This window comes from Tabrizicola sp. (assembly GCF_034366665.1).
Lineage (GTDB): Bacteria > Pseudomonadota > Alphaproteobacteria > Rhodobacterales > Rhodobacteraceae > Tabrizicola.
In genome coordinates this window covers 1-54,541 of record NZ_JAXMMF010000151.1, presented here as the reverse complement: position 1 = coordinate 54,541, position 54,541 = coordinate 1, and the positions used below count along the sequence as shown (strand labels likewise).

Here is a 54,541-nt window from a genome sequence, read left to right as displayed (position 1 = left end):
CCAACACCAATGAAAAGCCCCGGAATCGCTTCCGGGACGTGGGCGGCTTATACAGGGGGAGCCGAGGGAGTCAACAGCACCCGCACCATCCCGTAGGTCTGGCGTCAATCGTGCCTGCCGCACGCCAACGCGCACTTGTTAACCAGACCTTCGCAGTTGAAAGCAGATACTTGCCCCAAAGGACAGGCGAGCGTTGACTCGCCCCATTCGAACACGCGATATATCGTTAAAGAGAAAAAGGCGTCTACCACATGCAGTCACATCTGACGTCAATCGAGTTGTGTGCAGGTGGCGGCGGCCAGGCCCTTGGCCTTGAAAGCGCAGGTTTCGGCCATGAAGCTCTGGTCGAAATTGATGATTGGTCACGTAAGACCCTGAAACTGAATCGCCCCCAGTGGAACGTGATCGAAGGCTCTCAGTCCGATCTGACACAGTTCGATGCCTCACCTTATCGTGGCGTAGATCTTGTCGCAGGAGGTGTCCCCTGCCCGCCGTTTTCCGTCGCAGGCAAGCAACTTGGCCCGGCGGATGAACGCGATCTCTTTCCGGAAGCCATTCGCGTCGTCGATCAGGTTCGTCCAAAGGCAGTTATGCTTGAAAATGTTCGGGGTTTCCTGGATGCGGTCTTCTCCGACTATCGCCACAAGCTGCGCGATCAGCTTCGGCTCCTTGGCTATAGTCGCGTGGAATGGGCCCTGCTGAACGCCAGCGACTACGGTGTTCCCCAGCTTCGCCCGCGCGTCGTGATCATCGCGGTTCAAGATGCATATGCTGACAATTTTTCCTGGCCCAATCGCAGCCTTGCACGCCCGAAAACCGTGGGTCAGACCCTGCATGATCTGATGTCGTCAAACAATTGGCCCGGTTCAGATGCCTGGAGCGAACAGGCGGATGAGATCGCACCCACGGTTGTTGGGGGGTCAAAAAAGCATGGCGGCCCCGATCTTGGCCCGACACGCGCCAGAAAGGCCTGGGCGTCGCTTGGAGTGAACGGAAGCACCATAGCCGATGATGCGCCGGCACCGGATTTCGTAGGAATGCCGCGCCTGACCGTCAGGATGGTTGCGCGCCTGCAGGGGTTCCCGGACTCTTGGTCCTTCGCAGGCAGGAAGACGGCCGCGTATCGGCAAGTCGGCAACGCCTTCCCGCCCCCGGTTGCCCAGGCCGTCGCCCAAAACCTGCGCGCTGCAATCACGACACGCCGCCTGTTTGCGGTTGCATGATGCGCGCGTGGTTCGAAACGGCACGCCGCAACTTTCACGCACAGTGCCTTTCCGGTCCGATCACTATGACCAAGGGCATCCCCAGCATCGCGGACATTGCGAATGGTCCCAGCCGGGAAATTTCAATTGGGTTGATTGCAAAGCTGGGCCAGTCGACCGACCATGCCGAGAAGCCGCCAGGTCAGACCGCCGGCGCAATGTTCGAAAGCGCGTGTCTTGCGTTCCTGCAGGACTGCCTTGCCCAACTGGCTCACATCCGCCCGGGCACGTTCCGTGTTGCCAAGGGCCGGACGATCTCCCAGTTCGAACAGTATGCCCATCTTGATGAATTGCGCATCCTCGCCGACGCCAGCCGCGAGTTGAAGACTCTCCTCGGCACCGACTATCTCATCAAACCAGATGTCGTGGTCATCAAGGACGCTCTCGACGATTCTGAGATCAACAGGAATTCCATTCTCGTGGACAAGTCGGTCGCGCGCAAAACCGCGCTACGTGCGGTCAATGGGGCGAAAGCGTCGCTGCACGCTTCCGTCAGTTGCAAACTGACGATCAGGTCGGACCGAGTTCAGAACACCCGATCCGAGGCACTGAACCTGCTCAGGAACCGCAAGGGGCGAGCACCGCACATTGTTGCCGTGACCGCAGAACCGACGCCATCCCGAATTGCGGCCATCGCACTTGGGACCGGAGATATTGATTGCGTGTATCACTTCGCACTGACTGAACTTGTTGAAGTCCTGAAAGAACAGGGACGTGAGTCACTAGAACTGGTTGAGACGATGATCGACGGCAAACGCCTGCGCGACATTGCAGACTTGCCACTTGATCTCGCTCTCTAGACGTTCTCATTCCTTAACAAACCCCTAACGCCCACAGCTAACCCATTGGAATCCCTTGGCGAGCCAACCCTGTCCTGCGTGGACAGACCTCACCCGTTCACGTCCACCACCACCCGGCCCTGCACGCCCCCCTTCAGGATCGCCGCCCCCAGCTCCGGCAGGTCCGCCAGCACCGCCGGCCGTACCATCGCCTCCAGCTTCTCCATCGGCAGGTCAGACACCACCCGCCCCCAGGCCCGTACCCGCCGCTCATAGGGGACCGTCACGGAATCGATGCCCAGCAAGTTCACCCCCCGCAGCAGGAACGGGATCACCGAAGCGGGAAGCGAAGCCCCCCCCGCCAACCCCACCGCCGCGACCGACCCGCCGTATTTCATCTGCCCCAGCACCCGCGCCCGCATCGCGCCGCCGACGGCATCGACACACCCCGCCCAGGTCTCGGTCTCCAGCGGTCTTTTCACCGTCTCCGCCAGGTCCGCCCGCGGCACCACGCGTGAGGCCCCGAGGTCCCGCAGATACCCCTCCGTCTCCGGCCGCCCCGTCACCGCCGCGACCTGATACCCAAGCCGCGCCAGCAAGGCGACCGCCACCGACCCGACGCCCCCCGCAGCGCCCGTCACCAGCACCTCGCCCTTCGCAGGCGTCAGCCCATGCTCCTCCAGCGCCATCACCGCCAGCATCGCCGTGAACCCGGCCGTCCCAACCGCCATCGCCTGCCGCGTTGTCAGACCGCCGGGCAGCGGCACCAGCCAGTCCGCCTTCACCCGCGCCTTCTGGGCATAGCCGCCCCAATGCACCTCTCCCACCCGCCAGCCGGTCAGCACCACGCGGTCCCCAGGCTTGTACCGCGCATCGTCCGAAGCCTCGACCGTCCCGGCAAAGTCGATCCCTGCCACATGCGGCCAGGTCCGCACGATCCCCCCGCCGGTCGGGGACAAGGCCAGCCCGTCCTTGTAGTTCAGCGTCGAATACTCGACCGCCACCGTCACATCCCCGGCAGGCAGCGCGCTTTCGTCCAGCTCCCGAAGATGCGCCACGGCGGCATCGCCATCCTTTTCCAGAACCAGTGCGCGGAACATTGTCGGCCTCCCATTTTGATCGCCTTCAGTCGGCCCGGCGGAAGCCGGATTGTCAACCCGGGCGACCTGCCCCAATCTGCCCGCAACAGGAGGACTTCATGACCCAGGAACACATCGGTTTCATCGGCACCGGCCTGATGGGCCACGGCATGGCGAAGAACATCGTGACGAAGGGCTACACCCTGACCGTCACCGCCCACCGCAACCGCGCGCCGGTGGACGACCTGATCGGCAGGGGCGCGACCGAGGCCACAGTCGAAGACCTCGCCGCCCGGTCGACGATCATCTTCCTGACCCTCCCCGGCTCGCCTCAGGTCTCCGAGGCCGTCGCCCGCATGACCCCGCACCTGAAGTCCGGCACGGTGATCGTCGACTGTTCCACCTCCGATCCCACCGTCACCGAACGCCTCGCCACTGACCTTGGCCAGCGCGGCATCCACTTCGCCGACGCCCCCCTGTCCCGCACCCCGAAAGAGGCGTGGGAGGGCACGCTTGACTGCATGGTCGGTGCCGACGGCGACATCTTCGCCCGCATCCAGCCCGTCATCGCCACCTGGGCCGGGAAGATCGTCCATATCGGCCGGACAGGCGACGGGCACCGGATGAAGCTTCTGAACAACTTCCTCTCCCTCGGCTACGCCGCGATCTATGCCGAGGCGCTGGCCGTGGCCGCCAAGGTCGGCATCTCCACCGCCACCTTTGACAGCGTGATCCGTGGGGGCCGCATGGACTGCGGCTTTTATCAGACCTTCATGGGCTACGCGCTGGAGGGCAACCGCGAGGCCCACCGCTTCACCCTATCCAACGCCTACAAGGACCTGCGCTATCTGGAGAGCATGGCCAACGCCGCCACCGTCACCACCACGATGGCGAGCGCGGCGAAGAACAGCTTCGCCGGGGCCGTGGCGCAGGGCGGCGCGGGGCCGGAGGACTATGTGCCACACCTGACGGATTTCATCGCGCGGGCGAATGGGGTGAAGTAGCCGCTCAGGCGGCGCGGTCGTCGGTCCAATCGATGGGCTTGACGGGTGCGCCGCCTTTCCGCTCTGCGTGCCAAAGATCATGCTGCATCTGAAGCGCCAGCCAGAACCTTCCGCCGTTCTTGAAAGCTTTTCCAAGGCGAACGGCCATGTCCGTCGACAGCGGGCGCTTTCCATTCAGGATGTTGGACACGGTTTGCTTGGAAACGCCCAGATGTTCCGCTAGCTGGGTCGCGTTCATCTCCAGCGCGGGAAGTATATCTTCCCTGATATACTCCCCGGGGTGCGGAGGTGCGAAGGCCAGCTCTCCCGCCTTACTTTCCATGGTAGTCCTCTAGTTCAACGTCATAGGGGCCATGTTCGTCCCATCTGAACGTCACTCTCCAGTTTTTCGAGACCAGGACGGAAAAGGTTCCGTCGCGATCCCCCCTCAGCTTGTGCCAGCCATAGCCGGGAAGGTTCAGTTCCTCTGGCGATACGGCAACGTTCAAAGCGCCAAGGATGCGTTTCACCTTGGGAATCCAGTCAGGACGAATCCCTGATGCATCGCCTTTCTCGACAAGGCGCTTCAGGTCTCGGCTACGAATTCTATCTGGGTCCAGCATCCAGCCACATGACGATCTTCAAGTACCGCAGTCAACAGTCACGTGACGCGTTACAGATAGCAAATCCCGAAGACTCTGTCACGTAGATTGTTAAGATTTCCTCACCCACACTTCGAATGCCCACACGACCCGCAGGTCAGGCACCCTTCCACCATCCGCAGGTCATAGCTGCCGCAGGACGGGCAGGCCTTGCCGCGCGGGGCCTCTCCGACCCGCAGCAGTTCCGCCTTGGGGTCGGATTTCAGCCCCAGCCCCTCGCCCTCGATGAAGCCGATGTCGATCAGGTGGCGCTCGATTACTCCGCCGATGGCCGCCAGAATGGACGGGATATACCGCCCCTCCATCCAGGCCCCGCCGCGGGGGTCGAACACGGCTTTCAGTTCCTCCACGACAAAGGAAATATCCCCGCCGCGCCGGAACACGGCCGAGATCATCCGGGTCAGGGCCACGGTCCAGGCGAAATGCTCCATGTTCTTGGAGTTGATGAAGACCTCGAACGGGCGGCGGTGGCCGGCGATGACGATGTCGTTGATGGTGATGTAGAGGGCATGTTCCGAGCCCGGCCATTTGACCTTGTAGGTCTGGCCTTCCAGGGCGGCGGGGCGGTCCAGCGGGTCCGACAGATAGACCACCTCTCCCCCGGTCACCGGCTGCGAGGCCACGGGCGCGGTCTGCTTCTCGGACACGGTCAGGACGGAGCCCGTCACGTCGTTCGGCCGGTAGGTCGTGCAGCCTTTGCAGCCCTGGTCCCAGGCGGCCATGTAGACCTGCGCGAAGTCATCAAAGCTGATGTCCTCGGGGCAGTTGATGGTCTTGGAGATCGACGAATCCACCCATTTCTGCGCCGCCGCCTGCATCCGCACATGGTCCAGGGGCGGCAGGGTCTGGGCGTTGACGAAATGGTCGGGCAAGGGCGCGTCGCCGTGCTTCTCGCGCCAGAGGCGGACGGCATAGTCGACGACCTCCTCTTCGGTGCGGGAGCCGTCCTTCTGCAGGACCTTGCGGGTGTAGGCGTAGGCGAAGACCGGCTCGATCCCGGAGCTGACGTTGCCGGCGTAAAGCGAGATCGTCCCCGTGGGCGCGACCGAGGTCAGGAGGGCGTTGCGGATGCCGTGCTTGGCGATGGCCTCGCGGACGTCGGTGTCCATCTGCGCCATGTTGCCGCTGGCAAGGAAGCCGTCGGCGTCGAACAGCGGAAACGCGCCCTTCTCCTTCGCCAGATCGACCGAGGCGAGGTAGGCCGCGCGCGCAATGGCGTGCATCCAGATCTCGGTGACCTTCGCGGCCTCCTCGGACCCATAGCGCAGGCCGACCATGAGGAGGGCATCGGCAAGGCCGGTGACACCAAGGCCGATGCGCCGCTTGGCCTTCGCCTCGGCCTGCTGTTCCGGCAGAGGGAAGCGGCTGGCGTCCACGACATTGTCCATCGCCCGGACGGCGACACGGACCAGATGGTCCAGTGCTTTCATGTCCATGCTGGAACCCGCTTCGAAGGCGTCCTTCACCAGCGTCGGCAGGTTGATCGAGCCCAACAGGCAAGCCCCATAGGGCGGCAGGGGCTGCTCGCCGCAGGGGTTGGTGGCGGCGATGGTCTCGACATAGCCAAGGTTGTTCATCGCGTTGATGCGGTCGATGAAGATCACCCCCGGCTCGGCATAGTCGAAGGTCGACCGCATGATCTTGTTCCACAGATCGCGGGCTTCCACTGTCCGGTAGACGCGGCCGCCGAAGACCAGCTCCCACGGGCCATCGGCCTTGACGGCGGCCATGAAGGGATCGGTGACAAGGACCGACAGGTTGAACATCCGCAGACGCGCCGGGTCACGCTTGGCCTCGATGAAGGCCTCGATATCCGGATGGTCGCAGCGCATCGTCGCCATCATCGCCCCGCGACGGCTGCCTGCCGACATGATCGTCCGGCACATGGCGTCCCAGACGTCCATGAAGGACAAGGGACCGGAGGCATCCGCCGCGACGCCCTTCACCTCGGCCCCCTTGGGCCGGATGGTCGAGAAGTCGTAGCCGATCCCACCGCCCTGCTGCATGGTCAGCGCGGCCTCTTTCAGCCCGGTGAAGATCCCCTCCATCGTGTCCGGAATCGTGCCCATGACGAAGCAGTTGAACAGCGTCACCGACCGCCCCGTGCCCGCCCCTGCGGTGATCCGCCCGGCGGGCAGGAATTTGAAGCCTTCCAGCGCCGCGTAGAACTCCGCCTCCCACTTCGCAGGGTCAGCCTCGACCTCGGCCAAAGCCCGCGCGATCCGACGCCAGGTATCCTCGACCGAGCCGTCAAGCGGTGTCCCGTCCGCCTCCTTGAAGCGGTACTTCATGTCCCAGATGGCTTCGGCGATGGGGGCATGGAATCGCGACATAGGGGCGAATCTTCCTTGAACTTGTGGATAAGGTGAACGAAGGGCCCAAGATACGCCCCCGCCCCGCTTGGGTCAACTTGAAGCCCCCGCCGCAGGCCCTATGATCGGAGCCATGATCAACATCCTGAAACTCTGCGTTGGCGCCGATTCCGTCGAGGACCTGCTGGACTGGCAACGCAGCCAGCGCCCACACTGGCCCGAGGGCCGCGCCATCCATGTTACCCGCATGTGGCCCAAGCGCGAGGCCGAGGTGCTGGAGGGCTCGCTTTACTGGGTCATCAAGGGCGTGATCCTGGCCCGCCAGCGCATTCTGGACCTGCAGGAGGTCAACCTTGGCGACGGCATCCCGCGCTGTGCGCTGGTGCTGGACCTTGAGGTCATCCGCACCGAGGCCGCGCCCCGTCGCCCGTTCCAAGGCTGGCGCTATCTGGACCCGAAGGACTCACCCCGCGATCTGCCCAAGGGCCGAGGCAAGGACGACCCCTTGCCGCCCGCGCTGGCGCAGGCGCTGGCCGAGTTGGGCTTGCACTAGAAGCTGTTGGGGTTTCCGGCGATGATGGTGCCGGTGCCCCCGTCGGTGCCGTCCTGAACCCAGGTCACAGCCTCGCCGTCGATCCGGACACCCCAGCAATCCTTGCCCTCGCCATAGTCAAAGCACATCGCGTCGCCCTCGACGGTCCATGTGCCGGTGTATCCGTCGCCCTTGATCGCGCCGTCCGCCGCATAGAACTCGGTATAGGCGCCGCTGGCGGTCATGCTGCCTTGCACGGTGTTACCGGCAATCGCCGCGTTGATCTGGTCGGTGGTCGCAAGCGCCTCGGCCTGGGCCGCGCCGGCGGTCAGGGCAAGGATCAGGGTCAGCGAAGAACGGGTAAACATGCAATCTCTCCGGGTTGGGGTCCCCGCAGTAACTAGGCGGCCCTACGCAACGTCAACCGGCCTTTTCATTCCCACCTGCAGCGATCATGACTGGCACCATGTCCCGCCCACTTCTCCTCGCCGCGCCGTTCGTCTTCCTGCTCCTGTGGTCGGCAGGTTTCGCCATCGCCAAGATCGGCCTCATGCATGCCGGGCCCTTCACCCTGCTGGCGCTCCGCTACACCATCGCCGTCGTGGTCCTGCTGCCCTTGATCCCGATCCTGAAACCGGCCTTCCCGAAAGGCCGCGCCGCCCTGGACATCGCGGTCGTCGGCTTCCTGATCCAGGTCGCCTACTTCGGCCTCTGCTACATCGCCTTCAAATCCGGGGTCTCGGCGGGCGGGGTGGCGATCATCGTCTGCCTGCAGCCGATCCTGGTCAGCCTGATCGCCCCCTGGATGGTCGGCGAAACCGTCAGCCGCCTGCGGTGGATCGGTCTGGCCCTTGGCTTGGGTGGAGCGATCACCGTGATCCTTGCCCGCTCTGGCATCGCGCACGAACCAGCCCTGGGCCTTCTGGCCGCCGTGGGGGGCCTGATCGGCATGACAGCGGCCACACTGTACGAAAAGCGCTTCGGGATCACCACGCACCCGGTCCCAGCGAACCTGATCCAGTATGCCGTGGGCGCGGCCTTCACCCTGCCGCTTGCGATAGGGACCGAGGGGATGCAGGCTGACTGGACGCCTGAGCTGTTCGCGGTTCTCGGCTACCTGGTGGTCGGCAACTCGCTGATCTCGATCACGCTTCTGCTGGCGATGATCCGTGCGGGAGAGGTCGCCCGGGTCTCGGCCCTTTTCTACCTGGTCCCGCCGCTTTCGGCGCTGTTCGCCTGGCCCCTGCTGGGTGAGGCGATGCCGCCGTTGGCCTGGGCCGGCATGGCGCTGGCCGGGGTCGGGGTCATGCTGGCGCGAAAGTGAAGCTCCTCGTTCGACTTCGTCTCCTCGTCGCAGGCTGCAGCGAGGAGTGACGAAGTCATCGACGAGCGGGTCAGAAGGGCCGCGCCGGAACGCCCAGCTTCGCCGCCAGCCCGGCATAGGCGGCACGGTCCTCTGCCGTCCACTCGGCCACCCGGCTGGCCCACAGGACCGCCTGGCTGGAATGGATCAACCCGTCCGACAGGATGCGCAGGTGGTTGGCCCTTAGCGTCTCGCCTGAACTGGTGATGTCGGCAATCGCCTCGGCCGTTCCGTTCAGCACCGTGCCCTCGGTCGCGCCCTGGCTGTCGACCAGCTGATAATCCGCAACCCCTTGCGCCTGCAGGAAATCCCGCACCAGACGGTGATACTTCGTGGCGATCCGCAGCCGGTGCCCGTGCGCGCGGCGAAACCCCGCAGCGGCTGCGTCAAGGTCATCCACCGTCTCGACGTCGATCCAGACGTTCGGAACCGCTATGACCAGATCGGCATGGCCGAAGCCCAGCTTTGCGACCTCGGCCACCTCGTCCTCGCCCAGTTGCTCGCGCACCAGATCGGACCCGGTAACCCCCAGATGGATACGCCCCGCCGCCAGCTCGCGCGGGATTTCCCCCGCGGACAACAGCACCGGGACCACGCCCTCGACGCCCTCGACGACGCCCGAGTATTCCCGGTCCGACCCCGACCGCCGCATGACGACGCCGCGCGTGCCGAACCAGTCGAAACAGTCCTGCATCAGCCGCCCCTTGGACGGCACCCCCACCCGGATCATATCGCCCCCTTCAGCCGCGCGACGAGACCCGGTCGGATCACGCCACCCACCGCCGGAATGAAGGCGCCTGCCCCCAGCACCGCCGTCAGGGCATCATAGCGGCCACCACTGGCCACCGGAGGCATCCCATCGCCCAGGAAGCTGAAGACGAACCCGTCATAGTACTCCAGCGCCGTGCGCCCGTGGCTTGCCTCGAACGCCAGCGTCGCGACATCCACCCCCCGCGCGGCCAGCGCGTCAAGCCGGGCCGCAAAACGGTCCACCGCCGGCCCGATCGCGGGAAGCATCGGGGTGATGCCCCGCAGATGGTTCAGCGCATGGGCCGCCGGAGCCTCCAGGCTGAGAAGGTCATAGAGCAGCGCCGCCTCGGTCGCCTTGATCGGCGGCGTTTCGGCGTCGGCCACCAGAGCCTCGGCCCGGGCGGCGATCTCATCCGGGCCGCGCAGGCCGACGAAGGACCCCGCTTCCTCGATCAGCTGCGCGGGACTGCCTGCCTTCAGCCGCTGCAAAAGCGCAACCCGGCCCGCCGGGACCGGAGCCCGCCCGGCAAAGCGGTCCAGCAGCGCCTTGAACCGCACCGGCCGCCAGACATGCCGCAAGAGGGCCGCCTTGCGCCGTTCGGTCGTCTCCAACCCCCGGACGGCAGCCATCAGGATGCCGATGTCCCCCGTCACCGGCCGCAGGTCCAGCCCCGCCAGCAGGTCCCGGAACAGCGCAAACACCTCGGCATCCGCCGCCTCGGGTGAGGCCCGGTCAAAGACCTCATAGCCCACCTGCAGATATTCGCTTGCCCGACCGGACCCGCGCGCCTGCTTGCGGAACACCTCGCCCAGATAGGCGTAGCGCGCGGGTTCCGCCCCATGCGCCATGTGCGCCTGCACGACCGGGACGGTGAAGTCCGGCCGCAGCATCATCTCGCCCTTGACGGGGTCGTCGGTCACATAGGCCCGCGCGCGGATATCCTCGCCATACAGGTCCAAGAGCGTCCCGGCCGGTTGCAACACGTCGGCCTCGACCGGCACCGCGCCCGCCGCGACGAACGCGGCAAGCAGCCGTTCGCCCTCCGCCCGGATCGCGGCCTTGGGGGTCATTGGCCAAGCATCTTTCGGACGGCGGCCACCAGATCGGCCCGCGGCACCTCGACCTGAGCCGGGCGGTCCTTCCATTCCTCCAGCGTCGCGCTTTCGGCGATCTTCGCGCCCAGGATCAGGTCCTTGAGGATGACCGTTCCCGCTTCGGCTTCGTTGCCACCCTGGATGACCGCGACGGGCGAGGCCCGCTTGTCGGCGTATTTCAACTGGTTGCCGAAGTTCTTCGGGTTGCCCAGATAGACCTCAGCCCGGATACCCGCCTGACGCAGCTCTCCAACCATGCCCATGTAGTCGGCCATCCGTTCCCGGTCCATCACCGTGACCACGACCGGCCCTTCCGACAAGCCAGCAACACGCCCCTTGGCCCGCAGCGCGGCGAGGAGGCGGTCCACCCCGATGGAAACCCCCGTCGCCGGCACGTCCTGCCCGGTGAAGCGCTTGACCAGCCCATCATATCGCCCACCCCCGGCAACCGAGCCGAACTGCCGCTTGCGGCCCTTTTCGTCGAGGATTTCAAAGGTCAACTCGGCCTCATAGACCGGCCCGGTATAGTAACCCAGGCCACGGACAACACCGGGGTCCAGAACGATCCGGTCTGGCCCATAGCCCTGCGCTTCCAGCAGCGAGGCGATGGCTTCCAACTCGTCAACACCCTCTGCCCCGATCACCGAGCCGCCCACCAGTTCCCGCAGCCGGGCCACCGTCGCGGCCCCCGTGTCGCGCCTGGCTGTGGTGAAGCCCATCACAACCTCGGCCTGTTCCGAGGAAAGCCCCGCACCCTTGGTGAAATCGCCGCTTTCGTCCTTGCGGCCCTCGCCGAGGAGAGCCCGCACGCCGTCAGCACCCAGACGGTCGATCTTGTCGATGGCGCGCAACACGATGCCGCGTTCGGCGTCCTTGTCTTCTCCGGCCAGACCCGCGACTTCCATCACGCCGTTCAGGACCTTCCGGTTGTTCACCTTCACGACGTAGTCGCCGCGGGGGATGCCGACTTCTTCCAGGGCGTCGGCCAGCATCGCGCAGATTTCGGCGTCGGCTGCCACCGAGGCGGAGCCCACCGTGTCGGCGTCGCATTGGTAGAACTGGCGGAAGCGGCCCGGACCCGGTTTCTCGTTCCGCCAGACGGCACCCATCGCGTAGCGGCGGTAGGGCGACGGCAGGTCATTGCGGTACTGGGCGGCGACGCGGGCGAGGGGCGCGGTGAGGTCGTACCGAAGGGCCAGCCAGTCGGCATCCTCATCCTGCCAGGCGAAGACGCCCTCGTTGGGGCGGTCGACGTCGGGGAGGAACTTGCCAAGGGCCTCGACCGTTTCGACGGCCGAGGTCTCCAGCGGGTCGAACCCGTACCGGTGGTAGACCGCGGCGATGCGATCAAGCATGGCTTTCCGTTCGGTGACCTCGGCCCCGAAGTAGTCGCGGAATCCCTTCGGCGTCGCGGCACGGGGGCGGCGGGGGGACTTGTCGGCCATGAGCAGGACCTTCGCTTTTGATCGCCGTCCGTGTAACGGATGGGGGCAGAGGCGGCAAGGCATCGGGAAGAGGGGCAAGGGCAGGATGGACCGGACTGATCTGGAAGAGAAGGTGGCCCACCTGATCCGCGCGGTAGAGGACCTGTCCGACGTGGTGGCCCGCCAGGCAGCTGAGATCGCGGGGCTTGAACGGCGGGTTCGACTTCTGATGGAGCGGGCGGCAGAGGAAGAGGCCTTTGGCGCTGCCTCTCCGGAAGCGAACGTCCGCCCACCGCACTGGTAAGCTCGGTCCTCCAGGGCATGACCAAATCCTTGCCCGACCGCTGAGGCTTTCTTCCCGGCCTGTCAGCGACGGGATCACGGCCACGGCTGTGGTCCGTCCTGAACTGCCCGTGAAATGCGCTCCCATGCGACTCGCCTGCAAGTGTTGCCGTCACGCTGGCTGGGAGCCAAGGGCGGTTGATCAGGGGGCCACGGCTGGACGACGTGCCGCGGGCCTTCCAGGGTCTGCAAAGAACCGGATGGCAGCAAGGGCCAGGGAGGCCCCAGGCAGGATATCACGTGCAGCCGCAAGGTCACGACATCGGCGGTTCCTTGCCTTTGCGCAAGCCACACCCGACCCGGAAAGCACAAATGTTATTCGATCCAACACTATGTTTTGCAACATGTATTTCGCACCTTTGGCCGAAACCGCCTTGTACATTCGGGCACGTTATCCCTGCATCAATTAAACAAAATAGGTGACCTGCAAGGACAGGGTTAACGTCTTTGGCATGGAACGCAGATGCCTGGAGAAAGCGATGGATCAATGGCGGGTCGCGCGCTTTGAACGACCTGACGACGCAGGCCTGCGGACGCAGCGCGCGGCGGTTCCGTCAGCGACCGTCACGGCCCGGCTTCCACCGCGGATTGAGCAGAACCTTGCCGACCGGCCCAGGGGGGCACCCGCGCTTCACTTGACGGGTTCACGCTTGGCTTCATCATCGACCGGACTGCAAAGACCAGATCCACCTGCGGAGGTGAACGGATCAAGAGCCGGGGGTCTGGACCGTTCAGGTCCGGCCCAAGACTTGGAAGACTGGCGGCCAACGCTACCCACCGATGACCTGCGACACGCCCTTCAGCCCGCTGAAGGGACCCTGTCACCTTTGCCGAACCTTCGAGGTGGGCGAGCAGGGCGTTCTTGTCGGGCTGGCGGGGGAAAGCCCGGCAGCCTTGATCGACCAGAACGGCAACCGGACGCCGATGGTGGAAGGTGAGAGCTATCCGTTGTTCCTGGGCGCGTCGGTCGCGCTTGCGGGAGTGTCGGTAAGCGCTGCAGGGCCAAAGGTCCGGATCGCCCCGGCCGAGCCGTCGGGTCTTGCGCGGCTGGCACAGCGTACGATGGCGATTTCCGGCAGGTCGCTGCGCAACAGCATGATCGGTCTGGGCACTCTGGTCGCCACGGGGATGGTGGCTGCGGGGGTTCTGGACCTGGTCTCGGTCCAGGCCAGCGCGCCAAAGCCGACGGTCAAGCCGACAGCGCAGGCCCCCCAGCTGCAGGGCGTGGCGCCGTCGCTGGACGCCCATCTGGCGGCTCTTGGCCTTGATGACGCCGATTTCGTCGAAGATCCCGAGGGTGCGCACCGGGTGATCCATGTGCGGACAGTGGCAGAGCGTGCCGTTCTGGCCGAGGCGCTGCGGGAGCTGCCGTTCCCGGGCGAGACCACCATTGTCGCCGAAGACCGGCTGCGGTCTGCCGTCCAGACGATCCTTGCGGCATCGGATGGCCAGGCAAAGCTTGTGGCGCTGGACCGGGGCAAGCTGGTGCTGTCCGGTCTGACGGAAGATCCGGAACGGCGCGCCAGGATGATTGAGGTCATCCGGGCCGATATCTCGGGAATCACCGAGGTCACGTTCGAAGACCCGATCGTCAGCCCTGCCGACGAACTGGCGCGCGAGATCGTCGCAGTCTGGCCGGGGCCGCATCCCTACGTCGTTCTGGCGGACGGCCGTCGCCTTCGGGAAGGCGAAGCGGTGACAGAGGGGCTGACCGTCCACGGAATTTCGGCGGACGGGGCATCTACCAGCGCAAGTTCACCCACCGTGATGATGAACGCAGTCGCACCCTGATTGTCGCCGGGCCAGCGGGATATGTCGAGCTGATCGATCAGGCGACAAAAGCCCTCGAGACGACGGACCGCACCGACATCACGCTGCTCAGGGGCAACGAAGGCGGCACCCCCGCGGCGCTGGAGGCGCTGGAGGCGCTGGAGGCGCTGAAAGCCTCGACCGAGGCTGCCGAGCAAACCACCCCCACCAGTCCGGCAGAGTGATCCGATGCAGAAAGTCCTGCAGGCCCTGGCGAAGCTGCCGCAGCAACGGGATGTCCTACTGGTGATAAGGGTGATGGCCGCCCCAGATTCACGGGCGTAGTCCCCAAGAGACCGGCAGATTGCCGGACTTGAGCATGATAATACCGGGAAAACGACGTTTGAACCCGTATAAGGAAATTATATGGAAGCTGAAATTCAGATCATGACGGAAGCTGCAACGTCGCTGCCATCCGTAATGACGGCCAAGCCGGATTTCGTGGTCGCGACCACCTTTTTGCGCAAGACTGTCTGACCGCCACTGGTCAGGGACCATGACGCCGAACCGGGTCCAGGGCGGACCCGGCTGGCAGATCGTGGATCGGGGGGTGCAAGGTGGAAGGATTGAAGTGCGGCCGGCCGGGGGAGCGCGGCCGGCCGCACACGCCTCAGGTCATCCGCAGCTTGTCGAGGTCAAGACCATACTGCCGGAGGGTCTGGGCGATGTCGGGGGGAAGGCCAGAGGCCGACACGGAGGACTGCGGCGAGCCGAAGGCCTGGGGGTTGGAGTAGCGATCGAAAAGCTCCTTGCCTTCGAAATCCTGGGGGAGACCGGCAAGCGGGTCCGAGCCAGGGGCACCGCCCATCGCAGTCTGGAACATGGCATCGCTTTCGGATCTCATGCTGCCAAGCATGCCGAAAATCTTCTGGTTCTCAGCCTCGATCTGCGCAGTGTCGGCTTTTATCTGCGAGGTCTGGGCGTCCATCTCTTCGGTGAACTTCCGGTCCTCGTCGGCTTGGCGAGTTGCCTCGGGGTCACCGCCCCCCTTGTTGCCAGAGAGCTTGTCGGCGACAGCCATGCCGATCCTGAGCGGCGCGGGAGCAATGGTTTTGATCACGTCTTTGCCGAAGTTGGTGACGGCCTTGATGCCCTTCTTGAAGATCCTGTCGATGCCCATCGCCGTTCTCGTCTAGCTGCTTTGACGGATCTGCTCGCCCGATTTCTTCAGGACGCTCAGCATGTCGGCCATGATGCCGTTCATCTGTTCACGTAGGGCATTTGCTTCGGCGCGGTCGGCCTGAAGCCGTGCCATCTCGGTTTCGAAGGCGGCAGAGCGGGTGGCTTCAGCGCGGTGAAGGGCGGCCAATTGCCGGGTGTGGGTAGCGCTTTGCGCATTCAGCGCGTCGATGACCGTAGCGATGTCCTGCATGTGGAGCCTCCCTGCGAGCGCCGAATTCTGTCGGCCTGGTGCAAGGATGGCGGGGGGAACGGACATGCACACATAAAAAGTCCTAATGGCGGGCGTCAGGCGGGGACAAGGCGGGCCGTGGGCAAGTCGAAACCGACGTGAAGGCTGTCGCCCTTGGCGAAAGGGGCGGCGTCGGGCGGGGTGATCGCGAACAGCGGCCCGGCGGGGGTGGACAGGGTGTACTGGACGGAATTGCCAAGCCAGGCGGCGTAAGAGACTTCGGCGGGCAAGGTCGTGGGCCCGGGCTCGCGGGTCAGGCGCAGGTGGTGCGGGCGCAGGACAAGCTGCGCTGGTCCGGGGGCGGGCCAGGCAAGGGGCAAGGTCAACGTGCGGTCGAGGAGGCGGAGGTCGGTGGTCTCGCCAGCGCGGGTGATCTCGACGGGCAACAGGTTCGCGTCACCGATGAAGTCGGCGATGAAGGCGCTGGCAGGGCAGTCGTAAAGGTCACGCGGGGCGCCTTCCTGGGCGATCTCGGCGTTCTTCATGACGATGATGCGGTCCGACACCGCCATCGCCTCTTCCTGGTCGTGGGTGACGTAGACCGCGGTCAGCCCAAGGCGCTGCTGGATCTGGCGGATCTCTTCGCGGACGTGGCGGCGCAGCTTGGCGTCCAGGTTGGAGAGGGGTTCGTCCAGAAGCAGGACCTCGGGTTCCAGCACGATGGCGCGGGCGACGGCGACGCGCTGCTGCTGGCCGCCGGACAGCTCGGACGGAAGGCGGGCGCCAAAGCCCTTGAGGCCGACCTGTTCAAGGCCCGCTTCGGCCCGATCGCGGACCTCGGCCTTGGGCGTGCCCTTGACGGTCAGACCGTAGCCCACGTTTTCAAGCACGGTCATGTGCGGGAAAAGCGCGTAGGACTGGAACACCATCGAGACACGGCGATAGGTTGCCGAGAGATGTGTCACATCCTGGCCGCCGATCAGGATCTTGCCTTCGCTGGCGCTTTCCAGCCCGGCGATGAGGCGCAGGGTCGTGGTCTTTCCGCAGCCCGACGGTCCAAGCAGCGTGACCAAGGTGCCCGGCGCGATGTCAAGCGACAGGGGCTTCAGTGCGACGACGGTGCCAAAGCGCTTGGTGACGTTCTGGAACTGGACGGACCCTTGCATGGGTTCTCTCCCTTAGTGGGCTTCGACGCGGTCGGCGCGGCGCAGGCGGCGACGACCGATGACAAGTTGCAGGGCCAGGATTGCCGTCAGCATCGTGACGATCAGCACTGCGGCATAGGCGATGGCGATGCCGAACTCGCCGTTTTCGACGCGGCCGACGATGAAGCTTGTGGCCATGTTGTATTCGGCCGAGACGAGAAAGATCACCGCCGAGACCGAGGTGATGGCGCGGACGAAGGAATAGGTCAGCGCGGCCAGGATCGCGGGGCCCATCAGTGGCAGGATCACCCGGCGGATCGTGGTGGCCGAGTTCGCGCCGAGGGTGATCGAGGCTTCGTCCAGCGACTTGTCCAGCTGGCTCATCGCCGCGATGCCGCCGCGCACGCCGACCGGCATGTTGCGGAAGATGAAGACGATGATGAGGATCAGCCCGGTCCCCGTCAGCTCGATCGGCGGGAAGTTGAAGGCCATGACATAGGCCACCCCGATCACGGTGCCGGGGATGGCGAAGCTGAGCATGGTCGAGAATTCGAAGGCGTCCTTGGCCGCGAATTTCTGGCGGACCAGCAGGTAGGCGGTGGCAAGGCCCACGGCGGCGGTCAGCGGTGCGGCGATGGCCGAGATGGTCAGCGTGGTGAAGTAGCTGTCCCAGGCCGCGCCGGTAAATTGGATGCCATCTCGGAACGCCAGACCGAAGGCACGGGTATAGTGTTCAAGGGTGAGGGTGTGGTCGTAGCCCCAGAGTTTCACGAAGCTGCCGAAGATGATGAGCAGGTAGAGGATCATCGTGAAGGCGGCCCAGGGCAGCGCCAGGGCATAGCAGGTCATGCGCAGGCCGGGGTTCAGCGCGGCATGGCGGCCCGAATCTCCCTTGCCGGTGACGGTGGCGTAGTTCTTCTTTCCCAGCCAGGTGCGCTGCGCCAGGAAGGCGCCCAGGGTCAGCGACAGAAGGATCAGCGACAGGATCGCGGCCTTTGCCGGGTCGGCCACAGTGCCGACGATGGCGAAGTAGATCTCGGTCGACAGCACGTTGAAGTTGCCGCCCAAGACCAGCGGGTTGCCAAAGTCGGCCAGGCTTTCGATGAAGCCGAGGAGGAAAGCATTGGCGAGGCCCGGGCGCATCAGTGGCAGCGAGACATAGCGGAAAGTCTGCCAGCGGTCGGCATCCAGGGTCTGCGAGGCCTCTTCCATGCTTGGGCTGACACCTTCGACGACTCCGATCAGGACCAGGAAGGCGATGGGGGTGAAGGACAGGGTCTGCGCAAGCCAGACGCCCCAGAAGCCGTACAGCCAGCGGGTTTTCTCCCAGGCGAAGGCGTCGGCGAAGAACTCGGTGATTGTGCCGGACCGCCCGAACAGCAGGATCAGCGCGAGGCCGATGACGAAGGGCGGGGTGATGATCGGCAGGATCGTCAGGACGCGCAGCAACTTCTTGGCCGGAAAGGCCGTGCGGGTGAAGATCAGCGCGAAGGCAAGGCCAAGGACGGTCGTGGAGGTCGCCGTGGCGATGCCAAGGAGAAGCGAGTTCATCGCGGCACCGCAGTAACCCTGGCCCAGAAGGCAGGCGGGCGACCAGATTTCGGGCGCGAGGAAGCGCGGCAGGAACTCGCTGATCCCAAGGCCCGCGCCGCCCTTCAGCTCGAAAGCGCGGATCAGGACGAAGCTCATCGGATAGAAGACGAAGACGCCGACCAGGGCGATGATCGCGCCGATCATGCCGGTGATGAAGGCGTCTCCCCTGCCCCTGCCAAGGCCGGAAACCCCGGTGGTCAGGACGAACAGAAGGCCGGCAGCGGTCACGAAGGCCCCTGCCCCCATGCCGGGTTGGGTGGCCCCGTCGAACAGGCCGAAGCGGGTGCCGTTGCCAAGGATCACAAGCCCCTGGGCGGCCAAACCCAGCAGACCCACCCCGCCGCCAAGCACAAGGCCGCGCGCAAGGGTCGACGGATTGCGGGCAAGGCCAAGGGTGGCCCCGGCAATGGCAAAACCGGCCAGCGGCAGCCAAAGCCAGGGCCTGTCGGCCAGCGCCTGGGGCAGCGCGGGCCGAGCGTCGGATGCCCATGCAGACAGCCAGGCAAAGGACCAGAAACCGCCTGTCACCATGTACCAGGGCAGAAGGGCATAGCCCGCCAGCCCGACCAGAAGCCAAAGCCCCGCCGTCCGTTGCATCGCATCCATCCTGGAAAAGTGGCGGACGCTGATCAGCGCCCGCCGGTCGGCAAGGGATTACTCCTCGAAGGAACCGCCCTTGGACTTCACTTCGGTTTCCCAACGGGCCAGAAGCCGCTCGCGCGTTTCCGAGGCTCCGTAGGTGGCGAAGTCGTAGTCGATCAGCTTGACCGCGGCCATGTCCGGGGCTTCGGGGTCGGTGGCAGCGCCGGGGTTCGACGGAATGTTGAACACGCCGACCTCAAGCCCCTTGGACTGGGCCTCAGCCGAAATGACGTACTCGACCCACTTCTTTGCGGCTTCCATGTTGGGCGTGCCGTTGATCACGCTGACCGCGCCCACCTCATATCCGGTGCCTTCGCAGGGCGAGACGATGGTGACCGGAAAGCCCTGCTTCTTGAGGTTGACCATGTCATGCATGAACCCGACCGAGATCGTCGTCTCGCCCCGGGCGGCCATCTTGCTGGGGGCCGAGCCGGACTTGGTGTGCTGGTTCACGTTGGCACTCATCTCGGCCAGAAGCTTGAAGGCCTCGTCCTCGCCGAAAAGCTGCACCAGGGTCGCAAGCTGGGTATAGGCGGTGCCCGAGGATTGCGGGTTCGAGACGGTCACTTCGCCCTTGTATTCGGGCTTGGCAAGATCGCGCCAGCAGGCCGGGGCCGGCAGGCCCTTCTCGGCCAGAACCTCGGTGTTGTACATCATGCCCAGAAGGCCGACATGAACGCCGATGGCGCGGCCTTGTGACATCTCGGCCATGTTCTGCGCCCAGCCCAGCAGGGCCGAGGTGTCCGCGCCAGAGGCGACCGAAAGGCCTTCGTTGGCGGCAATAAGGTGCGGATCGCCGGTGCCGCCCCACCAGACGTCGATCTTGGGGTTGCCCGCCTCGGCGCGGATCTGGGCCAGAACTTCGCCGGTGGATTTGCGCACCATGGCCACGTCGATGCCGGTATCCGCCTCGAAGTTCTGTGCCATCAGATCGCACCAGGCCTGCTCGTTCGAACAGACGACGCTGAGAGATTGCGCGGACGCCGCGCTTGCAGCCATGCCGGCCGCCAGCGCAAGGGCGCTGATCGCGTAGTGTTTCATGTGGTCCTCCCGTTTCGACCGCTCTCCTCAGCGGTATGGGCCCAGACTGGCACAGGGCCGGTTCGCGGCGCGAGCGATGGGCGGTTAACTGTCTGACCGCGGCGGGGCGATTTGATGAACAGTATTTCAAACGCGGCGGCTGATCGATAACGCACGAAACCCGAAACCGTTTGCGACATCCGGCGGTTCGGCCATGATGCCAACGAGGACCCTGGGGGGAGGACCGGGTGCGATGACCGAGGCTATCATGTCAAGTGTGCCGCTGCCCGACAGTGGCCCCGTCGTTGCGATCATCGACGATGATGCAGACCTGCGGGCGACCGTGGCGGCACTTCTCATGGAGAACGGGTTTGTGCCGCTTTCGCTGCCGGACGGGGCGTCATTCCTGGCGCTGGGGCCGAAGCCAAAGGTGGACCTGGCGCTGATCGACCTGCGGCTGCGCGGCGAGAACGGTCTGGCGCTGGCGATCCGCATCCGCGAGACCTTGGGCCTGCCCGTGGTGATGCTGACGGGCCGGGGCGACGAGATGGACAAGATCATCGGGCTGGAAACCGGGGCCGATGACTACATGATGAAGCCGTTCAACCCGCGCGAGCTGATCGCCCGGCTGCGGGCGGTGTTGCGGCGGGCGGGGCATCCGGCGCTGCTGCCAGCGGACCGCAGCGCCAGCACGATCCGCGCCTTCGGGCAGCTGCGCCTGGACCAGACGCGGCGGGAACTCCTTGGCCCGGACGGCGCGGAGATTCCGCTGACCAACGCGGAATACCGGCTGCTGGAGTATTTCCTGCGCCACCCCGACCGGATCATCCCACGCACCGAGCTGCTGACCGAACTGGGCAATGACCTGTCGCAATACATGGACCGGACCATCGACGTGCTGATTCTGCGCCTGCGTCGGAAGGTCGAGGCGGTGCCGTCAAAGCCGGTCCACCTGCAGACCCGGCGGGGGCTGGGCTATATCTTCGTCACCGGGGCGACGGCGTGACCCGCCTGACGGTGCGCACCCGTCTGCTTCTCGCGCTGGCGCTTCTGGCGGTGGCGGTGCTGACGGTGGGCGCGATGGCCTGGAGCGCCCTGTCGCGGGGGTCCGAGCGACTGGACCGCCTGCACGGCGAGACTCTGGAAAGCGTCGACCGCGCGCTGACCCTGTCGCGGCATGCAGCGGACCTCGCCACCCTTGCGCCCTACCTCCTGACGCTGGACAGCCCCTTCCGCATTGCCCAGGAAGGCCAGGCCGCCAGCGCGTTGGTCGACGCGATTGCGCAGGACCTGCCTGCCGCCTCGCCCCTGCATGCGCAACTGGCCGACATGCGCCGGGCGGTGGCCGAGCTGGTCCGCGAGACCTCACTGCGGGCCGGGTTGCGCGACCGGGTGCTGCGGACAAATGCCGAGATCGCCGCCGCCGAACGTCGCTTTGCCGCACTGTCGGCGCAACCCGCCGCAAGTCTGGCCGAAAGGCAGGATTGGCTTTTGCTGCAGCGCATGGCGGCGGCGCTGCTGGGGGCGGGGCGGGCCGAGAACCTGATCGGGATGGGCGAGTTCCAGCGCGACTACACCCGTCTGTCGCGGCGGCTGGCCGACGCGCCGGTGGTCTTCGGGGCCGAGGATGCGGCCCGGCTGAGTGTCATGGCTGAAGGGGTCGAGGGTCTGTTCGAGGCCCGCCGCCTGGAACTGGCGCGCCGCATCGGCGCCGAGGCCGCATTGGTGCGCATCCGGCAGGGTGCGGCAGCCGTGACGGCCCATGCCGCGGCGCAGACCGCCGAAGCGCAGGCCACCATCGCGGAAGAACGGTCGCGGACCACGACGGCCATCGCGCTGGCGAAATCGACCATCCTTGCCGTTGGCTTTGCCAGCGCCGCGCTGGCCTTGGTTGCGGCGCTTTATGTCTCGGGCCATGTCACGTCGAACCTGCGCGCGATCTCCGAGGCGATGATGCGGCTGGCATCAGGCGACCGGCAAAGCCGCCTGCCGCGCGGCACGGACCGGGGCGACGAAATTGGAAAGCTTTTTCACGCCTTCCGCAGCTTTCGCGCCAATGTGCTGCGTCTGGACCGGTCCAACCGGCAGATGGCGCGGCGGACAGCGCTTTACGAGAACATGATGGCCAGCATCAGCGACGGCGTGGCGATCCTGTCCGACCAGGGCCAGATCGTCGCCAGCAACGACCGGCTGGCGCAGATCCTGCGGGTCGGTCCCGAACAGTTGCGCGGGCGGCCTCGGCTGGACGACGTGATCCTCGCGGCGGGGTGGGTCGCGGACGACCAGCCCGGCGGCATCCTGGGGCTGTCGCTGCCCGACGGGCCGCATGTCGAACGGCGCAACAGCCGGCTTCCGGGTGGCGGGGCCGTGATCCTGATCACCGACACGACCGAGCGGCGGCAGATCGAAGAGCGGCTGCGCCAGATCCAGCGGATCGAGGCCCTGGGCAAGGTCTCGGGCGAGGTGGCGCATGATTTCGGCAACATCCTGTCCACGGTCTCGGGCAGCTTGCACCTGATGGAAAACGCCCCTCCGGACCGGCAGGCGGCGCTGCGGCAGACAATAGCCTCGGCGGTCGATCTGGGCGTCTCGCTGACCGAGCGGCTTTTGTCCTTTGCCCGTCGCCAGCAACTGGAGCCCGAGGTGCTGGACCTGCCCCTGCTGGTCGAAGGCATGGCCGACCTGGTCCGCTTTGCCCTGCGCGACGGGGTCGAACTGACCATAGCCGCGGCGGCGGGTCCCCTGCCCGTCCGCGTGGACCCCGGCCAGCTGGAAAGCGCGATCCTGAACCTGTGTCTGAACGCGGGCCAGGCGATCGAGGGCAATGGCCGGATCGACGTCACCGTCACGCGTGAAGGCGACCAGGCGGTGATCGAGGTGGCCGATACCGGAACCGGCATGACGCCCGAAGTGCTCGCCCATGCGATGGAGCCGTTCTTCACCGCCCGCGCCGACGGGACCGGCACCGGTCTGGGGCTGGCAATGGTCTATGGCTTCATCCGGCAGTCGGGGGGTGACATCCAGATCACCTCGGCTCCGGGCGCAGGGACCACGATCCGGCTGACCCTGCCCCTGCACGGCCACGCGTCGATTGCGCTGGGACCTTTGGGGCGGGTGGTGCTGGTGGAAGACAGCGACAGCGACCGGGCCCTGGCCGAGCGGTTGCTTGCCCCGTCTGCAGCGGTCCTCGACCTGGCTTGCACCGCGCCGGCTGCGCTGGCCCGGCTGGAGCGTCCTGTGGACCTGATCGTCACCGACCTGACGCTGGAGGGGCGGGTCGAGGGCTGGCGGTTGGCCGAGACGGCCTTGGCTCGCTGGCCGCAGGCGCGCGCGCTGGTCGTCTCGGGCCACCTGCCCGACGTGGACCCGGTATCGCCCCGTTTTCCCGGCAGGATTGCCACTTTGGCCAAGCCGCTGACCGCAGCCGGTCTGGCCGCGACCCTTCACCCCTTGATCCAGGACCCGACCGAAGATGCCCCGATTTCAAGACCGAAGACCTGATGCGATCCTGTTCGACTGTGACGGCACCCTGCTGCTGACGTCAGACCTTCATTTCTCGGCGATCTCGCAGGCGGCCGGGCGGCAGGGTGCGGTGATGCCAAAGGACTGGTACCTTGGCCTGACGGGGCTGGAGCGGCGGTCGCTGTTCGCGCGCTTCGCGGCGGATTTCGGCCTGGCGCTGGACGTCGAGGCGCTGGTGGCGGACAGCATCGCTCTGACTGTCGCAGGGGCGGCGTCCGCGCGCGAGAACCCGGACGTGGCGGCCTTGGCCCGCCAGCTGGCCGGACGGATGCCGATGGCCGTGGTGACCAACAGCGAAGCGCGGGTGGCACGGCCGCTGCTGGCGGCGACAGGTCTTCTTCCACTGTTCGACATGGTGATCACCGCGGAAGATGCGCCCTTGCCCAAGCCCGCCCCCGACCTTTACCTGCTGGCGGCGCAGCGCCTTGGCGCGGACCCTGCGCAGTGCCTGGTGCTGGAGGACAGCGACCAGGGACTGACCGCCGGACAGCGCGCCGGGGCGACCTGCCTTGACGTGCGCACCCCCGGCTGGGAGACCGCCGCGCATGAATTTCTGGGCAGCTTGGCCAAGGCGTTGGGGTAGGTTTCCTGACCGCCTAGAGTTCCTCGACCGCAAGGACGCCGTGCATGGCCTTGATCGCGCCCTTGATCCGGGGGGTCACCGGGTATTGGCCGGGGAGCGTGATGTCGATTTCGCGACCATCCGGGTCGGTGATGCAGACCGTGATGGCGGCGCGGGTGCGGCCCTGGACCTTTTCCAGCAGCGAGGCGAGGGAGGTTGCAGCCTCGGGGCGGGCGATGTGGATGCGAAGGGCCTGGGCCTCGGCCGTGGCGGTGGCGGCGTCGATGGGGGTGATGCCTTGGGCGAGGAGCTTCAAGGTCTCGCCTTCAAGTTCCGCCTTCACGGTGAGGACGACGTTCTGCCCGGCGTCGAGGTGGTCGCGGGAGGCCTCCAGGACGTCTGAAAAGCAGGTAACCTCGTAAAGGCCGGTGGGGTCAGAAAGCTGGATAAAGGCGTAACGGTTGCCTTTGGCGGATTTGCGTTCCTGTCTGGACGACACGGAGCCTGCGAGTTTGGCGATGCAGGGGCCGCGTTCGGCCTTGGCTGTGACTTCCGTCAGGGTCTCGACCCCCTTCTTGCGCAGCGCGGACATGTAGTCGTCCAACGGATGGCCCGAGAGGTAGAAGCCGATGGCCTGGTGTTCCTGGGCCAGGCGTTCCACCGGAAGCCAGTCGTCGCGGAACGGCAGGCGGGGTTCGGGGATGTCGGCCCCGGCGCTGCCGAAAAGGGAGTTCTGGGCGGAGCCCGCGGCCTCGTGGATCGCGGCGGAGTAGGCGACGAGGGGGTCAAGGGCTTCGAACACGCGGGCGCGGTTGGGGTCAAGCTGGTCGAAGCACCCGGCGCGGGCGAGCATTTCGAGGGGGCGCTTGCCGACGCGTTTGAGGTCAACGCGGCGGGCGAAGTCGAAGAGTGTGGCGAAGGGGCGGTCCTCGTACCCCTCCTCAAGCCTTGCGGCTTTCGTCGGGGTCTCGTCCCGAGGCGCGCGGCGGGCGTTCACGATCAGCTGCATGGCATCGACGCCGACGTTCTTCAGGGCGCCCAAGCCGTAGACCAAAGCGCCATCGCGGACCGTGAAGGTGGCGAGGCTGGCGTTGACGCAGGGGGCGATGGTCTTCAGGCCAAGCTTGTCGACCTCACGCTTGTAGACTGCAAGCTTGTCGGTGAGGTGGAGGTCGCAGTTCATCACGGCGGCCATGAACTCGGCCGGGTAGTTCGCCTTGAGGTAGGCGGTCTGGTAGCTGACCACGGCATAGGCGGCGGCGTGGGATTTGTTGAAGCCGTAGTTGGCGAATTTCTCAAGAAGGTCAAAGACTTCACCGGCCTTGGCGGCGGGGATGTTGTGGGTGGCCTTCGCACCTTCGATGAACTTTGGGCGTTCGCGGGCCATTTCCTCGGGGTTCTTCTTGCCCATCGCGCGGCGGAGGAGGTCGGCGCCGCCAAGGGAGTAGCCCGCCATGACCTGAGCGATCTGCATCACCTGTTCCTGGTAGACGATGATCCCTTGGGTTTCGGCCAGGATATGGTCGATGGTCGGGTGGATGGATTCCAGGTCCTTGAGGCCGTTCTTCACCTCGCAATAGGTCGGGATGTTCTCCATCGGGCCGGGGCGGTAAAGCGCCACAAGGGCGACGATATCCTCGATGCAAGTGGGCTTCATCCGCCGCAGCGCGTCCATCATGCCCGAGCTTTCGACCTGGAACACGGCAACGGTCTTGGCCGAGGCGTAAAGGTCGTAGGACGGCTTGTCGTCCAGGGGGATCAGGTTGATGTCGAAACTGATGCCGCGCAGGGCCAGAAGGTCCATCGCGTTCTGGATCACGGTCAGGGTCTTGAGGCCGAGGAAGTCGAACTTCACCAGACCGGCGGCTTCGACCCATTTCATGTTGAACTGGGTGGCGGGCATGTCCGACCGCGGGTCTTGATACAGCGGCACCAGCTGGTCCAGCGGGCGGTCGCCGATCACGACGCCTGCAGCATGGGTACTGGCGTTGCGGTAAAGGCCTTCGATCTTTTCGGCGTAGTCCAGAAGGCGGGCGACAACCTCTTCCTTCTTCGCCTCGCGCAAGCGAGGTTCATCCGCCAGGGCCTTGGTGATGCTGACCGGCTTCACCCCTTCCAGCGGGATCATCTTCGACAGCTTGTCGACCTGGCCGTAGGAGAGTTGCAGCACCCGGCCCACGTCGCGGACGGCGGCCTTGGACAGAAGCGCACCGAAGGTGATGATCTGGGCCACCTTGTCGCGGCCGTATTTGTTCTGGACGTAACTGATCACCTCTTCCCGCCGGTCCATGCAGAAGTCGATGTCGAAGTCGGGCATCGACACGCGTTCGGGGTTCAGGAAACGCTCGAAGAGAAGCGCATAGCGCAGGGGGTCAAGGTCGGTGATCGTCAGCGCATAGGCGACAAGGCTGCCTGCGCCCGACCCCCGGCCAGGACCGACGGGAATGTTGTGATCCTTGGCCCATTTGATGAAGTCGGCCACGATCAGGAAGTAGCCGGGGAAGCCCATCTTTTCGATGATCCCAAGCTCGAAATCCAGGCGGGCCTGGTATTCCTCGGGCGGGGCGGAATGGGGGATGACCTTGAGCCGGGCCTGCAACCCCTCGTTGGCCTGACGGCGCAGTTCCTGCACCTCGTCATCGGCAAAGCGCGGAAGGATGGGTTTGCGCTTTTGCACCGCATAGGCGCAGCGTTTCGCGATCTCGACCGTGTTCTCCAAGGCTTCGGGGAGGTCGGCAAAAAGCGCGGCCATCTCGGACTCGGATTTGAAATAGTGCTGCGGGGTCAGGCGGCGGCGGGGCTGCTGCTGGTCGACATAGGCGCCCTCGGCGATGCAGATGAGGGCATCGTGCGCCTCATACATCTCGGTCTTGGGGAAGTAGACGTCGTTGGTGGCGACCAGCGGAAGGTTCAGCTCATAGGCAAGATCGATGGCCCCGCGTTCGGCCAGCGCCTCGGGTTCGGACAGCGCGCCGCCGGGGCCGGGGTGGCGTTGCAGTTCGACGTAAAGCCGGTTCGGGTAGATCTGCGCCAGGCGTTCCAGGACCGCGCGGGCCTTGGCGTGCTGGCCAGTGGCGTGGAAGCGACCAAGGGGACCATCGGGGCCGCCGGTCAGACAGATCAGGCCGTCGGCGTTCTGGGCAAGCTCATCCAGCGTGACCTGCGGCAGGTTCGCGGACCCGTGCATCGCGCCGTCGATGTAAAGCCGCGTGTTCAGCCGCATCAGGTTCATGTAGCCCTGTTCTGTCTGCGCCAGAAGGACGATGGGTGCGGGCAGGCGGGGCTTTTCGCCCGGCTGGGCGGGGTCGTGGGCGATGCTGATCTGGCAGCCGACAATGGGCTGGACCCCTGCCCCCATCGCAGTGACAGAGAACTCCAGCGCGGCGAACATGTTGTTCGTGTCGGTCACGGCGACGGCGGGCATGTTCTGCGCGGCGCAAAGGCCGACAAGCTTTTTCACCGGCACCGCGCCTTCAAGAAGCGAGTGTTCGGTGTGGGTTCTCAGGTGAATGAATCGGGGATGTGCGCCGGGCATGGATGAAGGGTTACCCGGCCCGGCGCGTTGGGGGAAGACCCCTTAGATCGTCACACGCGGCAGCGGGCGCAGGGCAGCCAGTGCGGCCAGAGTGATGATCGCGCCTATGCCGCCGAAGACGGCAAAATCGCTCCACGAGGGTTTGACCACCATCAGGAAGACGATGGCGAACTGGACAGCGTAGTCCATCATCGCCAGCCGCTGTACACGACGGACCGAGGGGATTGCAGCCTCGGGCCCGTGGGTGTTGGCCAGTTTCAGGGCGCGCTCGCACGAGGGGCCAAGGATGATGGCGCCGAAGCCTGCGGTAAAGATCACTCCCGCCAGACCCAGGACGGTGAAGGGCTGCCAGCCCCAGCCGGCGACGAAAAGGAGGGTGACTCCGGTTGCCAGGGTCAGGATCGACGCCGGGATGAACAGGCGCGGGGCCAGAAGGGTGACGGCCTGCACCACGGCAAGCTGGGTCTGGGCGGAGGAGCGACCGGCAAGGACGACCCCGGCGACGATGGTGGTAAAACCGCCGCCGACCCAAAGGACGGCGGCGAGAACGTGAGCGAATTTGAGAGTGGTTGCGAAGTCCATGGGAAAATCCATTTGTTTGTATGCTAACGGTGCGGGGTGTTTAAATGCGGTAGTTTGAATGTTCGAGTAGGGATTGCCTTACCTTAACGTCAGCCCTTCGGCGCGGCGGGTCTGGTGAATTCTTCGGCAGAATCCCGTAAGTGCTTCGCGTTTTCCCGAATAGTTTGTTCTTGCCTTGAATCGGTTCGGCCTTCTTGATGGAATGATAACCAGAACAAGGGGCGCGTGGGTCGCTTTACGCCGCATCGGGCGACCACGCAGACTGCCTCGAATGGGGAGACCGCGGCGGACAAACGAATGAGCATAGCGTTTCTGTTGAACGGAACGCCGGTTCGCATCGAGGGGGAAGCCCCGACGCGGACCCTCTTGGACTGGCTGCGCGAGGTGCGTGGCCTGCGCGGGACAAAGGAAGGCTGCAACGAGGGCGACTGCGGGGCCTGCACCGTGATGGTGACGGATGGCTCGGGGTCGAAGGCGCTGAACGCCTGCATCCTGTTCCTGCCACAGCTGCACGGGAAGGCCGTGCGGACGGTGGAGGGGGTGTCGGGGCCTGACGGTCAGATGCATCCGGTGCAGGAGGCGATGGTTGCGCATCATGGGTCGCAGTGCGGGTTCTGCACTCCCGGGTTCGTGGTTTCGATGGCGGTGGCGCATCTGAACGGGGCCAGGGATCACGACGACCAGCTGGCGGGGAACCTGTGCCGGTGCACGGGGTATGCGCCAATCGTCCGGGCGGCGGAGGCTGCGGCGGGGGAGGCGGTGCCGGAGTGGATGGTGGCGGACCGGAAGGCGGTGGCGGGCTTTGCGGCCGGGGAGGCGGGGGTGTTCCGGCCGTCGGACTCCGATGCCTTGGCGGCGTGGTATCTGGCCAACCCCGACGCGGTGCTGGTGGCGGGCGCAACGGACGTGGGGCTTTGGGTGACCAAGCAGCTGCGGGAGTTGGCTCCGGTGGCGTTCCTGGGGGGGTCGAGGATCTGAAGGGGATCGAGGTGCAGGGCGGGCAGCTGCATGTCGGGGCCTGCGTGACGATCTCGGCTTTGCGCGAGGCGGTGGCGGAGCGGTTGCCGTCGTTTGGCGAGCTCTTGCGGCGGTATGCCAGCGTGCAAGTGCGCAATGCGGCGACGATTGGGGGGAACATCGCGAATGGCTCGCCCATCGGGGACGGGCCTCCCGCCTTGATCGCGCTTGGGGCGACGCTGCATTTGCGGCGGGGGGACGAGATGCGGGCGATGCCGCTGGAGGCGTTTTTCCTGGAGTATCGCAAGCAGGACCGGCGGCCGGGGGAGTTCGTCGCGGGGGTGTCGTTCCCCGAGTATGCGCCCGCGTTGCGGTGCTACAAGATTTCGAAGCGGTTCGATCAGGATATCTCGGCGGTCTGCGGGTGCTTCAATGTGACCGTTGAGGGGGGTGTGGTGACGTCCGCCCGGATCGCCTTTGGCGGGATGGCGGGGGTGCCGAAGCGGGCCTCGCTGGCCGAGGCGGCGTTGGTGGGCCGTGAATGGACCGAGGCCAACGTGGACGCGGCGGCGGAGGCGATGGCGGGGGATTTTGCCCCGTTGACCGATATGCGGGCGAGTGCAGGCTATCGGATGCTGACGGCGCAGAACCTGTTGCGGCGGTATTTCCATGACCTGTCGGGGGTGCCGGTGTCGGTGCTGGAGGTTGCACCATGAGCATGGGGAAACCTTTGCCGCATGACGCGGCCCCACTGCATGTGACCGGGCAGGCGCGGTATATTGATGATCTGTCTTTTCCGGCCAATGCGCTGCATCTGGCGTTCGGGTTGTCCACCGTCGCGCATGGCGAGATTACCGGGATGGACTTGTCCGCTGTGAGGGCCGCGCCGGGGGTGGTCGCGGTGCTGTCGGCGGAGGATTTGCCGGACATGCCGGATTGCTCTCCCTCGGCCCATGACGAGCCGCTGCTGGCGGTTGGGACAGTGCATTACGTCGGACAGCCGGTGTTTCTGGTTGTGGCCGATAGCCACCTTGCGGCGCGGAAGGCGGCGCGGTTGGGGAAGATTTCCTATCGGGAGTTGCCGGCGCTGCTGACCGTCGATGAGGCGCTGGCGGCGAACAGCCGGTTCGAGCAGGGGCCGGTGGTCTGGGCGAAGGGGGATGCTTCTCGGGCGATTTCGGGCGCGCCTCGGATTGTCGAAGGATCGTTCGAGGTGGGGGGGCAGGAGCACTTCTATCTTGAGGGCCAAGTCGCGGCGGCCCTGCCGCAAGAGGGGGGCGACATGGTCGTCCACTCCTCGACCCAGCATCCGACGGAAGTGCAGCACAAGGTGGCCCATGCTTTGCATCTGCCGATGAGTTCGGTGCGGGTGGAAGTGCGGCGGATGGGCGGGGGGTTTGGCGGCAAGGAATCGCAGGGGAATGCCCTGGCGATTGCCTGTGCGGTGGCGGCGAAGGCGACGGGGAGGCCGTGCCGGATGCGCTATGACCGGGATGACGACATGGTCATCACGGGCAAGCGGCATGATCTGCGGATCTTGTACCGGGCCGGGGTGGACGACGCGGGCCGCATCCTGGGGCTGGAGTTCACTCATCTGTTGCGGTGTGGCTGGTCGCAGGATTTGAGCCTGCCGGTGGCGGACCGGGCGATGTTGCACTCGGACAACTGCTATCATCTGCAGCATGTGCGGATCGAGAGCCACCGGCTGAAGACCAACACCTGCAGTGCGACGGCCTATCGGGGCTTTGGCGGGCCGCAGGGGATGGTGGGGATCGAGCGGGTGATGGACCATGTGGCCTTCGTCGTGGGGCGGGAGCCGCTGGAGGTGCGCAAGGCCAACTTCTATCGCGGGATGCAGGCGGCGGATGCCTCCGGCGGGGATATTTCGGCCAGTATGAAAGCGGAAGGCGGAGCGAAAGCCGGGGAAGTGGACCTGACCTCGCGCGGGGCGGCTTTGCCGGTGGGGTCGCATGACGTGGCAGCGGACGTACGGGTGCAGACGACGCCGTACCAGATGCCGGTGGAGGATTTCATCGGGCATGAACTGGTGGCGGAGCTGGAGCGGACGTCTGGTTATGCAGCGCGGAAGGCGGAAATTGCGGAGTGGAATTCTCGCAGTCCGGTGCTGAAGCGGGGGATTGCGCTGACGCCGGTGAAGTTCGGGATCTCGTTCACGCTGACCTGGCTGAACCAGGCGGGGGCCTTGGTGCATGTGTATCAGGACGGGTCGATTGCCTTGAACCACGGCGGGACCGAGATGGGACAGGGGCTGTTCCAGAAGGTCGCGCAGGTGACGGCGTCGGTGTTTGGCGTTGATACGTCGGTGGTGAAGATCACCGCGACGGATACCGGGAAGGTGCCGAATACCAGCGCCACGGCGGCGTCCTCGGGGAGTGACCTGAACGGGATGGCGGCGAAGGCGGCGGCGGAGACCATTCGCGGGCGGCTGGCGGAGTTCATCGCGGAGAAGCATCAGGTGGAGGCTTCTGCCGTGCGGTTCTTGGACGGGACGGTGCGCGTGGCGGGCGAGGTCTATGACTGGGCGCGGGTGGTGGCCTGGGCGTATCAGGCGCGGGTGTCGCTGTCGTCCACGGGCTACTATGCGACGCCGAAGATCATCTGGGACCGGGTGAAGGGGGTCGGGCGGCCGTTCTATTATTTCGCCTATGGCGCGGCGGTGACGGAGGTGGTGATTGACCGGCTGACCGGGGAGAACCGGATTTTGCGGGCGGATTTGCTGCATGATACGGGGACCTCGCTGAACCCGGCTTTGGACATCGGCCAGGTCGAGGGGGCCTATGTGCAGGGCGCCGGGTGGCTGACGACGGAGGAGCTGGTGTGGGACGGGAAGGGGCGGTTGGCGACGCATGCTCCGTCGACCTACAAGATCCCGGCCTGTTCGGACCGGCCCCGGGATTTCCGGGTGGCGCTGTGGGGGAAGGCGAACCGGGAGGACTCGGTGGGCAAGTCGAAGGCGGTGGGGGAGCCGCCGTTCATGCTGGGGATCTCGGCGCTGTATGCGCTGTCGGATGCGGTGGCGGCTTGTGGGGATGGCAGCGTGTATCCGGCGCTGGATGCTCCGGCGACGGCGGAGCGGGTGCTGATGGCGGTGCGGAGGGTTGAGCGTCGTGTTTGACCTTTCGGTATTGGCGGCGGCTTTGGCGGCGCACGGGCGGGTGGCGCGGGTGGTGATTGCCTCGGTCGAGGGGTCATCGCCGCGTGAGGTTGGGGCTTCGATGCTGGTCTTTGCGGACGGGCAGTCGGGGACGATTGGCGGCGGGGCGCTGGAGTTCGAGGCGGCGGCGAAGGCGCGGGAGGTGTTGGGGTTGGCCCCCCTCACCCCAACCCTCTCCCCCGGTGGGGAGAGGGGGCTGGTTGCGCCTTTTGTCGAGCGGGTGGCTTTGGGGCCGTCGCTGGGGCAGTGCTGCGGTGGGGCGGTGGTGCTGTGGACGGAGCTGTTCGCGGTGGTGCCGGAGGCTGTGGCGGGCGTCGTGGCGCGGGGGCCGGGCGAGATGCCGCTGGCGGTGAAGCGGCTGCTGGCGGCGGCGCGGGGACAGGGGGTGCGGCCTGCTCCGGGCCTGGTGGCGGGGTGGCTGGTGGAGCCGATCCTGGAGGCGGAGCGGCAGGTCTGGGTCTGGGGCGCGGGGCATGTCGGGCGGGCTTTGGTGTCCGTCTTGGCCCCCCTGCCGGGGATTGCGGTGACCTGGGTGGACGTCTCGGCGGAGCGGTTTCCTATAGGAGTGCCGGAGGGGGTGACGGTGGTTCCGGCGCGTGATCCGGCTTTGGTGGCGGATCATGCTCCGCTGGGGGCGGAGCATCTGGTGCTGACCTACTCGCACGCGCTGGACCTGGAGTTGTGTCACCGATTGCTGAACCGGGGGTTCAAGGGGCTGGGGCTGATCGGGTCGGCGACGAAATGGGGGCGGTTTCGGTCTCGGTTGAAGGCGCTGGGGCATGAGGCGGCGGAGATCGGGCGGATCAGGTGTCCGATTGGGGACCCGTCCTTGGGCAAGCATCCGCAGGCGATTGCGGTGGGTGTGGTGGCGGAGATGTTGCGGGCGCCGAAGGTGGCGGTGGGGGAGAAGCGGGCATGACCAGGTCAGAGCTGTTGCGGGTGGAGGGGATCACCAAGGCTTATCCTGGGGTGGTGGCGAACTCGGATGTTTCGTTCTCGATTGGGGAAGGGGAGATCCATGCTCTGCTGGGAGAGAACGGGGCGGGGAAGTCGACGCTGGTCAAGATGATCTACGGGCTGGTGCGGCCGGACAGCGGGTCGATGACGCTGCGGGGGGCGGGGTATCAGCCGGGCAAGCCGGCCGAGGCGCGGCGGCTGGGGGTGGCGATGGTGTTCCAGCACTTCAGCCTCTTCGAGGCGCTGAACGTGGCGGAGAACGTGGCCTTGGGGATGGAGAACCCTCCGGCCATGCGGGAGTTGGCGGCGAAGATCCGGGCGGTGTCGGAGGAGTATGGGCTGCCGCTGGACCCGTCGCGGATGGTGGGGGACCTGAGCGCGGGGGAGCGGCAGCGGGTGGAGATCATCCGGTGTCTGTTGCAGGACCCGAAGCTGTTGATCATGGACGAGCCGACATCCGTGCTGACGCCGCAGGAGGTGGAGATTTTGTTCCGGACGCTGCGGCAGTTGTCCAGCGAGGGGACGGCGATCCTGTATATTTCCCACAAGCTTGAGGAGATCAAAACGCTGTGCGACGAGGCGACGATCCTGCGGCGGGGGAAGGTGGTGGCGACCTGCACTCCGCGCGAGCGGACGGCGCGGGAGATGGCGGAGCTGATGGTCGGCCAGGCGCTGAAGACGCCGGAGCGGCGGTTGGGCGCCAAAGGCGAGGTGGCGCTGGGGGTTTCGGACCTGTCCGTGGCGTCGCCGATTCCGTTCGGGACCTCGCTGAAGGGTGTGTCGTTCACGGTGGCGAAGGGCGAGGTTCTGGGCATCGCCGGGGTTGCGGGGAATGGGCAAGATGAGCTTTTGCTCGCGTTGTCGGGAGAGTTGAAGTCATCGGCGGACAAGGTGCGCATCCTGAGCCAGCCGGTGGGTGATCTGGGGCCGGTGGAGCGGCGGCGCGCGGGGTTGGTGGCAGCACCGGAGGATCGCTACGGGCACGCGGCGGCTCCGGATATGTCGCTGGTGGAAAATGCGTTTCTGACCGCGGGGGTGCGCAAAGGGCTGACGAAGAACGGGTTTGTCGACTGGGCGGGGACAAGGAAGTTCGCCGAGGAGATCATCGCGGCCTATGACGTGCGGACTCCTGGGCCGGATGTGGCGGCGCGGGCCTTGTCGGGGGGGAACTTGCAGAAGTTCCTGATGGGGCGTGAGCTGATGCAGGGGGCTTCGGTCATCGTCATCAACCAGCCGACCTGGGGCGTGGATGCGGCGGCGGCGGCGCAGATCCGGCAGTCGATCCTGGACCGGGCCGGTGAAGGCGCGGCCGTGGTGGTGATTTCGCAGGACCTGGATGAATTGCTGGAGGTGTCGGACAGCTTTGCGGTGCTGAACGAGGGGCGGTTGACCAAGCCCCGGCCGACGGAGGGCCTGACGATGGACGAGATCGGGCTGATGATGGGTGGCGCTCATGGCATGGAGGTCGCGCATCATGTGGCGTGATCTTTTGCGGCAGCGTTGCAGTGGGGGCCAGCCCCCACACCCCCGGGATATTTTCACCAGTATGAAAGGGATGCTTCGTGTTCAGGCTTGAGAAGCGTCCGACCCCCAGCAAGTTCTGGCTTTATGCGACGCCGCCCGTGGCGGTGATCCTGACGATGATCGCGGGCGGCATCCTGTTTGCCGCGATGGGGAAGAACCCGTTCGAGGTGATCCGGACGATCTTCTGGGACCCATTGTTCGGCGAGTTCGCCTTTTACCTGCGCGGGCAGTTGCTGGTGAAGGCGGGGCCGTTGATCCTGATTGCCATCGGGTTGGCATTGGGGTTCCGGGCGGGGATCTGGAACATCGGGGCCGAGGGCCAGTACATCATGGGCGCCATCGTCGGTGCCGGGCTGGGGTTGGCGGTGTTTCCGACGGAAAGCCGCTGGATCTTTCCGGTGATGATCGTCGCCGGGGCCTTCGGTGGCTGGGCCTGGGCGATGATCCCGGCGATCCTGAAGACGCGGTTCAACACGAACGAAATCCTTGTGTCGTTGATGCTGGTCTATGTGGCCGAGACGATCCTGGCCAAGGCCTCCACCGGGTTTTTGAAGAACCCCGAGGGGATGGGGTTTCCCGGGAGCCGGAATTTCTCCAGCTACCCGGCGGCGCAGAACGGGTTTCTGTATGAGCCCTTGGGCCTGCACTGGGGCGGGGTTGCGGCGCTGGTGACGGCGGTGCTGGCCTATGTCCTGCTGACGCGGCATCAGGCGGGGTTCCAGATTCGGTTGGCGGGGCAGGCGCCACGGGCGGCGCGGTTCCACGGGGTGAACCCGGCGCGGCTGGTGGTTATGTGCATGGGGATCTCGGGCGCGCTGGCGGGGCTGGCGGGGATGTTCGAGGTCACGGGGCCGGCGGGGCAGATCAGCATCGACTTCAACACCGGCTACGGGTTCACGGCGATCATCGTGGCGTTCCTGGGGCGCCTCAATCCGCTGGGGATCGTGCTGGCGGGGTTCCTGATGGCGCTGACCTATGTGGGGGGCGAGATGGCATCCACCAACCTGGGCCTGCCGGATGCGGCGATCCAGGTGTTCCAGGGGATGCTGCTGTTCTTCCTTCTGGCGGTGGATGTGCTGACGAACTATCGGTTCCGGCTGGCTGTGGGGGCGCATTGATGGACTTCTTGGGTGGAATCAATCCGGTCATCCTGATCGCGACGCTCATGGCTTCGGCGGTGCCGATCCTGCTGGCGGCCTTGGGCGAGACGGTGGTGGAGCGGGCGGGTGTCCTCAACCTCGGGGTCGAGGGGATGATGGTCATCGGCGCGCTGGGCGGGTTCATCGTGGCGGTCCAGACGGGAAGCCCGGTGCTGGGGTTCATCGGGGGGGCGGCTTGCGGGGCGCTTCTGAGCCTGATCTTTGCGCTGCTGACGCAGGTGTTCCTGGCGAACCAGGTAGCGACGGGGCTGGCGCTGACGCTGTTCGGGCTGGGGGTCAGTTCCCTTGGCGGGCAGGGTTACAACGGGATCAAGCCGCCGCCGACCGAACAGCTTCTGCCGGACACGCTGGCGGAGCTGCCGGTGGTCGGCCCGATCCTGTTCGGCCATGACTGGATGGTCTATTTCAGCATCCTTATGACGGCGGTGTTGTGGTGGGTTCTGAAGTCCACGCGGATCGGCCTGATCGTCCGGGCGGTCGGCGAAAGCCACGAGGCCGCGCATGCGCTGGGCTACAAGGTCAACCGCATCCGTCTGATGTGCATCGCCTTTGGCGGGGCGATGGCGGGGATGGGCGGGGCCTATATCAGCCTTGCGCGGGTGCCCCAGTGGGTCGACGGGATCACGGCAGGCGCGGGCTGGATCGCGCTGGCCATCGTCGTCTTCGCCAGCTGGAAACCCTGGCGCGTGTTAATCGGTGCTTATCTTTTCGGCGGGATCACTGTCTTGCAGTTGAACCTGCAGGTCGCGGGCAGCGGCATCCCGGTCGAGTACTTGTCGATGGCTCCCTATCTGATAACCATCCTTGTGCTGGTGATCATGTCGGCGGGGCGCAAGGCCAATGGCGCTCCGGCCGCGTTGGGCCAAAACTTTCACGCCTCGCGCTGAGGCTCATGACTGCGGTGCAGGGAATGGCATCGCCTATACGGGGAGAACTGGAATGAAACGTAGAAACTTGCTTGCAACCGCTGCGATGGGGCTGCTGCTGGCCTCGGGCGCGACCTTCGCGCAGGGCATGGACAAGGTGAAGGCCTGCTTCGTCTATGTCGGCCCGATCGGCGATGGCGGCTGGACCTTCCAGCACCACGAGGGCGCGCTGGCCGTGCAGGCAGAGTTCGGCGACAAGGTCGAGATCCAGTGGCAGGAAAACGTGCCCGAAGGTGCGGACGCCGAGCGGGTGCTGACCCAGATGGCGCTGGGCGGCTGCAACATCATCTTCACCACGTCCTTCGGCTTCATGGACCCGACCAATGCCGTCGCGGCCAAGTTCCCGGACGTGAAGTTCGAACATGCCACCGGCTTCAAGCGCGAGCATCCGAACGTCTCGACCTACAACGCGCGCTTCTATGAAGGCCGGGCGGTGCAGGGCCACATCGCGGGCAAGATGACCAAGTCGAACAAGATCGGCTACATCGCGTCCTTCCCGATCCCGGAAGTGATCATGGGGATCAACAGCTATTACCTGCATGCCAAGAAGGCCAACCCGAACGTGGAACTGTCCATCGTCTGGGCCTTCACCTGGTTCGACCCGGCCAAAGAGGCTGACGCCGCCAAGGCGCTGATCGACCAGGGCGTGGACGTGATCGCGTCGCACACCGACTCGACCGCTCCGCTGGCCGAGGCTGCCAAGACCAACGGCGCGGTGATCGGCTTCGGTCAGGCGTCGGACATGGCGGAATACAAGGACGGGCCGCGGGTCTCGTCGATCATCGACAACTGGGCGCCCTATTATGTGAAGCGCGTCGGCGCGCTTCTGGACGGGACCTACGCCCAGGCGGACGCCTGGGAAGGCATCGCGGGTGGTGAGGTCGAGATCGGCGAGATCACGGCTGCGGTTCCGGCGGAAGTGAAGGCCGAAGCCGAGGCGCTGCGCGATGCCATCGCGGCGGGGACCTATCACCCGTTCACCGGGCCGATCAACAAGCAGGACGGCAGTGCCTGGCTGGCCGAGGGCGCGACGGCTCCGGACGGGGACCTGCTGGGGATGAACTTCTACGTCGAAGGCATCGTCGGCGACATTCCGCAGTGATCCATCGGCCTTGCCGGTGACCAAAGGCTCGCTTCGGCGGGCCTTTTCGTTGGCGGGTGGCCGTGGCAGGGTGCCGCCATGACGGACATTTCCCAAGGACTGGCCTTCGGGGCCATGCAGTTCGGCACCACGGCCGACGCTCGCGCGGCGGCGACGATGGTCGAGGCTTGCCTGGCCGCCGGGCTGCGCGATTTCGACACGGCGCATGGCTATGCCGGCGGCGCGTCCGAGCGGATGCTGGGCGACATCTTGCGCGGGGTCGAGGGCGTGCGGGTCGCGACCAAGGCGGGCTACACCGGGGGCGCGGGGCGGGCGAACCTGACGGCTCAACTGGCGGAAAGCCTGGACCGGCTGGGGATGCCGGTGGACCTTCTCTACCTGCACCGCTTCGATCCGGACACCTCGCTGGACGAGACGGTGGCGACTCTGGTCGGGTTCAAACGGCAGGGGCTGGTGCGGCGCATCGGGCTGTCAAACCTTGCCGCCTGGCAGGTGATGAAGGCCCAAGGGATTGCCGCGGTGATAGGCGGGCGGATCGACGCGATCCAGCCGATGTATTCGGCGGTGAAGCGGCAGGCCGAGGTCGAGCTTTTGCCGATGGCGATGGATCAGGGGCTGGCGGTCTATGGCTATTCACCGCTGGGGGCGGGGCTGTTGTCGGGCAAGTATGTGGCGGGGGGTCAAGGGCGGCTGACAGCGGATGCGCGCTACGCCCGGCGCTATGCCGGGGTGCCGGAGGGGGTGGACGCAGGTTTCACGGGGCTGGCGGCCGAGGCGGGGCTGCATCCGGTGACACTCGCGGTGGCCTGGGTCATGGCGCATCCGGCGCGGGTGGTGCCCATCGTCTCGGCCCGCGACGCAGCGCAGCTTGCGCCTGCGCTGGCGGCTGCGGGCGTGCGGCTGGACCCGGCGCTGTATGCTGCGGTGGCCGCGCTGGTGCCAACGCCGCCGCCCGCAACCGACCGCACGGAAGAGGGACCGGGTTGAAACCGGCGGGCGGGAGTGGTTTGACGGGCGGGCAGAGCGGGAGGCAGGAATGGACGCGGACTTTCTGATCATCGGGGGCGGGATCGCAGGGATCTCGGCGGCGGCGCGGATGTCAGAGCTGGGATCGGTCATCGTGCTGGAGGCCGAGGAGGCGCTGGCGCACCATGCCTCGGGTCGGTCGGCGGCCCTGTTCGAGCCGCGCTATGGCGCGCCTGCGGTGGTGGGGCTGTCGATGGCGTCAGAGGCCTATTTCCGCAGCGTGCCGGGGGTTCTGTCGCCGCGTGGGCTTTTGCTGGTGGGCAAAGCGGACGGGATCGAGGCTTTCGAGCATGACCTTGTGGACATGGCCTTCGACCGGATCAGCGTCCAGGAAGCGCAAGCCATTGTGCCGATCCTGAACCCCGAGACAGTGGCGATGGCAGGCTATGCCGCCCATGCCGAGGATGTGGATACCGACCTTCTGGTCCAGGGCTTCGCGCGGGACGCCAAGGGGCGCGGGGCGAAGGTGCTGACCAAGGCGCGGGTGACGGCGATTGCCAAGGAGGGCTCGGGCTGGCGCGTGACCTCGTCAGCGGGGGACTTCACCGCGCGGATGGTGGTCAATGCGGCGGGGGCCTGGGTGGATCAGGTTGCGGTCATGGCGGGGGTGCGGCCTTTGGGGTTCACTCCGTACCGCAGGTCGATGGCGCGGATACCGGCTCCGGGCGGGCATGATGTCAGCAAATGGCCGATGATGTTCGGGCCGGGTGAGGACTGGTATGCCAAGCCTGACGCGGGCGCGCTGATCGTCTCGCCTGCCGAAGAACACCTGATGGAGCCGCATGACGCCTGGGCCGACGATATGGTTCTGGCCGAGGGGCTGGCGCGGTACGAGGAGATGGTGACCGAGCCGGTGACGCGGCTTTTGGCCAGCTGGGCGGGGCTGCGCACCTTCTCGCCGGACCGGGTGCTGGTGATCGGGCCGGACGCGCGGGAGCCCACGTTCTTCTGGCTTGCGGGACAGGGCGGCTACGGTTTCCAGACCAGTGCAGCGGCCAGCCTGCTGGCGGCGGACCTGATCGGGGGGCGGGTGCCAGAGCTGGACGCGGGGCTGGTCGCGCAGCTGTCGCCGTCCCGGTTCGGTTGACGCAAGTCAACGCGGCAGGCCGGACGGGGTGCGATCAAGGGGGCCAGTCAAGGAGGCCCCAATGCCCGACACGCGTTACGCCGACAGGATTTCCGAGATGCGCAAGGAGTTGCGCGCGCTGAACGCGCTGGTCCCCGAGGCCGCGAAAGGCTTTGGCGCGCTGTCCAAGGGGGTCAAGGAAAGCGGCCCCCTGGGTTTGAAGGAGAAGGAGTTCGTCGCGCTGGGAATGTCGGTCATCCTGCGCTGCGAGCCCTGCATCAACTTTCACGTCGAGGCACTGATGAAGGCCGGGGCCACGCGCGAGGAACTTGGTGACGTGCTGGCGATGGCAATCCAGATGGGCGGCGGGCCTGGGCTGATGTATGCTGGCCACGCGCTGGCCTGCTGGGACGAACTCGCCGCAGCCTGACTCGCTTGCGCGGAACGTTGCGCATCGGGGCTTGCGGCCCGTCGCGGTCCCGAATTCCGGGGTGACAGTCGCGTCCTGGCACGGCAGGCTGCGGCCATGATCCGCAGCATATCCCTCCTCCTGTTTCTTGTCGTCCTTGCCGCCTGTGGTCAGGCCCGCCACGAAGCCTCGCCCGAGGCGCTGGAGGTCTCGGTCACCAGCTCGAACTTCCGGGACAGCGATCCGACCGACTGGCCGGGCCGGTCGCCGGACCGCTATCCGGTGCACGGGATCGACCTGTCGCGGTTCCAGACCCAGGTGGACTGGCAGACGGCGCGGGCCAATGGGGTGAACTTCGCCTTCATCAAGGCGACCGAGGGCGGCGACATGGTGGACCCGATGTTCGACAGCCACTGGCGCGGCGCTGGGGCTGCGGGGGTCCGGCGGGGGGCCTACCACTTCTTCTACCTTTGCCGCCCGGCGGCCGAGCAGGCGCGCTGGTTCATCCGGCATGTGCCGCGCACGCCGGGCGCCCTGCCCCCGGTCCTGGACATGGAATGGACCCCGTTCAGCCCTACCTGCACGACCCGCCGCGATGGGGCGACGATCCGGCAAGAGGCACGCATCTTCCTGGACATCCTGGAACGGCACTACGGCCAGCGCCCGATGATCTATACCACGGTGGACTTCTTTCAGGACACCGAGCTGTGGCGGCTGCAGGGGGTGGAGTTCTGGCTGCGCTCGGTCGCGGACCATCCGCACGGGGTTTATGATGGCAAGGCCTGGACCTTCTGGCAGTATACCTCGACCGGGCTGGTGCCGGGGATCGCGGGGCGGGTGGACATCAACGTCTTCGCCGGATCAAAGCGCGCCTGGGCGGACTGGCTGGGCGGGCGAGCCCTGTAAGTGTTTATACACGCTTAAATTGTGTGGCGGAATCGGACACGGATTGTCGCCAAATGAGCGCATGCCCGACTCGGTAATTGCCCTAAGCTGCCATAGTCCTGCCCCGCTTCCGCAGGACAAAAGGGTATGACCGAAAGGACGGCCCCAATGAAAAAGACGATCAAGCTGCTGAAGAAGATTGGCCTTGGGCGCGTCCGCAAGGCCGATGAAGAGACGACGTTCGACAAGCGCCTGAAGAAGGTCAACCGGAACCGGATCGTGAACCATATCGGCCTTGGCGGCCCGGTGTTCAAAAACCGATCTGAAGAGACGGGAGCCTGAGGCCAGCCATCAGGTCGCGCAGTTCCTGCCGGGCAGCGATGTTCGACAGGTTCAGCTGATCGACGCCGGTATCCTTCAGGTCCAGAAGCGTCAGGCCACGCGGGAACAGTTCGCGGAACACCACCCGTTCGGAAAAGCCGCTGAGGACGCGAAAGCCGATGCGGCGGGACAGTTCCTCCAAAGCCGCGCCGACCTTTTTCTTGTTGTGCATCTGCTGCGCGCCAAGCCGGTTGCGGACGACGATCCAGTCGATCGGCTGCAACTTGGCCTCTGCCCGCATCTGCCGCGCGCCCCAGACCATCTCGGAATAGATCGACGGCCCCTTGATCTTGCCGGTCAGCCCGTCGACACGCGCCAGGAGGTCGAAGTCGACGAAGCTGTCGTTAAGGGGCGTGATCAGGGTGTCGGCCAAGGTATGCGCGACCTGCGACAGCCGCGTGTGGCTGCCGGGGCAGTCGATGACGATATAGTCCTTGTCGGTATGCATCGCCTCGATCGCGCGGGTCAGGCGCTGGTCCTGGGCATTCTCGGCGCTGCCGGGGTCGGCCTCGGGCAGCTCGCGGTAGTCGGGGGTGGGCAGGTCAAGGCCGCTCTGGGCCAGATAGGCGCGACGGTTCTCGATATAACGGCCAAAGCTTTTCTGGCGCAGGTCCAGGTCCAGCGCACCGACCTTCTGGCCCATCCGGGACAGGGCGGTGGCGACGTGCATGCAGGTGGTGGACTTGCCCGAGCCGCCCTTTTCGTTCCCGACGACGATGATCCGCGCCATGCTGTCCCCTGCCCTGCGTCCCGGCGCTTTCTATGCGGGGAGCCGGGCAGGGGAAAGCGGGTTTTCGCCGAAGCGGCGTCGGTCAGACGTCCGCCTTCTGGCCGCTGGCGATGCGCGACAGGAACTGCTCGGTCACGCGCGGCAGGCTTTCGATCAGCATCTGCTGGAAGCGCTGTTCCTCGTCCAGGTTCTGCTGAAGAAGCGGCAGAGCCGAGGTGTGGCCCATCGCCTGCGCCATCGTGATGAGCGAGGTGTAGGCGGCGATCTCGAAATGCTCGAACATGTAGTCGGCCATGTGGTTCTTCAGGATCTCGTCCCCGGCGAGCGCGTGGCCCATCGCCTGCATCGAGCCCATCGCGGACAGGACGGTGTCCTTCAGGGTCGAGGCGCTTTCACCCAGGCCCAGGAAAATCTGGTCCAGACGGGCGATCTGGCCTTCGGTCTCGCGCCGGTGCTGTTGCAGCATGGCGATCATTTCGGGGTAGCTTTCCAGCCGGCCAAGCTGGGCGTCGATCACCGACAGGGCCTGGTTTTCCATCGCATGGGCGTTGCGCAGGCCGGTGATGAAGAGGGCGCGGGTGGCTTCGTTGTGCTGCATTGGGTCCTCGCTTGCAAAGGTGAGCGGGGGGAACCGGTGTGACTGCGAGATGTTCCAAATGCAGAACGCCGCCCGGTAAGGGGCGGCGTTCGCGGGTCCGTTTCGGCGTGGATCAGAAGCCCAGGCCGGCGTACTTGTTCTTGAACTTCGTCACGCGGCCGCCGGTGTCCATCAGCTTGGCCGACTGGCCGGTCCAGGCCGGGTGGGCCAGCGGGTCGATGTCGAGCGACATCTGGTCGCCCGGCTTGCCCCAGGTCGACCGGGTCTCGTAGGTCGAGCCGTCGGTCATCTTGATGGTGATGGTGTGGTATTCGGGGTGGGTATCGGCTTTCATCATCCCGCTCCTTATTCGGCTTTGGCTTTGTAGGTGGTGTCCTCGGCGATACGGGCCGATTTGCCGCGACGGTCACGGAGGTAGTACAGCTTGGCGCGACGAACCTTGCCGCGGCGCACGACCTCGATGCTGTCGATGTTGGTGGAATACAGCGGGAACACACGTTCCACGCCTTCGCCGAAGGAAATCTTGCGGACAGTGAACGACGCGGCGATGGTGGCGCCGCCCTTGCGGCCAATGCAGACGCCTTCGTAGGCCTGCACACGGCTGCGGGTGCCTTCAGTCACTTTATAGCCGACACGGATGGTGTCGCCGGCCTTGAAGTCCGGGATGGTCTTGCCAAGGGAAGCGATCTGCTCCGCCTCGATCTGCGCGATGAGGTTCATGCGCTGTCTCCATTTTGCCTGCGGTTTGCCGCAGAGGTGATGCCGCGCCAGAGCTTCCGGTCTTCGTCCGGGTCCCGCTTGCTTGCGCAAGAAGCCCGCCGCAGGTGGCGCCTGCTTTTGTGATGTCCGCGCCCCGTGCGATGACCCTGCAGAAGAAGGCAGGCAGGCAAAGGGAATCGGGTCCGATGGGTTTGTGACCCCGGACTGGGCGCGTATAGGGGGAAGGGGGAGGCCGGTCAAGGGGCGCAGGGACTGCGGGCTTGTAACGTGTTCAAGAGACTGCGCAGTCTGGCGCAAGGTGGAGAAGGACATGCACACACACTACGGCGATATTCTGGAACGGATGACCGAGCCACCCAGGTGGTTCGATGAGCGAGCAGTTCCCAGATACTGCGATTTTTCGCCGAATAAGCTTGCGTTTTTCTATGCCAAGGAGGCTGCTCTCGTCCTGATCCAGTGCCAGGCCTGCGAACGGGAGTTTCAGGTGGCATTTTCCGAGATCAATGCAAACGACAGGCTCCGGGATGGCGAGCGGAAGTACGCGACGGCGATCGCCGATCTGATTGCCGACCGCCGGTTGCATTATGGCGATCCGCCGAACGTAAAATGCTGCAGTTCTGGGGCGTCGATGAACAGTGTGCCCGTTCGCGTGCTGCAATACTGGTACAAACCGATTATCAGGGGTGAAGGAAAGGGGCCGCACCCCAAATTTCCGGACCGCGAAGTGATAGTGGATACCCGGGCCTTGGAGTTTTGCAGAGACCCTGAATTTGAGGTGGATATTCTGCCTGACTGGGCGCGATGAGAAGTCACACTATCCTAGGGTAAGCTGAAGCCGTCACTTCCGCCGCTGATGCGCTTCCCACAGGTCTTGCCTGCGCTCGCGGGTCAGCGCCTCGGCCTGCGCGCGGCGCCATCTGGCGATTTCGGCGTGGTTGCCGGATTGCAGGACGGCAGGGATCTCTTGCCCCTCCCACACGGCGGGGCGGGTGTAGTGCGGGTGTTCCAGGAGGCCGTCGGAGAAGCTTTCCTCCTCGGTGGACGCAGCGTTGCCAAGGACGCCGGGGATCAGGCGGACGGTGGCGTCGAGGATGGCTTGCGCGGCGATCTCGCCCCCCGTCAGGACAAAGTCGCCAAGGCTGATTTCCTCGACCTGATGGTGATCAAGGACGCGCTGGTCGACGCCCTCGAACCGGCCGCAAAGCATCGTCAGGCCCTCGGCCTGCGCCAGGCGGTGGGCGGTGCTTTGCGTGAAGGGCGCGCCGCGGGGGGAGAGGTAGATCACGGGCCACCGGGCGCGGTCGATGGGGGTGCCGATGCGGGCCTGACGGAAGGCCGCGTCGACCACATCAGCGCGCAGGACCATGCCCGCGCCGCCGCCAGCGGGGGTATCGTCGACGTTGCGGTGCTTGCCCTCGCCAAAGGTGCGCAGGTCCAAAGTTTCCAGCTGCCACAGGCCGAAGTCCAGCGCCTTGCCGGTCAACGAAAGGCCCAGGGTGCCGGGAAAAGCATCGGGGAAAAGCGTGATGATCTTGGCCCGGAACGCGCCTTTGACCACGCGCGGTTCCTCCAGCAGGTCGCGGGGCTGCAGGCTGGCTTGGATCGAGAGGCGACCGTGGCTTTTCGGAGTGTCGGACATGGGTCGGGCTTAGCGCGAAAGCCCCGCGCAGGAAAGCCCCGGATCAGGCTGTGCGGGGGGTCGATTTGGCGCGCAGCGGCGCATCGGGGACGACGGACACAGGCCGGGGACCAAGTGCCGCTTCGACAGACCGGGCAAGCGCCCGCAGCCCATCGCTGAGATCGGCCTGGACATGGGCGGGAAGGTCCGATGCGGGCAGGTTGTCGGCCACCGCGCGCAAGCGGCCCGGCTCGGGGAAATCGCTGGCGCGGGTCGGGAAGGCGGAGATCAGCGCCATCGCGCGGGGCACGTAAAGCCGCAGAAGGTCAAGGTTGCCATTGGCGATGTCAAAGGCGTTGGCCATGCTTTCCGCGACCTGGCCGGGGGCGACAATCTCGGGCTCGGTCGCCCAGAACACCAGCGCCCGGCGCAGGGCTTCGTGGCTGCGGCTGGGATTGGCCAGCGCCGCTGTCAGGGCATTCAGCCGCAGGTCGGCGGCGGGGACATCCAGCGCTTCGGCCACGGCAGCGGTGGCTGCGGCATCGGGGGCAGTGTCGGGCAGGTTCAGAAGCGGGATGATCGCGGACGCGGCGACACCGGCGGCATTGCCGGAATGCGCCGCCTCGGCCTCGTCATCCAGGAAATAGCCCTGGCTTGCCGCCTCGCGCGCGTCCCACAGCATCCGGCAGAGGGGTATGGCCAGGAAGGAGACCGACAGCGGCAACATCGGGTCAAGGTCCACCGTCCCGATATCCGCCAGCCCGCCAAGCCCCCGGCCGATCCCGAACAGGACACCGACCAAGAGAAGCTGCGACAGCACCTGCGCCAGGGCCGCAAGCCATGCCTGTCCCGTCAGCCATTCAGCCGGGGTTGAAGGCCATTGTTCGGGGCGCAGCACCATCAGCCAGACGACAAAGATCGCGGTGAAGGAGAACACCATGCTCCAGCCAAAGCCGCAGAGGCCCGCAAGCAACGGGCCGATGTAAAGCAAGGCTGCAATGCCCTTCACAAGGCGCATGCGTGTCAGCACGACCTAATCCCTTCCCTGCATGCCACCGTCGCCGTGGTGGCCCGATCACTCGTCTTCGTCTGGCACGTCGACGATCAGGCGGCCTGCGGCCAAGTCGACATTGGGTACGATTGCTAGGGTAAAGGGCAAAAGCAGGGCCGATTTATGACGGCTGCCGGATATTTCGAGGATATCCCCCGCCCCGTGGTTGTAGACGGCGCTGACCTTGCCGATCAGCTCGCCGCCCGGGTCATAGGCGGACAGGCCGATGAGGTCGGCGTGGTAGAACTCGTCATCGGGCAGGCTGGGCAGGCGGTCGCGGGGCACATGCAGCGTGGTGCCGCGCAGGGCATCGGCCTGTTCCTTGGTGCTGACGCCCTTGATCCGGGCACCAAGCCCCCCCGCGACGGGGCGGGTCAGAGTGATGTGGTATTCTTGGCTGCCATCTTCCGACAGCAGCGGGCCATAGGTGCCGATGTCCGCGGGTTCGGAGCAGAAGGATTTCAGCCGGACTTCGCCCGAGACGCCAAAGGACCCGGCGATGGCGCCGATACAGATGAGATCGGACATTCAGCGGGTCTCCAGATGCAGGGCGGGCGCGCGGGTTTCCCAGCCTTCTTTTTCCAGTTCGGGCACGGTGTCATCCTCCTCTGGCCAGCCGATGCAGAGAAATCCGATGAAACGCCAGCCCGCGGGAACGTCAAGGTCGCGCCGCACGCGGTCCTGATCCAGGATCGAGACCCAGCCCAGGCCAAGGCCTTCGGCACGCAGGGCAAGCCAGAGGTGGGTGATCGCACCGACGACGGAATAGGCGCGGGTTTCGGGCATGGTGGCAGCGCCAAGGCCCGCGCCTTTGGGCGTGGCGTCGTCGCAGAAGACCGCAAGATGCACCGGGGCTTCGGCCATGCCGGAGAGTTTGAGGCGGCTGTAGGTCGCAGAGCGGTCGCCGTCAAAGCCATCAAGGGCCTGGGCGTTGCAGTCGCGGTAATTGGCAAGGCAGGCGGCACGGGCCTGGGGGCTGTCGATCCGCAGGATGCGCCAGGGTTCGCTAAGGCCGACCGACGGGGCCAGAGTGAAGGCCTGCAGGCCACGGGCGAGCAGGTCCTCGGGGACGGGGTCAGTGCGGAAGCGGCGCACATCGCGCCGCCACCGCATGAGAGCGGCCAGCTCGTCCCGGAAGGCGGGGCTGAACTGGCCGGTCATGAGATTACTCGGTCGCGGCTTCGGCAGCCGGCTCGGCAGCGCGGGCGGCCTTCTTGGCGGCACGCTCGGCCATCGCCTTGCCCGGGGTGCCGGCTTTGGCGTTGTTGCGGGTGGCCTTCGGGCGGACACCGGCGGCTTCCAGGAAGCGGGCGACGCGGTCGGTCGGCTGGGCGCCTTCGGACAGCCAGTGGTTCACGCGGTCAAGGTTCATGACGACGCGCTTTTCGTCATCCTTGGCGAGCAGCGGGTTGTAGGTGCCCAGCTTTTCCAGAAAGCGGCCGTCGCGCGGCATGCGGCTGTCGGTGGCGACGATGGAATAGAACGGGCGCTTCTTGGAACCACCGCGCGCGAGACGGATTTTCATGGCCATAGTATAGTCTCCTTGGGTTTGGGTCGAAGGTGCGGGTCACGCACCCTACGTGGTTGTTATTTCTGTAGTTTCTCGTGATGCCTGATGACTTCGCTGATGATGAAGGTCAGGAATTTCTTGGCAAGATCGGGGTCGAGGTCGGCCTCTTGTGCCAGTTGGTCAAGCCGCGCCATCTGCCGCGCCTCACGGTCCGGGTCCGAGGGCGGCAGGTTGTGTTCGGCCTTCAGGCGACCCACGGCCTGGGTCTGCTTGAACCGTTCGGCCAGGGTGTAGACCAGGATCGCGTCCAGCCGGTCGATCGAGGCCCGGTGTTCCTTCAGCAGTGCTGCGGCGCGGGTTGTAGCGTCCATCAATGCCCTCTTTCCGACGTCTGCTGCGCGTCTGCTGTCTGCAAAGGTGTCATGCCTGCGCCCCCGGCGCCGGGTGGCGCCAGACAGTGATGGTCTTGTCGAAGAAGACGGCCTGCCGTTCAGGTGCCGCGCCAAGGCGGCGGGCGACGGCCTCGGACTTCGGGTTGGCGGGGTCGATGTAGCTGATGACCGGCGCCGAGGTGATGCGGGCGTGATAGTCGCCCCGCGCGGCGCGGGCGGCCTCGACACAATAGCCGTGGCCTTCGTGGCCGTCGAAAAGGTGCCAGCCAAGTTCGGGTTCGTCCCAGCCGTCGTGATAGATCATGCCGATGCGGCCGATGAACTCCCCCGCCTTTGTGTCGACGGAGAAAAGACCGTAGCCGCGCAGCACCCAGTGGCCGATGTTGGCCAGAAGCCCGCGCCAGACCCATTGCCGGTCGCGCCCGCCCCCGACAAAGCCGGAGCGGGGGCTGTCGTTGAAGGCAAGCATGGCGGAAAAGTCCGCCTCACGCGGTTCGCGCAAGCGCAGACGGTCGGTCTCAAGAACCGGGATCGTCACGCTGATCTGATACGCGGGGCGGGTCATTACTTCTTCTTCATCAACCCAGACAGGCCCGCAGGCAGGGTGATCCCGCGCGGCAGGCCGCCCATGCCGGGGGGGAGGCCCCCGCCGCCGAATCCACCCATGCCTCCGCCCTGTTGCATGCCCTTGGCCATTTCGGCCAGCTGATCGGGAGACATCTTCGACGGGTCGGGCATGCCGCCTTTGCCAAGGAACTGCTTGATCATGTTCTTCATCATGCCGCCCTTGCCCATCTTCTTCATCATGTCCGCCATCTGCTTGTGCTGTTTCAAGAGGCGGTTGAGATCGGCAACGTCAAGGCCAGCGCCAGCGGCGATGCGCTTCTTGCGGGAGGCGGCGAGGAGGTCGGGGTTCGCGCGTTCCTTCTTCGTCATCGAGTTGATGAGGGCAATCTGGTGGTGGAGCATCTTGTCGTTCAGGCCCGCAGCCTCGGCCTGGTTGGCCATCTTGCCCATGCCGGGCATCATGCCCATCAGGCCCTGCATCCCGCCCATCTTCAGCATCTGGTCAAGCTGCATCTTCAGGTCGTTCATGTTGAACAGACCCTTGGCAAAGCGCTTGGCCATGCGTTCGGCCTGCTCGGCCTCGAAGGTTTCCTGCGCGCGTTCGACGAGGGCGACAATGTCCCCCATGCCAAGGATGCGGCCTGCGACGCGGTCGGCGTCGAAGGTTTCGATCGCGTCCATCTTTTCGCCAAGGCCGACAAAGCGGATCGGCTTGCCGGTGACAGCGCGCATCGACAGGGCAGCACCGCCGCGACCGTCGCCGTCCATCCGGGTCAGGACGACGCCGGAGATGCCGACCTTGCCGTCGAATTCGGTGGCGACGTTGACGGCGTCCTGGCCGGTCAGACCGTCGACGACCAGAAGCGTCTCGCGCGGTTGGGCGATGTCGCGGACGGCCTGGATTTCGTCCATCAGGACTTCGTCGATGTGCAGGCGTCCGGCGGTATCCAGGAACACGACGTCATAGCCGCCGAGGTTGGCTTGCGTCTTGGCGCGCTTGGCGATCTGGACGGCGGTCTCGCCCTTGACGATTGGCAGGCTGTCGACGCCGATCTGGGTGCCCAGGATCGCCAACTGCTCCATCGCGGCGGGGCGGTTGGTGTCGAGGGACGCCAGCAGGACCTTCTTGCCCTGCTTTTCCTTCAGCCGTTTGGCCAGCTTCGCCGTGGTCGTGGTCTTGCCCGAACCTTGCAGGCCGACCATCAGGATCGTCGCGGGCGGATTGTCGATCTTCAGCGCGTCCGGCTCGCCATCACCGGCCAGCACGCGGATCAGTTCGTCATGGACGATCTTGACGACCATCTGGCCGGGGGTGATCGACTTCGTCACCGCCGATCCGGTGGCCTTTTCGGTGACGCGCTTGATGAAGTCGCGCGCGACGGGGAGGGAGACGTCAGCCTCCAACAGGGCCACGCGAACCTCGCGGAGCGCGGTGACGACGTCGGCCTCGGACAGGGCGCCGGCCTTGGTCAGACGGTCGAAGACGCCACCAAGGCGTTCTGACAGGCTTTCGAACATCGCGTCACCTCATCGTAGCTTTGCCCCGATATGGGGCGGCGAACCTGCGATGCAAAGCGGAATGACACCCGTGGGCGCAACGCGCTGACGGATGGCGATCCCGGGCATGCGCCGCAGGGACCGGAAGCTGCTGCCTCCGGGGAATTGGCGCGGGGGTAGTCCTGTCTGGGGTCAGAGTCAAGTCTTCGGGCGTCGGCGGCCCTTGAGCCAGCGGTTGATGGCGGCGGCGACAAGGTTGGGCGCCGTGCCGTGGGCAAAGTTGGGCGTCAAGGGTTGGACGCGCCCCCCGGACAGGGAAAGCGCGGGGCGGTGGGTATGGGTACCGTTCCGGCTGAACGCCTGCTGGACCTGGGCGCCCGTCACGTCGGACAGGGGCCAGCGGGTGTGGGTCTTGCGAAAGAGCGTCGCGCTGTGCAGCTGCGCCTCACCCGCGCGACGGTCGAGGATCAGGTCGATCCGGCGGATCAGGGCACCGGCAAGCAGGGCAGCCACCAGCGCCCCAAGCAGCATCACGATGGTTCCGAACCAGTTCCCTGCAAGGCCAAGGGCGAGAGCGACGCAAAGCTGGAGCAGAATGACCCCACCCAGCACGACCGACAGGGTCACAGGCCGATGCAGGATGACCAGTCGATCCGAGGTGTCGACCTTGACGCGCATTGAGCCTCCATTTCGCGCGAGGCAGAGTGCGGTGCGGGCACCCTTGCGTCAAGCGGACCGTAGCCGGCGGATCAGCCGACCGGAGGCCGGTCGTCCAGGCTTTTCCCCGCGTTGCAGCGGGCAAGGAGGCCGTCCAGCGTCTGGCGGTCCATCCAGGGAAAGCCCTGGACCAGCGCGCGGTCTACGGCGGCGGCGTGACGGTTGCCCCGGCGGCTGGTACGCTCGCGCTGCAAGGCTCCGACGATCTTGTCCTGCCGTTCGGCGGTGTCGTTGTCGAAATGCTGGGTCCGGATGTGCGAGGGGAAGCCGGGGTCGGACACCACGGGCCAGCGGGTCCAGACGTTGCCATGCATCATCTGGTAGGGGTTCTTGTGGAAGCCGCTGCCGTTGACGGTCGCAAGGCCGATGGCGGTGAGAAAGCGCTGCTGGACCATCGAGACGCCGTCCGGAGCGTCGGGCCCCGAGGGAAACAGGAAGACCCGGGTCGGAAAGGTGATGTGGGTCGAGGGTGAAAGCACCCGGCTGACGTGGCGCAGGCGCGAGATGTCGTTGACCGACACGGCATCGTCGTCGTCCAGCCGGAAATGCACCGAACTGCCCCGCCGGGACGCTTGCGTGTGTCGGTCGCTCCGTAGAAGGAAAACCGGATGTGGCCGTAGATCGGCCGACCTTCGAACACGCTGCGCGCTTCACCCGGTTGCTGCGCGAAAAAGCATTGAACCTGCGCTGCACGTCACGTGGCGCCCGTGCATTTCGGCGCACTGCCATCGGCAATCCGTACGGCTGGTTGCAGGCGGGCGACACGATCACCATCCGGCAATCCGCGACGTCAGAACCCGATCTGGCGACAGCTTTGGTACTGGCGGGACACAGGCCGGAAGCCCAGATCGTCAAGGCAGGCATTCTCAAGTTGCCTGCCCCGGGCCCGGGCAAAGTCGGAAAACCCGCCTTTCCCCGTCTCGATGCCCGCGCATTCGGCGGCAAGGTCGCTGTCCGAGAGCAAGGCACTGAAGCGCGCCGCAATCGGCTCGGCCCGGTCGCGCAGCTGTGCTTCGGTCAGGTGAGGGTTGCGGCATTGGTCGCGCCACAGGGAGAGCACTCCGCTGCGAGCAGCCGTGCATTCCTGTCGGTCCCGGGTCAATCCCAGCCCAGAGTTTTCGGTGCTGACCTGGGGGCGGGTGGAACGACTGGTTTGCGACGTGCCGGTGAGGCAGCAGCCGGCGAGGGCAACTGCCGCCAGCAACATGATAACTGCGTTGCCCAATGGCTTTCCTTGCGGCGGTGTACTGCTTCATCCCGATATCAGGGCGCGTCCGCCCTTACAATCAGGGAGACCAGGCGCTTGCCGTTCACCCAGTTTCTGGAGTTAATGTGCGCCATTGCACATGGAGTCCATATGGAAAACTGGGACGAAATCCGCACGGCATTCCAGGTGGCGCGACTGGGCACCGTCTCGGGCGCGGCCGAGGTTCTGGGGGTCCACCATGCCACAGTGATCCGACATATCGATGCTCTGGAGAAACGCCTGGGGGTGAAGCTGTTCCAGCGCCATGCGCGGGGCTACACGCCGACGGAATCGGGCCGCGACCTGCTGGCGGTGGCCCAGACGACCGAAGAGCAGTTCGCGCATCTGGTCAGCCGGATCAAGGGTCAGGGCGAGACGGTCTCGGGAGAGCTGGTGGTGACGTCGATCTCGGGGATCGGGGACCTGCTGACGCCAGTGATGGTCAGCTTTCAGGACAAGTTCCCGGATGTGCGGGTGCGGTTCCTGACCGACATGCGGGTCTTCCGGCTGGACTATGGTGAGGCGCATGTGGCGATCCGTGCGGGCAACGGGCCCGAGGAGCCGGACAATGTCGTCCAGCCGCTGACCCGCATGATGGCGGCGCTTTACGCCTCGCGCGCCTATGTGGACCGCCACGGCCGCCCGGCGTCGGAGGCCGAATTTGCTGGCCACCGTTTCGTCTGCACCGACGCCGAGGTCACCCGCGCGCCCTTCCACCGCTGGCTGCGGGCGACGGTGCATCCCGACCAGATCGCCTATGCCGCAACGGAAGCCACAGCCCTGGAACAGGCGGTCCGGCAGGGCGCAGGAATCGGTTTCATGATGAGCTTCCGCGCCCAGGAGGACCCGGATCTGGTGGAAATCCTGCCCGCCCGCCCGGAGTGGGAGTCACAGTTGCGGATCGTGACCCATGTCGACCTGCACCGGACCCGCAAGGTGCAAGCGTTCCTTGCGCATCTCAAGGACGCCGCGAAGGACTGGAAATCCTGCGCCTGATGCTGGCCGGCCAGATCCTGTCGAGGCTGTCGCAGTCCGCGCGCGGGCATCTGGCGATGCTGACATTCTCGGCTCTCGTCGCCGGGTCCTTCTCGCTGGGTGTACTGGCCGCCCCGCACATTGACCCTGGCGCGTTGTCGGTGGTGCGGTTCATCCTGGCAGGAGTTCTGGTCGGGGCCGCGGCGACGCTGGCCACCGGCATCCCGCGCAGCGCCTGGGTGGCGCCCTGGCGATATCTGGTTCTGGGCGGGCTTCTGGGCGCCTATTTCGTGCTGATGTTCGAGGGGTTGAAGACCGCGCCTCCGGTATCGGCTGCGGCAGTTTTCACGCTGACGCCGGTGATGGCGGCGGGGTTCGGCTGGCTCTTTCTGCGCCAAAGCCTGACCGGGCGGATGGCGCTGGCGCTGGCCATCGGGGGGATCGGCGCACTGTGGGTGATCTTCCGGGCCGACCTTGGCGCGCTGGCGCGGCTGGAGATCGGGCGAGGCGAGATGATCTATTTCGTCGGTTGCGTCGCCCATGCGGCTTACGCTCCGCTGGTAAGGAAGCTGAATCGGGGCGAGCCTGCGGTGGTCTTCACTTTCGGGATGATGCTGGCGGGGACGGTTCTGCTGGCGCTTTACGCCTGGCCTGCAGTGCTTGAGACCGACTGGCGCGCGCTGCCGGGGATCGTCTGGGTGACGCTGGTCTATGTCGCTGTGGCGGCAAGCGCGATGACCTTCGTGCTGCTGCAATACGCCACCCTGCGGCTGCCCGCGGCGAAGGTGATGGCCTATACCTACCTTGTCCCCAGCTGGGTCGCGCTGTGGGAGCTGGTCCTGCACGGGCTGGTGCAGCCAGGGCTTGTGCTGGTGGGCGTGGCAATGACGGTGCTGGCGCTGGGCTTGCTGTTGAAGGAATGAATCGGGCCGCTCGTCGAAGCCTTCGGCTTTTCCTCGCTTGCGACGAGAAGCCGAAGGCGCACGAGGAGCCGCTGTCAGGGAAGAA

Annotated in this window: 53 protein-coding genes and 2 pseudogenes; 25 read left to right on the top strand and 30 right to left on the bottom strand. The window is 65.8% G+C overall.

The window, feature by feature from the left end:
* The first annotated feature begins 251 nt into the window (after window positions 1–251).
* A complete protein-coding gene (locus U1E69_RS21215) occupies window positions 252–1,223 on the top strand; it encodes a DNA cytosine methyltransferase (protein ID WP_305567414.1) in 972 nt (323 codons plus the stop codon).
* A gap of 65 nt (window positions 1,224–1,288) precedes the next feature.
* A complete protein-coding gene (locus U1E69_RS21210) occupies window positions 1,289–2,062 on the top strand; it encodes an NgoMIV family type II restriction endonuclease (protein WP_371133926.1) in 774 nt (257 codons plus the stop codon).
* 89 nt (window positions 2,063–2,151) lie between these two features.
* On the opposite strand, the gene U1E69_RS21205 is transcribed toward U1E69_RS21210, so the two are convergent.
* Window positions 2,152–3,141, bottom strand: a complete 990-nt coding sequence (locus U1E69_RS21205) for an MDR family oxidoreductase (protein ID WP_322246418.1) — start codon at window positions 3,139–3,141, stop codon at window positions 2,152–2,154.
* A 98-nt stretch (window positions 3,142–3,239) separates the two neighbouring features.
* Between U1E69_RS21205 and U1E69_RS21200 the strand changes: the two genes are divergently transcribed.
* Window positions 3,240–4,124: an NAD(P)-dependent oxidoreductase gene (locus tag U1E69_RS21200; protein ID WP_322246416.1), complete on the top strand. Its 885-nt coding sequence runs from the start codon at window positions 3,240–3,242 to the stop codon at window positions 4,122–4,124.
* Between the two features lie 4 nt (window positions 4,125–4,128).
* Here U1E69_RS21200 and U1E69_RS21195 read toward each other — a convergent pair whose 3' ends face one another.
* From U1E69_RS21195 to U1E69_RS21185, 3 genes are all read right to left on the bottom strand, one after another.
* Entirely contained in the window at window positions 4,129–4,446 is a 318-nt protein-coding gene (locus tag U1E69_RS21195; protein WP_322246414.1) for a HigA family addiction module antitoxin, read from the bottom strand.
* A complete protein-coding gene (locus U1E69_RS21190) occupies window positions 4,436–4,726 on the bottom strand; it encodes a type II toxin-antitoxin system RelE/ParE family toxin (protein ID WP_322246413.1) in 291 nt (96 codons plus the stop codon). Before U1E69_RS21190 ends, U1E69_RS21195 begins: the two co-directional genes overlap by 11 nt.
* A 101-nt stretch (window positions 4,727–4,827) precedes the next feature.
* Window positions 4,828–7,098 (bottom strand): adenosylcobalamin-dependent ribonucleoside-diphosphate reductase, encoded by a 2,271-nt coding sequence (locus tag U1E69_RS21185; protein ID WP_322246412.1) that lies wholly within the window; start codon window positions 7,096–7,098, stop codon window positions 4,828–4,830.
* A gap of 112 nt (window positions 7,099–7,210) precedes the next feature.
* Here U1E69_RS21185 and U1E69_RS21180 point away from each other — a divergent pair, with 112 nt between their 5' ends.
* Complete coding sequence (locus tag U1E69_RS21180; protein WP_416200313.1) at window positions 7,211–7,630, top strand: DUF1489 family protein; 420 nt, start codon at window positions 7,211–7,213, stop codon at window positions 7,628–7,630.
* Here U1E69_RS21180 and U1E69_RS21175 read toward each other — a convergent pair.
* Window positions 7,627–7,977 carry a hypothetical protein gene (locus U1E69_RS21175; protein ID WP_322246411.1) on the bottom strand — a complete coding sequence of 117 codons (351 nt, stop codon included), beginning with the start codon at window positions 7,975–7,977 and terminating at the stop codon, window positions 7,627–7,629. The genes U1E69_RS21180 and U1E69_RS21175 overlap by 4 nt on opposite strands.
* A gap of 98 nt (window positions 7,978–8,075) precedes the next feature.
* Between U1E69_RS21175 and U1E69_RS21170 the strand changes: the two genes are divergently transcribed.
* Complete coding sequence (locus U1E69_RS21170; protein WP_322246410.1) at window positions 8,076–8,933, top strand: DMT family transporter; 858 nt, start codon at window positions 8,076–8,078, stop codon at window positions 8,931–8,933.
* 70 nt (window positions 8,934–9,003) lie between these two features.
* Here U1E69_RS21170 and hisG read toward each other — a convergent pair whose 3' ends face one another.
* The 3 genes from hisG to hisS are packed head-to-tail and all read right to left on the bottom strand — an operon-like array spanning window position 9,004 to window position 12,262.
* Entirely contained in the window at window positions 9,004–9,702 is a 699-nt protein-coding gene (hisG, locus tag U1E69_RS21165) for an ATP phosphoribosyltransferase (protein ID WP_322246409.1), read from the bottom strand.
* Complete coding sequence (locus U1E69_RS21160; RefSeq protein ID WP_322246408.1) at window positions 9,699–10,793, bottom strand: ATP phosphoribosyltransferase regulatory subunit; 1,095 nt, start codon at window positions 10,791–10,793, stop codon at window positions 9,699–9,701. The genes hisG and U1E69_RS21160 overlap by 4 nt, the downstream gene beginning before the upstream one ends.
* The gene (hisS, locus tag U1E69_RS21155) at window positions 10,790–12,262 is read right to left on the bottom strand and encodes a histidine--tRNA ligase (RefSeq protein WP_322246407.1); all 1,473 of its coding nucleotides are present in this window, start codon (window positions 12,260–12,262) and stop codon (window positions 10,790–10,792) included. Before hisS ends, U1E69_RS21160 begins: the two co-directional genes overlap by 4 nt.
* 85 nt (window positions 12,263–12,347) lie before the next feature.
* Between hisS and U1E69_RS21150 the strand changes: the two genes are divergently transcribed.
* Together U1E69_RS21150 and U1E69_RS21145 are read left to right on the top strand one after the other, a co-directional pair.
* Complete coding sequence (locus U1E69_RS21150) at window positions 12,348–12,545, top strand: SlyX family protein (RefSeq protein WP_322246405.1); 198 nt, start codon at window positions 12,348–12,350, stop codon at window positions 12,543–12,545.
* An 818-nt stretch (window positions 12,546–13,363) separates the two neighbouring features.
* Window positions 13,364–14,374 (top strand): hypothetical protein, encoded by a 1,011-nt coding sequence (locus U1E69_RS21145; protein ID WP_322246403.1) that lies wholly within the window; start codon window positions 13,364–13,366, stop codon window positions 14,372–14,374.
* Between the two features lie 628 nt (window positions 14,375–15,002).
* On the opposite strand, the gene U1E69_RS21140 is transcribed toward U1E69_RS21145, so the two are convergent.
* The 5 genes from U1E69_RS21140 to U1E69_RS21120 form a co-directional block, all read right to left on the bottom strand.
* Window positions 15,003–15,512, bottom strand: a complete 510-nt coding sequence (locus tag U1E69_RS21140) for a hypothetical protein (protein ID WP_322246402.1) — start codon at window positions 15,510–15,512, stop codon at window positions 15,003–15,005.
* Between the two features lie 12 nt (window positions 15,513–15,524).
* Window positions 15,525–15,764, bottom strand: a complete 240-nt coding sequence (locus U1E69_RS21135) for a hypothetical protein (protein WP_322246401.1) — start codon at window positions 15,762–15,764, stop codon at window positions 15,525–15,527.
* A 95-nt stretch (window positions 15,765–15,859) separates the two neighbouring features.
* The gene (locus U1E69_RS21130; protein WP_322246399.1) at window positions 15,860–16,909 is read right to left on the bottom strand and encodes an ABC transporter ATP-binding protein; all 1,050 of its coding nucleotides are present in this window, start codon (window positions 16,907–16,909) and stop codon (window positions 15,860–15,862) included.
* A 12-nt stretch (window positions 16,910–16,921) separates the two neighbouring features.
* Complete coding sequence (locus U1E69_RS21125; RefSeq protein ID WP_322246397.1) at window positions 16,922–19,078, bottom strand: iron ABC transporter permease; 2,157 nt, start codon at window positions 19,076–19,078, stop codon at window positions 16,922–16,924.
* A gap of 57 nt (window positions 19,079–19,135) precedes the next feature.
* The gene (locus U1E69_RS21120; RefSeq protein ID WP_322246395.1) at window positions 19,136–20,164 is read right to left on the bottom strand and encodes an ABC transporter substrate-binding protein; all 1,029 of its coding nucleotides are present in this window, start codon (window positions 20,162–20,164) and stop codon (window positions 19,136–19,138) included.
* 232 nt (window positions 20,165–20,396) lie between these two features.
* On the opposite strand from U1E69_RS21120, the gene U1E69_RS21115 reads away from it, so the two are divergent.
* From U1E69_RS21115 to U1E69_RS21105, 3 genes are read left to right on the top strand one after another with little or no spacing between them, the layout of a single operon-like run.
* Window positions 20,397–21,149 (top strand): response regulator transcription factor, encoded by a 753-nt coding sequence (locus tag U1E69_RS21115; protein ID WP_322246393.1) that lies wholly within the window; start codon window positions 20,397–20,399, stop codon window positions 21,147–21,149.
* Window positions 21,146–23,644, top strand: a complete 2,499-nt coding sequence (locus tag U1E69_RS21110) for an ATP-binding protein (protein ID WP_322246392.1) — start codon at window positions 21,146–21,148, stop codon at window positions 23,642–23,644. Before U1E69_RS21115 ends, U1E69_RS21110 begins: the two co-directional genes overlap by 4 nt.
* Window positions 23,616–24,248, top strand: coding sequence for an HAD family phosphatase (locus U1E69_RS21105; protein ID WP_322246391.1), 633 nt, complete (start codon window positions 23,616–23,618; stop codon window positions 24,246–24,248). The genes U1E69_RS21110 and U1E69_RS21105 overlap by 29 nt, the downstream gene beginning before the upstream one ends.
* 13 nt (window positions 24,249–24,261) lie before the next feature.
* Here U1E69_RS21105 and dnaE read toward each other — a convergent pair whose 3' ends face one another.
* Together dnaE and U1E69_RS21095 are read right to left on the bottom strand one after the other, a co-directional pair.
* Entirely contained in the window at window positions 24,262–27,762 is a 3,501-nt protein-coding gene (dnaE, locus tag U1E69_RS21100; protein ID WP_322246388.1) for a DNA polymerase III subunit alpha, read from the bottom strand.
* A gap of 42 nt (window positions 27,763–27,804) precedes the next feature.
* A complete protein-coding gene (locus U1E69_RS21095; protein ID WP_322246386.1) occupies window positions 27,805–28,344 on the bottom strand; it encodes a DUF2269 family protein in 540 nt (179 codons plus the stop codon).
* Window positions 28,345–28,641: 297 nt separating this feature from the next.
* Between U1E69_RS21095 and xdhA the strand changes: the two are divergent.
* The 12 genes and pseudogenes from xdhA to U1E69_RS21035 all read left to right on the top strand — a co-directional run bounded on the left by xdhA (window position 28,642) and on the right by U1E69_RS21035 (window position 41,873).
* A pseudogene (gene xdhA, locus U1E69_RS21090) lies at window positions 28,642–30,017 on the top strand (xanthine dehydrogenase small subunit).
* Entirely contained in the window at window positions 30,014–32,437 is a 2,424-nt protein-coding gene (xdhB, locus tag U1E69_RS21085) for a xanthine dehydrogenase molybdopterin binding subunit (protein ID WP_322246384.1), read from the top strand. Before xdhA ends, xdhB begins: the two are co-directional and overlap by 4 nt.
* A complete protein-coding gene (xdhC, locus tag U1E69_RS21080; RefSeq protein ID WP_322246383.1) occupies window positions 32,430–33,395 on the top strand; it encodes a xanthine dehydrogenase accessory protein XdhC in 966 nt (321 codons plus the stop codon). Before xdhB ends, xdhC begins: the two co-directional genes overlap by 8 nt.
* Window positions 33,392–34,918: an ABC transporter ATP-binding protein gene (locus tag U1E69_RS21075; protein WP_322246381.1), complete on the top strand. Its 1,527-nt coding sequence runs from the start codon at window positions 33,392–33,394 to the stop codon at window positions 34,916–34,918. Before xdhC ends, U1E69_RS21075 begins: the two co-directional genes overlap by 4 nt.
* Before the next feature lie 77 nt (window positions 34,919–34,995).
* Complete coding sequence (locus U1E69_RS21070; protein ID WP_322246379.1) at window positions 34,996–36,075, top strand: ABC transporter permease; 1,080 nt, start codon at window positions 34,996–34,998, stop codon at window positions 36,073–36,075.
* A complete protein-coding gene (locus U1E69_RS21065; RefSeq protein WP_322246377.1) occupies window positions 36,075–37,004 on the top strand; it encodes an ABC transporter permease in 930 nt (309 codons plus the stop codon). Before U1E69_RS21070 ends, U1E69_RS21065 begins: the two co-directional genes overlap by 1 nt.
* A gap of 52 nt (window positions 37,005–37,056) precedes the next feature.
* Window positions 37,057–38,145, top strand: coding sequence for a BMP family ABC transporter substrate-binding protein (locus U1E69_RS21060; RefSeq protein WP_322246376.1), 1,089 nt, complete (start codon window positions 37,057–37,059; stop codon window positions 38,143–38,145).
* A gap of 78 nt (window positions 38,146–38,223) precedes the next feature.
* Window positions 38,224–39,132, top strand: a complete 909-nt coding sequence (locus U1E69_RS21055) for an aldo/keto reductase (protein ID WP_322246374.1) — start codon at window positions 38,224–38,226, stop codon at window positions 39,130–39,132.
* A 49-nt stretch (window positions 39,133–39,181) separates the two neighbouring features.
* Window positions 39,182–40,258 carry an FAD-binding oxidoreductase gene (locus tag U1E69_RS21050; RefSeq protein WP_322246372.1) on the top strand — a complete coding sequence of 359 codons (1,077 nt, stop codon included), beginning with the start codon at window positions 39,182–39,184 and terminating at the stop codon, window positions 40,256–40,258.
* Window positions 40,259–40,319: 61 nt separating this feature from the next.
* Window positions 40,320–40,667: a carboxymuconolactone decarboxylase family protein gene (locus U1E69_RS21045; protein ID WP_322246370.1), complete on the top strand. Its 348-nt coding sequence runs from the start codon at window positions 40,320–40,322 to the stop codon at window positions 40,665–40,667.
* Window positions 40,668–40,763: 96 nt separating this feature from the next.
* Window positions 40,764–41,552, top strand: coding sequence for a GH25 family lysozyme (locus tag U1E69_RS21040; RefSeq protein ID WP_322246368.1), 789 nt, complete (start codon window positions 40,764–40,766; stop codon window positions 41,550–41,552).
* Between the two features lie 147 nt (window positions 41,553–41,699).
* Window positions 41,700–41,873 (top strand): hypothetical protein, encoded by a 174-nt coding sequence (locus tag U1E69_RS21035; protein WP_322246365.1) that lies wholly within the window; start codon window positions 41,700–41,702, stop codon window positions 41,871–41,873.
* On the opposite strand, the gene U1E69_RS21030 is transcribed toward U1E69_RS21035, so the two are convergent.
* The 4 genes from U1E69_RS21030 to rplS all read right to left on the bottom strand — a co-directional run bounded on the left by U1E69_RS21030 (window position 41,842) and on the right by rplS (window position 43,960).
* Window positions 41,842–42,642, bottom strand: a complete 801-nt coding sequence (locus tag U1E69_RS21030) for a division plane positioning ATPase MipZ (RefSeq protein WP_322246363.1) — start codon at window positions 42,640–42,642, stop codon at window positions 41,842–41,844. The genes U1E69_RS21035 and U1E69_RS21030 overlap by 32 nt on opposite strands.
* An 82-nt stretch (window positions 42,643–42,724) precedes the next feature.
* Complete coding sequence (locus U1E69_RS21025) at window positions 42,725–43,240, bottom strand: ferritin-like domain-containing protein (protein ID WP_322246361.1); 516 nt, start codon at window positions 43,238–43,240, stop codon at window positions 42,725–42,727.
* A 112-nt stretch (window positions 43,241–43,352) separates the two neighbouring features.
* A complete protein-coding gene (rpmE, locus tag U1E69_RS21020; protein ID WP_322246359.1) occupies window positions 43,353–43,574 on the bottom strand; it encodes a 50S ribosomal protein L31 in 222 nt (73 codons plus the stop codon).
* 11 nt (window positions 43,575–43,585) lie between these two features.
* On the bottom strand, window positions 43,586–43,960 hold the full coding sequence (gene rplS / locus U1E69_RS21015; RefSeq protein WP_322246356.1) for a 50S ribosomal protein L19: 375 nt from the start codon (window positions 43,958–43,960) through the stop codon (window positions 43,586–43,588).
* A gap of 310 nt (window positions 43,961–44,270) precedes the next feature.
* Here rplS and U1E69_RS21010 point away from each other — a divergent pair, with 310 nt between their 5' ends.
* Window positions 44,271–44,765, top strand: coding sequence for a hypothetical protein (locus U1E69_RS21010; RefSeq protein WP_322246353.1), 495 nt, complete (start codon window positions 44,271–44,273; stop codon window positions 44,763–44,765).
* A 33-nt stretch (window positions 44,766–44,798) separates the two neighbouring features.
* On the opposite strand, the gene trmD is transcribed toward U1E69_RS21010, so the two are convergent.
* The 11 genes and pseudogenes from trmD to U1E69_RS20955 all read right to left on the bottom strand — a co-directional run bounded on the left by trmD (window position 44,799) and on the right by U1E69_RS20955 (window position 52,372).
* A complete protein-coding gene (gene trmD, locus U1E69_RS21005; RefSeq protein ID WP_322246351.1) occupies window positions 44,799–45,599 on the bottom strand; it encodes a tRNA (guanosine(37)-N1)-methyltransferase TrmD in 801 nt (266 codons plus the stop codon).
* 43 nt (window positions 45,600–45,642) lie between these two features.
* Window positions 45,643–46,596 carry a hypothetical protein gene (locus U1E69_RS21000; RefSeq protein WP_322246350.1) on the bottom strand — a complete coding sequence of 318 codons (954 nt, stop codon included), beginning with the start codon at window positions 46,594–46,596 and terminating at the stop codon, window positions 45,643–45,645.
* Window positions 46,597–46,653: 57 nt separating this feature from the next.
* Window positions 46,654–47,157, bottom strand: a complete 504-nt coding sequence (rimM, locus tag U1E69_RS20995; protein WP_322246349.1) for a ribosome maturation factor RimM — start codon at window positions 47,155–47,157, stop codon at window positions 46,654–46,656.
* Complete coding sequence (bluB, locus tag U1E69_RS20990; RefSeq protein ID WP_322246348.1) at window positions 47,158–47,790, bottom strand: 5,6-dimethylbenzimidazole synthase; 633 nt, start codon at window positions 47,788–47,790, stop codon at window positions 47,158–47,160.
* 4 nt (window positions 47,791–47,794) lie between these two features.
* Window positions 47,795–48,160 carry a 30S ribosomal protein S16 gene (gene rpsP, locus U1E69_RS20985; RefSeq protein WP_322246347.1) on the bottom strand — a complete coding sequence of 122 codons (366 nt, stop codon included), beginning with the start codon at window positions 48,158–48,160 and terminating at the stop codon, window positions 47,795–47,797.
* A gap of 56 nt (window positions 48,161–48,216) precedes the next feature.
* On the bottom strand, window positions 48,217–48,510 hold the full coding sequence (locus U1E69_RS20980) for a chorismate mutase (protein ID WP_322246346.1): 294 nt from the start codon (window positions 48,508–48,510) through the stop codon (window positions 48,217–48,219).
* A 49-nt stretch (window positions 48,511–48,559) separates the two neighbouring features.
* The gene (locus U1E69_RS20975; RefSeq protein WP_322246345.1) at window positions 48,560–49,096 is read right to left on the bottom strand and encodes a GNAT family N-acetyltransferase; all 537 of its coding nucleotides are present in this window, start codon (window positions 49,094–49,096) and stop codon (window positions 48,560–48,562) included.
* Window positions 49,096–50,616, bottom strand: a complete 1,521-nt coding sequence (gene ffh / locus U1E69_RS20970) for a signal recognition particle protein (protein WP_322246344.1) — start codon at window positions 50,614–50,616, stop codon at window positions 49,096–49,098. Before ffh ends, U1E69_RS20975 begins: the two co-directional genes overlap by 1 nt.
* A 177-nt stretch (window positions 50,617–50,793) precedes the next feature.
* Window positions 50,794–51,273 carry a hypothetical protein gene (locus U1E69_RS20965; protein WP_322246343.1) on the bottom strand — a complete coding sequence of 160 codons (480 nt, stop codon included), beginning with the start codon at window positions 51,271–51,273 and terminating at the stop codon, window positions 50,794–50,796.
* Between the two features lie 71 nt (window positions 51,274–51,344).
* Window positions 51,345–51,884, bottom strand: a pseudogene (locus U1E69_RS20960) (glycosyltransferase); the annotation flags it as partial.
* Window positions 51,885–52,102: 218 nt separating this feature from the next.
* Window positions 52,103–52,372 carry a hypothetical protein gene (locus U1E69_RS20955; RefSeq protein ID WP_322246342.1) on the bottom strand — a complete coding sequence of 90 codons (270 nt, stop codon included), beginning with the start codon at window positions 52,370–52,372 and terminating at the stop codon, window positions 52,103–52,105.
* 297 nt (window positions 52,373–52,669) lie between these two features.
* On the opposite strand from U1E69_RS20955, the gene U1E69_RS20950 reads away from it, so the two are divergent.
* Both U1E69_RS20950 and U1E69_RS20945 read left to right on the top strand, forming a co-directional pair.
* Window positions 52,670–53,554, top strand: a complete 885-nt coding sequence (locus U1E69_RS20950) for a LysR family transcriptional regulator (protein WP_322246341.1) — start codon at window positions 52,670–52,672, stop codon at window positions 53,552–53,554.
* A gap of 26 nt (window positions 53,555–53,580) precedes the next feature.
* Window positions 53,581–54,456: a DMT family transporter gene (locus U1E69_RS20945; protein WP_371133947.1), complete on the top strand. Its 876-nt coding sequence runs from the start codon at window positions 53,581–53,583 to the stop codon at window positions 54,454–54,456.
* The last annotated feature ends 85 nt before the right edge of the window (window positions 54,457–54,541 follow it).

Coding starts and splice junctions, on each gene's coding strand:
- U1E69_RS21215 (WP_305567414.1), top strand. CDS start 252: ATGCAGTCACATCTGACGTCAATCGAGTTGTGTGCAGGTGGCGGCGGC.
- U1E69_RS21210 (WP_371133926.1), top strand. CDS start 1,289: ATGACCAAGGGCATCCCCAGCATCGCGGACATTGCGAATGGTCCCAGC.
- U1E69_RS21205 (WP_322246418.1), bottom strand. CDS start 3,141: ATGTTCCGCGCACTGGTTCTGGAAAAGGATGGCGATGCCGCCGTGGCG.
- U1E69_RS21200 (WP_322246416.1), top strand. CDS start 3,240: ATGACCCAGGAACACATCGGTTTCATCGGCACCGGCCTGATGGGCCAC.
- U1E69_RS21195 (WP_322246414.1), bottom strand. CDS start 4,446: ATGGAAAGTAAGGCGGGAGAGCTGGCCTTCGCACCTCCGCACCCCGGG.
- U1E69_RS21190 (WP_322246413.1), bottom strand. CDS start 4,726: ATGCTGGACCCAGATAGAATTCGTAGCCGAGACCTGAAGCGCCTTGTC.
- U1E69_RS21185 (WP_322246412.1), bottom strand. CDS start 7,098: ATGTCGCGATTCCATGCCCCCATCGCCGAAGCCATCTGGGACATGAAG.
- U1E69_RS21180 (WP_416200313.1), top strand. CDS start 7,211: ATGATCAACATCCTGAAACTCTGCGTTGGCGCCGATTCCGTCGAGGAC.
- U1E69_RS21175 (WP_322246411.1), bottom strand. CDS start 7,977: ATGTTTACCCGTTCTTCGCTGACCCTGATCCTTGCCCTGACCGCCGGC.
- U1E69_RS21170 (WP_322246410.1), top strand. CDS start 8,076: ATGTCCCGCCCACTTCTCCTCGCCGCGCCGTTCGTCTTCCTGCTCCTG.
- hisG (WP_322246409.1), bottom strand. CDS start 9,702: ATGATCCGGGTGGGGGTGCCGTCCAAGGGGCGGCTGATGCAGGACTGT.
- U1E69_RS21160 (WP_322246408.1), bottom strand. CDS start 10,793: ATGACCCCCAAGGCCGCGATCCGGGCGGAGGGCGAACGGCTGCTTGCC.
- hisS (WP_322246407.1), bottom strand. CDS start 12,262: ATGGCCGACAAGTCCCCCCGCCGCCCCCGTGCCGCGACGCCGAAGGGA.
- U1E69_RS21150 (WP_322246405.1), top strand. CDS start 12,348: ATGGACCGGACTGATCTGGAAGAGAAGGTGGCCCACCTGATCCGCGCG.
- U1E69_RS21145 (WP_322246403.1), top strand. CDS start 13,364: ATGACCTGCGACACGCCCTTCAGCCCGCTGAAGGGACCCTGTCACCTT.
- U1E69_RS21140 (WP_322246402.1), bottom strand. CDS start 15,512: ATGGGCATCGACAGGATCTTCAAGAAGGGCATCAAGGCCGTCACCAAC.
- U1E69_RS21135 (WP_322246401.1), bottom strand. CDS start 15,764: ATGCAGGACATCGCTACGGTCATCGACGCGCTGAATGCGCAAAGCGCT.
- U1E69_RS21130 (WP_322246399.1), bottom strand. CDS start 16,909: ATGCAAGGGTCCGTCCAGTTCCAGAACGTCACCAAGCGCTTTGGCACC.
- U1E69_RS21125 (WP_322246397.1), bottom strand. CDS start 19,078: ATGCAACGGACGGCGGGGCTTTGGCTTCTGGTCGGGCTGGCGGGCTAT.
- U1E69_RS21120 (WP_322246395.1), bottom strand. CDS start 20,164: ATGAAACACTACGCGATCAGCGCCCTTGCGCTGGCGGCCGGCATGGCT.
- U1E69_RS21115 (WP_322246393.1), top strand. CDS start 20,397: ATGACCGAGGCTATCATGTCAAGTGTGCCGCTGCCCGACAGTGGCCCC.
- U1E69_RS21105 (WP_322246391.1), top strand. CDS start 23,616: ATGCCCCGATTTCAAGACCGAAGACCTGATGCGATCCTGTTCGACTGT.
- dnaE (WP_322246388.1), bottom strand. CDS start 27,762: ATGCCCGGCGCACATCCCCGATTCATTCACCTGAGAACCCACACCGAA.
- U1E69_RS21095 (WP_322246386.1), bottom strand. CDS start 28,344: ATGGACTTCGCAACCACTCTCAAATTCGCTCACGTTCTCGCCGCCGTC.
- xdhB (WP_322246384.1), top strand. CDS start 30,014: ATGAGCATGGGGAAACCTTTGCCGCATGACGCGGCCCCACTGCATGTG.
- U1E69_RS21075 (WP_322246381.1), top strand. CDS start 33,392: ATGACCAGGTCAGAGCTGTTGCGGGTGGAGGGGATCACCAAGGCTTAT.
- U1E69_RS21065 (WP_322246377.1), top strand. CDS start 36,075: ATGGACTTCTTGGGTGGAATCAATCCGGTCATCCTGATCGCGACGCTC.
- U1E69_RS21060 (WP_322246376.1), top strand. CDS start 37,057: ATGAAACGTAGAAACTTGCTTGCAACCGCTGCGATGGGGCTGCTGCTG.
- U1E69_RS21055 (WP_322246374.1), top strand. CDS start 38,224: ATGACGGACATTTCCCAAGGACTGGCCTTCGGGGCCATGCAGTTCGGC.
- U1E69_RS21050 (WP_322246372.1), top strand. CDS start 39,182: ATGGACGCGGACTTTCTGATCATCGGGGGCGGGATCGCAGGGATCTCG.
- U1E69_RS21045 (WP_322246370.1), top strand. CDS start 40,320: ATGCCCGACACGCGTTACGCCGACAGGATTTCCGAGATGCGCAAGGAG.
- U1E69_RS21040 (WP_322246368.1), top strand. CDS start 40,764: ATGATCCGCAGCATATCCCTCCTCCTGTTTCTTGTCGTCCTTGCCGCC.
- U1E69_RS21035 (WP_322246365.1), top strand. CDS start 41,700: ATGAAAAAGACGATCAAGCTGCTGAAGAAGATTGGCCTTGGGCGCGTC.
- U1E69_RS21030 (WP_322246363.1), bottom strand. CDS start 42,642: ATGGCGCGGATCATCGTCGTCGGGAACGAAAAGGGCGGCTCGGGCAAG.
- U1E69_RS21025 (WP_322246361.1), bottom strand. CDS start 43,240: ATGCAGCACAACGAAGCCACCCGCGCCCTCTTCATCACCGGCCTGCGC.
- rpmE (WP_322246359.1), bottom strand. CDS start 43,574: ATGAAAGCCGATACCCACCCCGAATACCACACCATCACCATCAAGATG.
- rplS (WP_322246356.1), bottom strand. CDS start 43,960: ATGAACCTCATCGCGCAGATCGAGGCGGAGCAGATCGCTTCCCTTGGC.
- U1E69_RS21010 (WP_322246353.1), top strand. CDS start 44,271: ATGCACACACACTACGGCGATATTCTGGAACGGATGACCGAGCCACCC.
- trmD (WP_322246351.1), bottom strand. CDS start 45,599: ATGTCCGACACTCCGAAAAGCCACGGTCGCCTCTCGATCCAAGCCAGC.
- U1E69_RS21000 (WP_322246350.1), bottom strand. CDS start 46,596: ATGCGCCTTGTGAAGGGCATTGCAGCCTTGCTTTACATCGGCCCGTTG.
- rimM (WP_322246349.1), bottom strand. CDS start 47,157: ATGTCCGATCTCATCTGTATCGGCGCCATCGCCGGGTCCTTTGGCGTC.
- bluB (WP_322246348.1), bottom strand. CDS start 47,790: ATGACCGGCCAGTTCAGCCCCGCCTTCCGGGACGAGCTGGCCGCTCTC.
- rpsP (WP_322246347.1), bottom strand. CDS start 48,160: ATGGCCATGAAAATCCGTCTCGCGCGCGGTGGTTCCAAGAAGCGCCCG.
- U1E69_RS20980 (WP_322246346.1), bottom strand. CDS start 48,510: ATGGACGCTACAACCCGCGCCGCAGCACTGCTGAAGGAACACCGGGCC.
- U1E69_RS20975 (WP_322246345.1), bottom strand. CDS start 49,096: ATGACCCGCCCCGCGTATCAGATCAGCGTGACGATCCCGGTTCTTGAG.
- ffh (WP_322246344.1), bottom strand. CDS start 50,616: ATGTTCGAAAGCCTGTCAGAACGCCTTGGTGGCGTCTTCGACCGTCTG.
- U1E69_RS20965 (WP_322246343.1), bottom strand. CDS start 51,273: ATGCGCGTCAAGGTCGACACCTCGGATCGACTGGTCATCCTGCATCGG.
- U1E69_RS20950 (WP_322246341.1), top strand. CDS start 52,670: ATGGAAAACTGGGACGAAATCCGCACGGCATTCCAGGTGGCGCGACTG.